The sequence below is a fragment of the Mesorhizobium sp. L-2-11 genome (genome assembly GCF_016756595.1).
Taxonomy (GTDB): Bacteria; Pseudomonadota; Alphaproteobacteria; order Rhizobiales; family Rhizobiaceae; genus Mesorhizobium.
The window spans coordinates 2,885,223-2,942,893 of the sequence record NZ_AP023257.1 but is presented as its reverse complement, the minus strand read 5'-3'; the positions used below and the strand labels follow the sequence as shown (position 1 = coordinate 2,942,893).

43 protein-coding genes and 2 pseudogenes (2 of these 45 cut by a window edge) are annotated in these 57,671 nt (G+C 63.7%); 14 read left to right on the top strand and 31 right to left on the bottom strand.

The window, feature by feature from the left end:
- The 3 genes from hydA to JG739_RS14075 form a co-directional block, all read right to left on the bottom strand.
- Positions 1-72, bottom strand: partial view of a dihydropyrimidinase gene (gene hydA, locus JG739_RS14085; RefSeq protein ID WP_202366967.1) — the 5' portion only. 1,380 nt of this gene lie to the left of the window's left edge; the window shows 72 of its 1,452 coding nt (coding positions 1-72); its start codon is at positions 70-72; its stop codon lies off the left edge, out of view.
- 64 nt (positions 73-136) lie between these two features.
- A complete protein-coding gene (locus JG739_RS14080; protein WP_202366966.1) occupies positions 137-1,387 on the bottom strand; it encodes a Zn-dependent hydrolase in 1,251 nt (416 codons plus the stop codon).
- 56 nt (positions 1,388-1,443) lie between these two features.
- Positions 1,444-2,772: an aspartate aminotransferase family protein gene (locus JG739_RS14075; protein WP_202366965.1), complete on the bottom strand. Its 1,329-nt coding sequence runs from the start codon at positions 2,770-2,772 to the stop codon at positions 1,444-1,446.
- Between the two features lie 254 nt (positions 2,773-3,026).
- Here JG739_RS14075 and JG739_RS14070 point away from each other — a divergent pair, with 254 nt between their 5' ends.
- Entirely contained in the window at positions 3,027-3,656 is a 630-nt protein-coding gene (locus JG739_RS14070) for a TetR family transcriptional regulator C-terminal domain-containing protein (RefSeq protein WP_202367463.1), read from the top strand.
- Between the two features lie 107 nt (positions 3,657-3,763).
- Positions 3,764-4,603, top strand: a complete 840-nt coding sequence (locus JG739_RS14065) for an SDR family oxidoreductase (protein WP_202366964.1) — start codon at positions 3,764-3,766, stop codon at positions 4,601-4,603.
- A gap of 232 nt (positions 4,604-4,835) precedes the next feature.
- Here JG739_RS14065 and JG739_RS14060 read toward each other — a convergent pair whose 3' ends face one another.
- The 6 genes from JG739_RS14060 to JG739_RS14035 form a co-directional block, all read right to left on the bottom strand.
- Positions 4,836-5,099: a hypothetical protein gene (locus tag JG739_RS14060; protein WP_202366963.1), complete on the bottom strand. Its 264-nt coding sequence runs from the start codon at positions 5,097-5,099 to the stop codon at positions 4,836-4,838.
- Between the two features lie 333 nt (positions 5,100-5,432).
- A complete protein-coding gene (locus JG739_RS14055; protein WP_202366962.1) occupies positions 5,433-5,810 on the bottom strand; it encodes a DoxX family protein in 378 nt (125 codons plus the stop codon).
- Between the two features lie 63 nt (positions 5,811-5,873).
- Positions 5,874-6,332, bottom strand: a complete 459-nt coding sequence (locus JG739_RS14050; RefSeq protein WP_202366961.1) for a carboxymuconolactone decarboxylase family protein — start codon at positions 6,330-6,332, stop codon at positions 5,874-5,876.
- A 14-nt stretch (positions 6,333-6,346) separates the two neighbouring features.
- Positions 6,347-6,865, bottom strand: a complete 519-nt coding sequence (locus JG739_RS14045; protein ID WP_202366960.1) for an RrF2 family transcriptional regulator — start codon at positions 6,863-6,865, stop codon at positions 6,347-6,349.
- 415 nt (positions 6,866-7,280) lie between these two features.
- Positions 7,281-8,594, bottom strand: coding sequence for an NAD-dependent dihydropyrimidine dehydrogenase subunit PreA (preA, locus tag JG739_RS14040; RefSeq protein ID WP_202366959.1), 1,314 nt, complete (start codon positions 8,592-8,594; stop codon positions 7,281-7,283).
- A 2-nt stretch (positions 8,595-8,596) separates the two neighbouring features.
- Complete coding sequence (locus JG739_RS14035; RefSeq protein ID WP_202366958.1) at positions 8,597-9,961, bottom strand: NAD(P)-dependent oxidoreductase; 1,365 nt, start codon at positions 9,959-9,961, stop codon at positions 8,597-8,599.
- A 254-nt stretch (positions 9,962-10,215) separates the two neighbouring features.
- Here JG739_RS14035 and JG739_RS14030 point away from each other — a divergent pair, with 254 nt between their 5' ends.
- Positions 10,216-10,992, top strand: a complete 777-nt coding sequence (locus JG739_RS14030; RefSeq protein ID WP_202366957.1) for a VOC family protein — start codon at positions 10,216-10,218, stop codon at positions 10,990-10,992.
- A 140-nt stretch (positions 10,993-11,132) separates the two neighbouring features.
- On the opposite strand, the pseudogene JG739_RS14025 reads toward JG739_RS14030, so the two are convergent.
- A pseudogene (locus JG739_RS14025) lies at positions 11,133-11,293 on the bottom strand (FAD-dependent oxidoreductase); the annotation flags it as partial.
- 243 nt (positions 11,294-11,536) lie between these two features.
- The gene (locus JG739_RS14020) at positions 11,537-13,075 is read right to left on the bottom strand and encodes a trimethylamine methyltransferase family protein (RefSeq protein WP_202366956.1); all 1,539 of its coding nucleotides are present in this window, start codon (positions 13,073-13,075) and stop codon (positions 11,537-11,539) included.
- A 219-nt stretch (positions 13,076-13,294) separates the two neighbouring features.
- Between JG739_RS14020 and JG739_RS14015 the strand changes: the two genes are divergently transcribed.
- Entirely contained in the window at positions 13,295-13,885 is a 591-nt protein-coding gene (locus JG739_RS14015; protein ID WP_202366955.1) for a transglycosylase SLT domain-containing protein, read from the top strand.
- A 13-nt stretch (positions 13,886-13,898) separates the two neighbouring features.
- Here JG739_RS14015 and JG739_RS14010 read toward each other — a convergent pair whose 3' ends face one another.
- The 7 genes from JG739_RS14010 to JG739_RS13980 form a co-directional block, all read right to left on the bottom strand.
- A complete protein-coding gene (locus JG739_RS14010) occupies positions 13,899-16,127 on the bottom strand; it encodes a dipeptide ABC transporter ATP-binding protein (RefSeq protein WP_202366954.1) in 2,229 nt (742 codons plus the stop codon).
- 52 nt (positions 16,128-16,179) lie between these two features.
- Positions 16,180-17,337 (bottom strand): ABC transporter permease, encoded by a 1,158-nt coding sequence (locus tag JG739_RS14005; RefSeq protein WP_202366953.1) that lies wholly within the window; start codon positions 17,335-17,337, stop codon positions 16,180-16,182.
- Positions 17,338-17,349: 12 nt separating this feature from the next.
- Positions 17,350-18,384, bottom strand: a complete 1,035-nt coding sequence (locus JG739_RS14000; RefSeq protein ID WP_202366952.1) for an ABC transporter permease — start codon at positions 18,382-18,384, stop codon at positions 17,350-17,352.
- Between the two features lie 224 nt (positions 18,385-18,608).
- Positions 18,609-20,264 carry an ABC transporter substrate-binding protein gene (locus tag JG739_RS13995; RefSeq protein ID WP_202366951.1) on the bottom strand — a complete coding sequence of 552 codons (1,656 nt, stop codon included), beginning with the start codon at positions 20,262-20,264 and terminating at the stop codon, positions 18,609-18,611.
- Complete coding sequence (locus JG739_RS13990; protein ID WP_202366950.1) at positions 20,261-20,620, bottom strand: hypothetical protein; 360 nt, start codon at positions 20,618-20,620, stop codon at positions 20,261-20,263. The genes JG739_RS13995 and JG739_RS13990 overlap by 4 nt, the downstream gene beginning before the upstream one ends.
- 453 nt (positions 20,621-21,073) lie before the next feature.
- Positions 21,074-28,990, bottom strand: coding sequence for a translocation/assembly module TamB domain-containing protein (locus tag JG739_RS13985; RefSeq protein WP_244749896.1), 7,917 nt, complete (start codon positions 28,988-28,990; stop codon positions 21,074-21,076).
- Positions 28,990-30,918 (bottom strand): autotransporter assembly complex protein TamA, encoded by a 1,929-nt coding sequence (locus JG739_RS13980; RefSeq protein WP_202366949.1) that lies wholly within the window; start codon positions 30,916-30,918, stop codon positions 28,990-28,992. Before JG739_RS13980 ends, JG739_RS13985 begins: the two co-directional genes overlap by 1 nt.
- A gap of 318 nt (positions 30,919-31,236) precedes the next feature.
- Here JG739_RS13980 and JG739_RS13975 point away from each other — a divergent pair, with 318 nt between their 5' ends.
- The 6 genes from JG739_RS13975 to JG739_RS13950 all read left to right on the top strand — a co-directional run bounded on the left by JG739_RS13975 (position 31,237) and on the right by JG739_RS13950 (position 43,252).
- Positions 31,237-36,717 (top strand): alpha-2-macroglobulin family protein, encoded by a 5,481-nt coding sequence (locus tag JG739_RS13975; protein ID WP_202366948.1) that lies wholly within the window; start codon positions 31,237-31,239, stop codon positions 36,715-36,717.
- Between the two features lie 198 nt (positions 36,718-36,915).
- Positions 36,916-39,021 (top strand): penicillin-binding protein 1C, encoded by a 2,106-nt coding sequence (gene pbpC / locus JG739_RS13970; protein ID WP_202366947.1) that lies wholly within the window; start codon positions 36,916-36,918, stop codon positions 39,019-39,021.
- A gap of 387 nt (positions 39,022-39,408) precedes the next feature.
- Positions 39,409-40,437 (top strand): sulfate ABC transporter substrate-binding protein, encoded by a 1,029-nt coding sequence (locus tag JG739_RS13965; protein ID WP_202366946.1) that lies wholly within the window; start codon positions 39,409-39,411, stop codon positions 40,435-40,437.
- Positions 40,438-40,467: 30 nt separating this feature from the next.
- A complete protein-coding gene (gene cysT / locus JG739_RS13960; protein WP_202366945.1) occupies positions 40,468-41,319 on the top strand; it encodes a sulfate ABC transporter permease subunit CysT in 852 nt (283 codons plus the stop codon).
- The gene (gene cysW, locus JG739_RS13955; protein ID WP_202366944.1) at positions 41,312-42,196 is read left to right on the top strand and encodes a sulfate ABC transporter permease subunit CysW; all 885 of its coding nucleotides are present in this window, start codon (positions 41,312-41,314) and stop codon (positions 42,194-42,196) included. Before cysT ends, cysW begins: the two co-directional genes overlap by 8 nt.
- A gap of 15 nt (positions 42,197-42,211) precedes the next feature.
- On the top strand, positions 42,212-43,252 hold the full coding sequence (locus tag JG739_RS13950) for a sulfate/molybdate ABC transporter ATP-binding protein (protein WP_202366943.1): 1,041 nt from the start codon (positions 42,212-42,214) through the stop codon (positions 43,250-43,252).
- A gap of 68 nt (positions 43,253-43,320) precedes the next feature.
- Here the strand turns inward: JG739_RS13950 and JG739_RS13945 are convergent.
- Positions 43,321-43,506 (bottom strand): annotated as a pseudogene (locus JG739_RS13945) (antitoxin); the annotation flags it as partial.
- Between the two features lie 248 nt (positions 43,507-43,754).
- Here JG739_RS13945 and JG739_RS13940 point away from each other — a divergent pair.
- Positions 43,755-44,741: a sulfate ABC transporter substrate-binding protein gene (locus JG739_RS13940; RefSeq protein ID WP_202366942.1), complete on the top strand. Its 987-nt coding sequence runs from the start codon at positions 43,755-43,757 to the stop codon at positions 44,739-44,741.
- Positions 44,742-45,095: 354 nt separating this feature from the next.
- On the top strand, positions 45,096-45,545 hold the full coding sequence (locus JG739_RS13935; protein WP_029351604.1) for an RrF2 family transcriptional regulator: 450 nt from the start codon (positions 45,096-45,098) through the stop codon (positions 45,543-45,545).
- A 37-nt stretch (positions 45,546-45,582) separates the two neighbouring features.
- On the opposite strand, the gene JG739_RS13930 is transcribed toward JG739_RS13935, so the two are convergent.
- The 10 genes from JG739_RS13930 to JG739_RS13885 all read right to left on the bottom strand — a co-directional run bounded on the left by JG739_RS13930 (position 45,583) and on the right by JG739_RS13885 (position 54,875).
- Entirely contained in the window at positions 45,583-46,110 is a 528-nt protein-coding gene (locus tag JG739_RS13930) for a gluconokinase (RefSeq protein WP_244749947.1), read from the bottom strand.
- 29 nt (positions 46,111-46,139) lie between these two features.
- Positions 46,140-47,126, bottom strand: coding sequence for an ABC transporter permease (locus JG739_RS13925; RefSeq protein WP_202366941.1), 987 nt, complete (start codon positions 47,124-47,126; stop codon positions 46,140-46,142).
- Positions 47,123-48,103, bottom strand: coding sequence for an ABC transporter permease (locus JG739_RS13920; protein ID WP_202366940.1), 981 nt, complete (start codon positions 48,101-48,103; stop codon positions 47,123-47,125). The genes JG739_RS13925 and JG739_RS13920 overlap by 4 nt, the downstream gene beginning before the upstream one ends.
- Positions 48,100-49,692, bottom strand: a complete 1,593-nt coding sequence (locus JG739_RS13915) for a sugar ABC transporter ATP-binding protein (RefSeq protein WP_202366939.1) — start codon at positions 49,690-49,692, stop codon at positions 48,100-48,102. Before JG739_RS13915 ends, JG739_RS13920 begins: the two co-directional genes overlap by 4 nt.
- A 71-nt stretch (positions 49,693-49,763) precedes the next feature.
- Positions 49,764-50,888 carry a sugar ABC transporter substrate-binding protein gene (locus tag JG739_RS13910; RefSeq protein WP_202366938.1) on the bottom strand — a complete coding sequence of 375 codons (1,125 nt, stop codon included), beginning with the start codon at positions 50,886-50,888 and terminating at the stop codon, positions 49,764-49,766.
- A gap of 294 nt (positions 50,889-51,182) precedes the next feature.
- Positions 51,183-52,211 carry a LacI family DNA-binding transcriptional regulator gene (locus JG739_RS13905; RefSeq protein WP_202366937.1) on the bottom strand — a complete coding sequence of 343 codons (1,029 nt, stop codon included), beginning with the start codon at positions 52,209-52,211 and terminating at the stop codon, positions 51,183-51,185.
- 234 nt (positions 52,212-52,445) lie between these two features.
- Entirely contained in the window at positions 52,446-52,676 is a 231-nt protein-coding gene (locus JG739_RS13900; protein WP_202366936.1) for a hypothetical protein, read from the bottom strand.
- Positions 52,677-52,801: 125 nt separating this feature from the next.
- On the bottom strand, positions 52,802-53,212 hold the full coding sequence (locus JG739_RS13895; protein WP_202366935.1) for an SRPBCC family protein: 411 nt from the start codon (positions 53,210-53,212) through the stop codon (positions 52,802-52,804).
- The gene (locus JG739_RS13890) at positions 53,209-53,532 is read right to left on the bottom strand and encodes an ArsR/SmtB family transcription factor (protein ID WP_023798656.1); all 324 of its coding nucleotides are present in this window, start codon (positions 53,530-53,532) and stop codon (positions 53,209-53,211) included. Before JG739_RS13890 ends, JG739_RS13895 begins: the two co-directional genes overlap by 4 nt.
- 110 nt (positions 53,533-53,642) lie before the next feature.
- A complete protein-coding gene (locus tag JG739_RS13885; protein ID WP_244749895.1) occupies positions 53,643-54,875 on the bottom strand; it encodes an MFS transporter in 1,233 nt (410 codons plus the stop codon).
- 196 nt (positions 54,876-55,071) lie between these two features.
- On the opposite strand from JG739_RS13885, the gene JG739_RS13880 reads away from it, so the two are divergent.
- Positions 55,072-55,359, top strand: a complete 288-nt coding sequence (locus tag JG739_RS13880; protein WP_202366934.1) for a DUF3175 domain-containing protein — start codon at positions 55,072-55,074, stop codon at positions 55,357-55,359.
- 9 nt (positions 55,360-55,368) lie between these two features.
- Here JG739_RS13880 and JG739_RS13875 read toward each other — a convergent pair whose 3' ends face one another.
- Positions 55,369-56,145, bottom strand: coding sequence for a FadR/GntR family transcriptional regulator (locus JG739_RS13875; protein ID WP_202366933.1), 777 nt, complete (start codon positions 56,143-56,145; stop codon positions 55,369-55,371).
- Positions 56,146-56,248: 103 nt separating this feature from the next.
- Positions 56,249-57,145 carry an NAD-dependent epimerase/dehydratase family protein gene (locus JG739_RS13870; RefSeq protein ID WP_202366932.1) on the bottom strand — a complete coding sequence of 299 codons (897 nt, stop codon included), beginning with the start codon at positions 57,143-57,145 and terminating at the stop codon, positions 56,249-56,251.
- Between the two features lie 154 nt (positions 57,146-57,299).
- On the opposite strand from JG739_RS13870, the gene JG739_RS13865 reads away from it, so the two are divergent.
- On the top strand, positions 57,300-57,671 hold the 5' end (the start) of the coding sequence (locus JG739_RS13865; RefSeq protein WP_202366931.1) for an NAD(P)-dependent oxidoreductase. Its footprint extends 570 nt past the window's final position; 372 of the gene's 942 nt are visible here — the first part of the coding sequence; its start codon is at positions 57,300-57,302; its stop codon lies beyond the right edge, outside the window.

Here is a 57,671-nt window from a genome sequence, read left to right as displayed (position 1 = left end):
CTTGAACAGCACGTCGGCTTTCCAGCTGCGATCGGCGGTGACGATGGTGCCGTTCTTGATGACTTTGGACATTTTTTTGTTCCCTTGTTTATCTCGCGCTTCTTGGTGAGCGGCGTTCGGAATCCTGGATGCTAGCTCACCCCACGATCACCGCTGTCTCCACCACCGCGTGGAACAGCACGTCGGCGCCGGCCGCCGCCCATTCCTTGGTGATTTCCTCGGCCTCGTTGTGCGACAGCCCGTCGACGCAGGGGCACATCACCATTGCCGTCGGCGCGACGCGGTTGATCCAGCAGGCGTCGTGGCCGGCGCCGGAGACGATGTTGCGATGCGTATAACCCAGGCGCTCTGCCGCATCCCGCACAGCCTTGACGCAGCCCGGATCGAAAGTCACCGGATCGAAATGACCGACCTGGTCGATTTGATATTTGATGTCGAGCGCTTCGCAGATTGTGTCGATGCCTTCGCGGATGCGCCCGTCCATGGCGTCGAGCACTTCCTTTTCCGGCGAGCGGATGTCGATGGTGAACATGGTGCGGCCGGCGATGATATTGCGCGAGTTCGGATAGACCTCCATGTGGCCGACCGCGCCGACGGCGTCGGGCTGGTAGTCCATGGCGATCTCGTGCACCAGCTCGATCACCCGCGCCATGCCGAGCCCGGCATTGCGGCGCTTCGGCATCGGCGTCGAGCCGGTATGCGCCTCCTTGCCGGTCAGCGTCACCTGCAGCCATTTCAGTCCCTGGCCATGGGTGACGACGCCGATGTCTATGCCCTCGTCCTCTAGGATCGGGCCTTGCTCGATATGCAGCTCGAAGAAGGCGTGGATCTTGCGCTCACCGACTTTCTCGCTGCCTTTCCAGCCGATGCGTTCGAGTTCCTCGCCGAACTTCTTGCCGTCCTTGTCGACATGCTCGTAGACGTCGGCTTGGTCGAGGACGCCGGCGAATACGCCGGATGCCATCATCGCCGGCGCAAAGCGCGCGCCTTCCTCGTTCGTCCAGTTGGTGACGACGATCGGATGTTTTGTCTTGATGCCGAGCTCGTTGAGCGAGCGCACGATCTCCAGGCCGCCGAGCACGCCAAGCACGCCGTCATACTTGCCGCCGGTCGGCTGGGTGTCGAGATGGCTGCCGACATAGACCGGCGGCAGATCGGGCTCGGTGCCCTCGCGGCGGGCAAACATCGTGCCCATCTCGTCGAGGCCCATTTCAAGTCCCGCCGCCTCGCACCAGCGCTTGAACAGCTGCCGCCCCTCGCCGTCCGCGTCGGTCAACGTCTGGCGATTATTGCCGCCGGCAATGCCGGGGCCGATCTTCGCCATCTCCATTATCGAATCCCACAAACGATCTGAATTGATTCGCAGATTCTCGCCCGGAGCGGCCATTTTCTAAAACCTCATCGATTGCGCAGCGTCCCCCAAGGAAAGCTGCGCCGCGTTTCTCAATCCACCGCCCTCAGCACTTCACGCACATGGTCGATCAATTCGTTGATCTGGCCCTTGGTGATGATCAGCGGCGGCGACAGCGCGATGATGTCGCCGGTGGTGCGGATCAGCGCGCCGCGCTCGAACGCTTTCACAAAAGCCGAGAAGGCACGCTTGGTCGGACTGCCGGGGATGGGCGCCAGCTCGATCGCGCCGATCAGGCCGATGTTTCTGATATCGATGACGTTCGGCTCGCCCTTCAGCGAATGCAGCGCGTCTTCCCAATACGGCGCCAAATCCTGGCCGCGGGTCAGCAAGCCCTCTTCCTTATAGGTGTCGAGCGTGCCGAGTGCTGCCGCACAGGCGATAGGATTGCCCGAATAGGTGTAGCCGTGGAAGAACTCGATCATATGCTCGGGGCCGGTCATGAAGGCGTCGTGGATTTCCTTCCTGACGAACACCGCGCCCATCGGAATAACGCCGTTGGAGACGCCCTTGGCGGTGGCCATGATGTCGGGAGTGACGCCGAAATAGTCGGCGGCAAACGGCGTGCCGAGACGGCCGAAACCGGTGATGACCTCGTCGAAGATCAAAAGGATGCCGTGCCTGGTGCAGATCTCGCGCAGCCTCTCGAGATAGCCCTTCGGCGGCAGGATGACGCCGGTGGAACCGGCCACCGGCTCGACGATGACCGCCGCGATCGTCGAGGCGTCGTGCAGCGTGACGATGCGCTCCAGTTCATTGGCCAATTCCGCGCCATGCTCGGGCACGCCCCTGGTGAACGAGTTCTTCTCGGGCAGGTGGGTGTGCGGCATGTGGTCGACGCCGCCGAGCAGCGTGCCGAACATCTTGCGGTTGGTGACGATGCCGCCGACCGAGATGCCGCCGAAATTAACGCCGTGATAGCCGCGCTCGCGGCCGATCAGGCGGGTGCGCGAGCCCTCGCCTTTGGCGCGGTGATAGGCGATCGCCATCTTCAGCGCGGTCTCGACCGATTCCGATCCGGAGTTGGTGAAGAACACGTGGTCCATGCCCTGTGGCGCCAGGTCGACCAAACGGTTGGCCAGTTCGAAGACGATCGGGTGACCCATCTGGAACGCCGGCGCGTAGTCGAGCTCGGCGGCCTGGCTCTGGATCGCCTCGGTGATCTTCGGCCGGCAGTGGCCGGCATTGACGCACCACAGGCCGGCGGTGCCGTCTAAAACCGTGCGACCGTCGCTCGTCGTGTAATGCATATCCTTGGCGGACACCATCATGCGCGGCGCTTGCTTGAACTGCCGGTTTGCCGTGAACGGCATCCAGAATGCGCTGAGATCGTTCGGCGTGACTTTCAGCCGGTTGGACATGACCAAGACTTCCCCTTGTAACCTGTTTCGGTGCGGCTAACGCTTGGTCTTCCCGACACTTGGTCTCTGCTGCGTTTTCGTGCTACGCAAATTTTGACCGATTGGACAAACGTTAGCACCGCCCTGTCGGCGGTCAAGGGATTACTAGCGGAAATGCGGCAGCTGAGGCGCGCTCCACAGGCCGGAGAAAAACTGGTCCAGAGAATTGGTCCAGATGGCTCTCCAACCCAGGCTATGCCGCAGTGACGGCCGACATGGGAATTCCCGTTCCTCGCCGTACCCGCATCCAGCAGGAAAAGCGCGAGCTGATCCTGGAGGCGGCGCTCGAGGTGTTCTCGACCAACGGCTTTCGCGGCTCGACCATCGACCAGATCGCCGAAGCCGCCGGCATGTCTAAGCCGAACCTGCTCTACTATTTCCGCCGCAAGGAGGATATCCACGAGACGCTGATGCAGCGGCTTCTGGATACCTGGCTGGCGCCGCTGCGCGAACTCGACGACATCGGCGACCCGCTGACCGAGTTGCGCAGCTATATCAGGCGCAAACTCGAAATGGCGCGCGATTTCCCCAGGGAAAGCCGGCTGTTCGCCAACGAGATCCTGCAGGGCGCGCCGCGCATCATGCCGATGCTGGAAGGCGAGCTGAAGACGCTGGTCGACGAGAAGGCCGCCGTCATCAAGGGCTGGATGCGCGCCGGCAAGATCGCGCCCACCGACCCCTGGCACCTGATCTTCTCGATCTGGGCGACGACGCAGCACTATGCCGATTTCGACGTTCAGGTCCGCGCCGTGCTCGGCCCCGACCGCGGCGGCGACGGCCGCTTCGAGGACGCGGCAAGGTTTCTCGAACAATTGTTCATCGACGGGTTGAAGCCAAAGGGCTAATTCTCGTTTCGTCATCCTGGGGTCTGCGCTGCGATAAAGTTTGACCTGTTTGACCGGTGCCGGACGTCCCATCTTCCACTCAGAGCAATGACATGGAGGCTCCGAGCATGGAACTGAAAGACAAGACCGTCCTCATCACCGGGTCGACCGACGGCGTCGGCCGCGTCGTCGCGCAAAGGCTCGGCGCCGATGGCGCGCGGGTCCTGGTGCATGGTCGCGATGCGACACGGGGCAAGGCGACGGTCGCCGAGATCGAAGCCGCCGGCGGCAAGGCCGAGCTTCTCGTCGCCGACCTCTCGTCCCTGGCCGAGGTCCGCCGCCTCGCCGAGGCCGTGCACGCCAGGACCGACCGACTCGACATTCTCATCAACAACGCCGGCATCGGTACCGCAGGCACCAAACGACAGGTCAGCGCCGACGGCTACGAGCTGCGCTTTGCCGTCAACTATCTCGCCGGCTTCCTGCTCACCTCAGAGCTTCTGCCGCTGCTCAAGGCGAGCGCGCCGGCGCGCATCGTCAACGTCGCCTCGGCCGGCCAGCAGGCGATCGATTTCGACGATGTCATGCTGACCCGCAACTACGACGGCGTGCGCGCTTACTGCCAGAGCAAGCTGGCGCAGATCATGTTCACCATCGATCTGGCGCAGGAACTTAAGAACACGGGCGTCACCGTCAACAGCCTGCATCCGGCAAGCTACATGAACACCACCATGGTCCGGCAGGCAGCCATCATGCCTTGGAACTCGGTCGAGACCGGCGCCGACGCCATCCTCAACCTTGCCACGTCGCCCGCGCTCGAAGGGCGGAGCGGCCTCTATTTCGACGGCCAGAGGGAATCTCGCGCCGATCCGCAGGCCTATGACGCAAAGGCAAGGCAGCAATTGCGGACATTGAGCCTTGACCTCGTCGGGCTCCCCTCCCCGATATCGAAGGAACGGCATTCATGACTGAGAAATGCCGTGATCGTCGGCGGCTCGGCGCGGAAGCTGCTTGGCCCGGGTATGAAGGCGACCATCACCGGCTCAAGGGTGCATGGCGCTGCCTTGGCGGGGCTGGGCTATCGATTGCCGCATAGTGCATGTCACCCACAACCTGCCGTCGGGCTTTGACCCGAGGGTGCGCAGCGGTAGGATAACGACATGCATAAAACGAGCGGTATCGCACGCTGTTCGAAAAGGCTCAATCGGACGTCAGGCCGGGCCAGAAGGCCAGCGCCATGAGCCCGACGATAATGGCATACCATACCGCCGTATGGGCTGCCTTCATGATCGGCCGCCCCACTTCCCGTGCCAGGTTCGGATGCAGCGGGTCATACATGACCTTTACCGCCGCTCCGACCGAACCGGTCATGTTATTGACGGGCAAATGCGATTCAAAGCGCCAGATCTTGCCGAGGCGATCGGCGAATTCGATGGTCGGCGTCCTGGGCGAGTCGTCCGACATCTTTATCTCCACCACCTTGCCTGTCACATAGACGCGACGGTGCCGAAGCACGAGATCGCCGTAGGTGTGGGGAACGACAAGCACCAGGAAAAAGAGACCGCAGACGAAGCACCAGAGTTGGATATCGCTCGGAAAATAGCCGAATGTTTCGGCAAGCGCCCGAAGCGGCGAGAGCGCGAGGTGAAAGCCTGCGAAACGCTTCCCCAGAAGCTATTCCAGCTTTGCTCCATAAAGGCTCCGAGAAACGAAACTGAGCCAATCATACGAGGCAATCGCAACGGAGCGATTAATGCGCAGATGACAATTCATACCATATCGGCTGGGCGATTCTCCTTAAAGCGCCTGGCCCATCAGCGCTAGAAATCCCCCGGTCAACGCCACGTTGCCGACAAAGCCGTTGATGCGCGACGCGCGCTCGGACCCCTGATGATCCCAGAAATTGTGGAACATCGGGGTGGCGACAATTAGGAACAGTACCAGGCACAGAGCGGCGGCTGCGGTCCAGACACCTGATATCACCAGCGCTCCGGAAACAACCTGCAGGACGATCCCCAGCCACAGCATCGGCCGCGCCTGCGGCACGCCTCGCGTCGTCATCAGTTGGGTCAGGAAGCCTGCATTCTGGATGTTGCGCAGGCCGGCAAAGACAAAAGCGCCGCCAAGCAGCAGGCGTGCGGCAAGAAGAATCTCATTCTCAAAATTCGACAACATGGTCTTGATCCCAAAGCAAAAAGAGACCGCGGCGTTGAAGGCCGCGCATCCAGTTTCGTCCGCTCAGGCGGCCTTGGCCGCGGCTACCGGATGAATGGCTTGGAAGGGAACGCAGAGCCGGTTCCAGGTGTTGATCATGCCGATCGCTACGGACAGCTTGACCAGTTCCTCTTCCGAGAAGTGTTCAAGCGTTTTTGCGTAGAGATCGTCCGGCACGCCGCTGTCGGCGATCTTCGTCACCACGTCGGTCCACGCGAAGGCGGCGCGTTCGCGCTCGGAAAACAGCGGCGATTCCTTCCAGGCGGAGACGAGATAAAGCCGCTGTTCGGTCTCGCCGTCATGGCGCGCCTCGCGGCTGTGCATTTCGACGCAATAGGAACAGCCATTGATCTGCGACGCCCGCAGCTTGATCAGATGCAGCAGGCTTGCCTCCAGCCCGCACTCGTCGACCGCCTTGTTGACCGCCGATACCGCCTTCATGATTTCCGGCGCCGCGCCGAAGAATTGCAGCCTCTGCTTCATCGTCTTTTTGCCTTTCACTTTTGCTTGGTTGAACTCGATTTCTGCGGTCGCTGATGGCGCTCGACAAAGGCGCAGTTGGCGGCGACCGAACGGGGATCGGCATCGCTCAAATATTCCGCCACGATGTCGGACAGCCGGGCCTCGGCAAGAGCGGCGCGGTAGGCGCGCTCGGCCTTCAGCATCGCGACGCTGATGCCGCAGGGCTTGACATAGGCCGAGGCATCGAGCCTGGCCGGCCCGCGCTGACGGATTTCGCCGCAGCGGAAGGCCGGTTCGCGTCCTTCCACGGCGAGCACGATGTCGAGCAGCGTTATGCGCTCGGCCGGCCGCGCCAGCCGGTAACCGCCCGATGGCCCCGGCACCGATTCCAGGATACCCGACGCCGTCAGCGCGTTGAGATGCTTGAGCAGATAGCTCGGCGACACGCCGAAAGCTTCCGCCATGGCCGCACCCGGCATGGTCGCCGCGCCTCCGACGCCGGCAAGCATTGCGGCGCAGTGGATGGCCGCTTCAACGCCCTCGCCCAGCTTCATTGTTCTGAGTCCCAATTCATAGATATATCTTATCGTGGATAAATTTTATCCGCAATTAAGAAATGTCCCACTTTGGCGGGTGCGCCGCCCCTTTATTGCCCTGCGGGCGCCACTGCAGGACTTGGGTTCCTCGCCCCCGCGGAGCGGGGGAGAGGTGGCCCGGCGAAGCCGGGACGGATAGGGGGACGACAGTCGCGAAGCCAGAACCGGTGAAGGATGGGGCGCGAGCATAATGGGCCATCAGGAGCCTTGAACAGTTCCCAGCCGCCGCAGGGCCCCTCTCCGTCCCGGCTTCGCCGGGCCACCTCTCCCCACTTTGTGGGGCGAGGAACCCAGTCCTGCGGGGCCGCCGCGCTTGGCGCTCAGCGATTCCTCTTCCCAATGAGGTCCATTTGAACGACCGCCTCGCCCGTCGCTATTCCGCGGCCACCTTGGCCATCGGGTTGTTCGGATGCGTTGTCCAGTTGGCGTAGACCGGCGACACCGGCCTGCCGGTGCGCTGGTCGATCACGCCGGCCGCCAGCGGCTCCATGGTGATGCAGTTCTCGACAGGACAGACATTGACGCAGAGGTTGCAGCCGACGCATTCGGCCTCGATCACCTCGAAATGCCTGACGCCGTCGACCATGCTGGTGATCGCCTGGTGCGAGGTGTCCTCGCAGGCGATGTGGCAGCGGCCGCATTTGATGCAGGCCTCCTGGTCGATATGCGCCTTGGCGACGTAGTTGAGGTTGAGATACTGCCAGTCGGTGACGTTGGGCGTGGCGCGGCCGACGATGTCGTCGAGCGAGGCATGGCCCTTCTCGTCCATCCAGTTTTCGAGGCCGGCGATCATCTCCTGCACGATCTTGAAGCCATAAGTCATCGCCGCCGTGCACACCTGCACATTGCCGGCGCCGAGCGCCATGAATTCGGCAGCGTCGCGCCAGGTGGTGATGCCGCCGATGCCGGAGATCGGCAAGCCGTGCGTTTCCGAATCGCGGGCGATCTCGGCCACCATGTTCATGGCGATCGGCTTCACCGCCGGACCGCAATAGCCGCCATGCGAACCCTTGCCGTCGATCGTCGGTTCCGGCGCGAAACTATCGAGATTGACGCCGGTGATCGAATTGATGGTGTTGATCAGCGACACCGCGTCGGTGCCGCCGGCAAGGGCGGCACGCGCCGGCTTGCGTATGTCTGTGATGTTCGGCGTCAGCTTGGTGATGACAGGCATGCGGGTGTTGGCCTTGCACCAGCGCACCACCATTTCGATGTATTCCGGCACCTGGCCGACGGCGGAACCCATGCCGCGTTCCGACATGCCGTGCGGGCAGCCGAAATTAAGCTCGATGCCATCGGCCCCGGTCTCCTCGACCACCGGCAGGATCGCCTTCCACGCATGCTCCTCGCAAGGCACCATCAGCGAGACGACGATGGCGCGGTCGGGCCAGTCCATCTTGACCTGCTTGATCTCGCGCAGATTGACCTGCAAGTCGCGGTCGGTGATCAGCTCGATGTTGTTCAAGCCGAGCAGGCGGCGGTCGGCGCCCCAGATCGCGCCATAGCGCGGGCCGTTGACATTGACCACCGGCGGCCCCTCTTCGCCCAACGTCTTCCAGACAACGCCGCCCCAGCCCGCCCTGAAGGCGCGGATGACGTTGTAGGCCTTGTCGGTCGGCGGCGCCGAGGCCAGCCAGAACGGATTCGGCGATTTGATGCCGACGAAATTGTTTCTGATATCTGCCATGCTCATGCCCTCCCGTTCGAGGTCAGTGCCCGGTGGATCGATTCGGCCGCGTCGCGGCCTTGCGCGACGGCGGAAACTGTCAGGTCGTCGCCGCCATAGATGCAGTCGCCGCCGGCCCAGACGTTTGGCAGCGAGGTGCGGCCCTCGGCATCGACCTTGATGCGGCCGGCTTCCAGCGCCAGCAAGGCGCCACTGCCGTTGAGCGCAGCCGGGACAAAGCTCTGGCCGATCGCCTTGAACACCTGGTCGGCGGTGAGCGTCAGCCGCTCGCCGGTGCCGACCAGCTTGTCGCCCTCCATCGCCGTATATTCGAGTTCGATGCCCGACACCCTGCCGCCTTCGGTAATGACCCGCTTCGGCTGCAGCCAGTGACGGATGATGACACCGTTGGCGGCGGCCAGGTCCTGCTCGAATTCGGAGGCGTTCATGTGCTCCTGGCCGCGCCGATAGCAGATCGTCACCTCTTCGGCGCCGAGCAGCTTTGATTGCACCGCAGCGTCGATCGCCGTCATGCCGCCGCCGATGACGACGACGCGCCGGCCAACCGGCAGGTTGGCAAGATCGCTGGCCTGGCGAAGCTCCGCAATGAACTCAACCGCATTGGTGACGCCTTGCGCGTCCTCGCCGTCGGCGCTGAGCGCGTTGACGCCGCCAAGCCCCATGCCGAGGAACACCGCATCGTAATTCCTGGTGAGGTCCGACAGTTGGTAGTCGCGGCCAAGCGCCTTGCCGTTCTGGATGTCGATGCCGCCGATCGAAATGATATAGTCGACCTCCGCCTGAGCGAAATTGTCGATGCTCTTGTAGGCGGCAATGCCATATTCATTGAGACCGCCGGCTTTCGGGCGAGCCTCGAGAATGGTCACGTCATGACCATGGCGGGCAAGCCGATGGGCGGCGGCAAGCCCGGCCGGTCCAGCGCCGACCACGGCGATCGTCTTGCCCGTCGGGGCGGCGCGCGCATAAAACTGCTTGTTCTCGGCCATCGCGACATCGGTGGCATAACGCTGCAGACGGCCGATCTGCACCGGCTTGCCTTCCGCCACTTCGCGCACGCAGACCTCTTCGCACAGCGTCTCGGTCGGGCAGACGCGGGCGCACATGCCGCCCAAAATGTTCTGGTCGAAAATCGTCCTGGCCGCGCCGATCGGATTGCCGGTCGATATCTGGCGGATGAACAGCGGGATGTCGATCGACGTCGGGCATGCGTTCATGCACGGCGCGTCATAGCAGAAATAGCAGCGATCGGACTCGACCAGCGCCTCGTGATGATCGAGCGGCGGATGCAGGTCGGAAAAATTCTCGGCATATTGCTCGGGCGAAAGCCGGCCGCCGGCAATGCCCTGCTTGAAATGACCAGTCGCCATTCCGCTTCCCCATTCCTTGTTGTTTTGGCGAAGGCTAGCACGTTTTGTTTTTTTATCAATTGGTCAATTTTCAGCCAAGCTGCTGAAAAGCCAAGATAAAAACATGATAACCATACTCATGTTTTGGAGCTTCACGCGCGATCACTTGGCACGCATCTCCTGGTCTTTTCGCCTGGCTGTCGGAATTCCGTCGCGAAGATCGTCCTAGATGGATCACGCATGATCGATGACTGGAAACCCCAAGGAGCACGACAATGCCAAAATCCCCGACGTCCTTCTTCTGGTACGAGCTGATGACCACCGATCTCGACGCTGCCGAAGCGTTCTACACCGACGTGGTCGGCTGGAAGGCGCAGCCCTTCGACGGCGCGCCCGGCATGCCGCGCTATATCGTGATGAATGTCGGTGAGCGCGGCGTTGCAGGGCTGATGACGCAGCCGGACGAAGTGCGCAAGGCGGGTATGCCGCCGGCCTGGATCGGCTACATCCATACCAGCGACGTCGACGCCTCGACGAAATCGCTGAAGCAGGCCGGCGGTGCGGTTCATCGCGAACCCGATGACATTCCGGGCGTCGGCCGCTTTGCGGTCGTCGCCGATCCGCAAGGCGCGGTCTTCAACTTCCTGCAGCCTGATGGCCCTGACCAGCCGCCGGTGCCGGCTACCACTCCCGGCCATATCGGCTGGCATGAACTGTACACGACCGACTGGCGCGCCGCGTTCGATTTCTATGCCGGGCAATTCGGCTGGACCAAGGGCGACGCCATGGATATGGGGTCGATGGGCACCTACCAGCTGTTTGCCGCCGGCGGCGAACCCATCGGCGGCATGATGAACAAGCCCGAGCAGGTTCCGGTGCCGGTCTGGCAGTTCTATTTCAATGCTCCCGCAATCGACGCGGCGGCCAAGCGCGTCACCGACAATGGCGGCAAGATCCTGATGGGACCGATGGAGGTTCCCGGTGGCGGCTGGATCGTGATGTGCACGGATCCGCAGGGTGCTCATTTCGCGCTGACGGCGCCGGTGCGGTAGCTGGGCCAGGCGTAACCCGAAGGGCGTTTTGTTTGTCGCGGTTGGCGCTCTACGGCGCCCCCCTCTGTCCTGCCGGACTGTCCGGCAGGACAGAGGGGGGCGCTGTCCCGCCGACCCCGCGCATTTTGGGTAGCCTCCACGATCGTATGCATGCCGCCGGGCGCATGCCAGGTCGAGCCGGAAGTCAGTTCGTCGCGCTCCACAAGCACAATGTCGGTCCAGCCGTGAAGGGCGAGATGGAACAGCACCGAACAGCCGACGACGACGCCGCCAATGACCACGACCTAGCATGCGATTTCATGGATTTTCTCGTTATTTCAGGGAGTTGGAGGGGTGAGATGAATCAGTGCGGGAGGAGCGGGGCCACCCCCCTCTGGCCTGCCGGCCATCTCCCCCTCAAGGGGGGAGATTGGCTGTCACGTTCTCCTTCGCCAATCACCAACGTTGAAAAGAGGGCGGCGGCATTGAAGCTGCCAATCTCCCCCCAAGTGGGGGAGATGGCCGGCAGGCCAGAGGGGGGTCCTCGCAGGCGCACAACGAAGCATCACGGCTCGCCCTGCCCGATCACTTGCCTGCGCCTGGCCACATACGCCTCCAGCGCCTCGCGCACCGCAATATCCATCGTCGGCTCGACATGATCTTCGATCGCTTTCTTCCACAGCCGCGTCGCGCGCGCCGTGGTGTCTAGCCCGCCGGCCTCCTGCCAGGCCTCGTAGTTCTGCCAATTGGAGAGCATCGGCTGGTAAAAGGCGGTGGCATAGCGCTCCAGCGTGTGCGGCTCGCCGAAGAAATGGCCGCCGGTCGGCACCGCACCCAGCGCCTCGACGGCGAGTTCCGCCTCGTTGACTTCGATCGGGCGCAAAAACTCCATCATGTGCTGGATCATCTCGACATCGATGATGAACTTTTCGAACGATGCTGTCAGCCCGCCCTCCTGCCAGCCGGCTGCGTGGTAGACGAGATTGCCATGGCCGAGCACCGCGCCCCACAGCGCCATCAGAGTCTCATAGGCGCCTTGCGCGTCGGCGGCGTTGGAGGCCGAGCCCGGCGTCGTCCGGTAGGGCAGTCCGTAGCGCCGCGCCAATTGCCCGGAGGCGATGTTGGCCTTGGTGTTCTCCGGCGTGCCGAAGGCCGGCGCACCGGACTTCATGTCGACATTGGAGGTGAAGGCGCCATACATGACCGGGGCGCCGGGGCGGACAAGCTGCGTCAAGACCACGCCGAACAGCGCCTCGGCGTTCTGTTGCGCCAGCGCGCCGGCAAGCGTCACCGGGCTCATCGCGCCCATCAGCGTGAACGGCGTCACCGCGACCGATTGGCCGAACTCGGCCATGGTCATCAACCCTTCGGCCATCATTTCGTCGAAGCGGCGCGGCGAGTTGACCGAAATGATGGTGGTGACGCCGGGATCTTCGCACATCTGGTCGAGGCTCAAGCCCCGCGAAATCGCCATCATTTCGATGCCGTCGAGCGCCCTGCCGCGGCCGATCGCCGAGACGTGAAAACTCTTGTCGGTCAGCGTCAGATTGGCGAAGTAGGTATCGAGATGGCGCGAATTGGCCGGCAGTTCCACCGGCGCGCAGACCTGGTTGCCGAGCATGTGGATGCAGTTGAAATGCTGCGCCAGCCGGGTGAGATCGCAATAGTCGCGCAAATTGCCGGCGCGCCGGCCGCGTTCCATGTCATGCACGTTGGGCGGTCCGGCGACGAGCGTGAAATTGATGGTGTTGCCGCCGAGATGAACGGCACGGACCGGGTTGCGCGGCGTCAGCCTATAGCTCGATCGCGTCGTCTTCAGTGCCTCGTCGACCATGCCGTGGTCGATGCGGACAGTCATCGACGCATGATCGACCTTGGCGCCGGCCTTCTCGAACAGCGAAAGAGCCCGCGGGCTCATCACCTCGATGCCGAAATTCTCCAGAATGTGCATCGACGCCTGGTGGATCGCCTCGATCTGGTCGGCCGAGAGAATCGCCATTGGCGGATAGGGATTTGTCACGCGGCGCAACGGCAGTTGCGGAATGGCGGCCGGCCCCCTGTTGCTGGTTCGCTCGGCGCCGCGCTTGCGTCTCGGTTCGTTCATGCGGCGCATCAAAGCGCCGGCACGACGATCGGGCTGTCAGAAATCCGCCACCTGCGGGCGCGATTTTAGCCAAGGCGGCATTTTGACAATTTCGTGCCGACAAAAGCGACGGAAAATGTCGGAATATCTATCCTCGCTATGCCCCGGGCAAAGCAGCCGATGGATCCGTTAAGGAACGCAGCAAGATTCCTTTTATGTTTTCGGCCTAATCCTCTTCCAATGGGCAGGTCGAGTTTTAGTAAAATTGTAGCCGTTACCGTGCTGCTGGCGCTGTCGGCCTGCGCGACGCCGCCAAACCATATCAATGATGTCTGCGCCGTGTTCCACCAGAATGACGGTTGGTTCGACAACTGGCAGGCGGCGGCCGAACGCGCCGAACGCAAGCACGGCGTGCCGGTTCCCGTGCTGATGGCGACGGTGCGCAAGGAATCCGGCTTCAAGAGCAACGCCAGGCCGCCGCGCAAGAAGCTGCTCGGCTTCATTCCCTGGAAACGCGTCTCCAGCGCCACCGGCTTCTCGCAGGCGCTTGACGGCACCTGGGCGCAATATCAGAGCGAGACCGGCAGCTGGGCGGCGCGCCGCACCAGCTTCGCCGATGCCGTCGATTTCGTCGGCTGGTATCATTCCAAGACATCAGACACGCTCGGCGTCGCCCGCAACGACACCTACAATCTCTATCTCGCCTATTATCTCGGCTGGACGGCCTATGGCCGCGGCAACCGCGGCGATGCCGGCGTGCAGCGCTATGCGCGGGCCACCGAGCAGATGGCTCGGGACTACGCCGCGCAGCTACGCCACTGCGCGCCTTGACGGCGCCACGGACCTAACCGTCCGTCAGCTTCGGCCTCTTGCCGTGTGGACGCTGCGGCGGGGCGCCGGCAAAGCCCGGACCGACGCCCTGCGGCGCGTCGTCCGGCACGCCTTCATTGGCGGCATGCTCCTTGTCGAACTTGATCACCGGCTCCATTTTCGCCAGCACGTCGTCGGCAAGCCAGCACAGGCTCATATGACCGTCGCCGAGATTCTTCACCGGCGGCACCTGCGTCTCGCAAAGATTGTCCGGCACGAGCTTCTTGTAGCCGCAGCGGGTCTGGAACGGGCAGCCGGTTGGCGGGTTCATCGCCGACGGGATGTCGCCTTCGAGCACGATGTGCTTCTTGATCACGCTGGTGTCGGCGATCGGGATCGCCGACAGCAGCGCCTCGGTATAGGGATGATAGGGCGGCGAAAAGATCTGGTCGGTCGTGCCCTGCTCGACGATATAGCCGAGATACATGACGACGACGCGGTCGGCGATGTAGCGCACCACCGACAGGTCGTGGCTGATGAACAACATCGTCGTCTTGTTCTTGCGCTGGATGTCCATCAACAGCTCGGTCACCGCCGCCTGCACCGACACGTCGAGCGCCGAAACCGGCTCGTCGGCAACCACCACCTTGGCGTCGCCGGCAAAGGCCCGCGCCACGCCGATGCGTTGCTTCTGGCCGCCTGAAAGCTGGCGCGGCTTGCGGGTCTCGAACGCCCGCGGCAACTTCACCAGGTCGAGCAGTTCCAGCATGCGCTGGCGGCGATCGGCAACGGTGTTGCCGACATTGAACTTTTCCAGCGTGCGGATGATCTGCGAGCCGACCGTGTGGCTGGGGTTGAGCGTGTCGAACGGATTCTGGAACACCATCTGGATCGACGACACCGTCTCGACGCTGCGGTTTTCGACCCCGATCGACTGGATTTGCTGGTTGCCGAGCGTCACGCTGCCGGAGCTTGCCGTCTCCAGGCCGAGCAGCACCTTGGCCAGCGTCGACTTTCCGCAACCGGACTCGCCGACAATGGCGACGGTCTCGGATTCGCGCGCCATGAAGGAGATCGTTTCATTGGCCTTGACGACACGGCCCTCGCTCGAGCCGAACACCTCGCTGCCGCCGACCTTGTAGTACTTTTTCAGATCCTCGATCTTGAGCACCGGCGCGCCGGGCTCGACGCGCTCGTTGACTTTCTTGGCGCCGGGCGGCAGCGCTTCCCAGTCGATCTCGTTGAAGCGCACACAGCGCGAAAAATGGCCTTCATGGCCGTCGACCGCGATCATCGGGATTTCGGCGGCGTTGCAGACGCCCTCGACGAAATGGTGGCAGCGGGGGCCGAAATTGCAGCCCTTCGGCCGCTCGTGCGGCAGCGGCAATTGCCCCGGGATTGAGATCAGAGGCCGCGAATTTTTGTCGGCGCCGGGCAGCGGGATCGAACGGAACAGCCCTTGCGTATAGGGATGGCGCATCCGGTCGAAAACGTCCTTGATCTTCCCGGTCTCCACCGCTTCGCCCGAATACATCACCGTGATGCGGTCGCAGGTTTCCAGGATCAGGCCGAGATTGTGCGACACGAAGATCATCGAGGTGCCGAACTTCTCGCCGAGCCCCTTGACCAGGTCGACGATGCCGGCTTCGACCGTCACGTCGAGCGCCGTCGTCGGCTCGTCCAGCAGCAGCAGCGCCGGCTTCGACAGCAGCGCCATGGCGATGACGATGCGCTGTTGCTGGCCGCCGGAAAGCTGGTGCGGAAACGAGCGCATCATGCGCTCTGGATCGGGCAGCCTGACCGCGCGCACCATTTCCAGCGCGCGCCGATAAGCCTCTTCCTTCGACACCTTGTCGTGGATCAGCGGCACTTCCATCAGTTGCTGGCCGACCTTCATCGCCGGGTTCAGGCTGGCCATCGGCTCCTGGTAGATCATCGCGATCTTGTTGCCGCGGATGGCGCGCAATTCCTCGTCGGACAGTTCGCCCATGTCCTTGCCCTGGAACTTTATCCGGCCGCCGACGATCTTTCCGATGTTGGAGAGGTCGCGCATGATGCCGAGCGACACGGTCGACTTGCCGCAGCCGGATTCGCCGACGATGCCCATCGCTTCGCCAGGCATCACCGTGCAGGAAAAATCCATGACGGCCGGTATCTCGCCCTTGCGGGTGAAGAAGGAGATCGACAGGTTCTCGATCTCGATGATCGGCCCATTGTTCGGCCCATTGGTCGGCTTTGCCGGATTTCGAACTGCCTCATTCATGGGTCGCTCCAATCCTGGTTCTTTCAAGCATATCGGGTCGAGAACCCGTCCATCAATCTTTCATCGATTGCTCACGCAGCGAGTCGGCCAAGAGATTTAGGCCCAGCACGAACGACATCAGCGCGATCGTCGGCGGCAGCGCCGGATGGATGAAGGAGCGCAGCAGCCGGCTGGCATCCTTGATCGCGGTGCCCCAGTCCGGGCTCTCGGGCGCCAGACCGAGGCCGAAATAGCCGAGCGTGCCGAGCAGGATCGTGGTGTAGCCGATACGCAGGCAGGCATCGACGATCAGCGGCCCGCGCGCATTGGGAAGTATCTCCCACAGCATGATGTACCAGGGCGATTCACCGCGCGTCTGCGCCGCCGCCACATAGTCGCGCGTTTTGATGTCCATGACCAGGCCGCGCACGATGCGGAACACGCCGGGGCTGGAGGCGAACACCACCGCCACGAAGATGTTGAGCTGGTTGGGATCGATATGGATGATCCTGAACGGATCGGCATCGAAGACCAGGCCGGCATAGACCCAGCCGCCAACGATCAGCGTCAGCCCCAGGAGGATGTAAAGGCGGTCGGGCCGTTTCTTGTAGCGCGTCCAGAACAGCACGCTGAAGAAGATGATCGGGAACAGGAAGAACAGGCCGGCCATCGCATAGGGTATAGGGGTCTCCATGATGCCCGGCGTCACCAGAAGGTAGAACAGCAGGATCACCGGGAAGGCAAGCACCAGGTTGGCGAGGAATGACAGCACCGTATCGATCCTGCCGCCATAATAGCCGGCCGGCAGGCCGAGCGTGATGCCGACCATCAGCGCAAACCCGGTCGCCGCCGGCGCGATGATCAGCACGATCTGGCTGCCGTAGACCATGCGGCTGAACACGTCGCGGGCAAGCTTGTCGCCGCCGAACAGGTAGACAAGTCCCGATTGCGGCTCGACCGCGCCCGGCAGCGCGTCCTTCATGATCGGGATCTGGACAAGCGGATTGAACGGCGAGACGGTCGACGCGAAGATCGCCGTGAACAGCCAGAATAGGCAGATGCCGACGCCAACGATGCCGACGCTGCTGTCGAAGAGCTGACCGTAGAGGCCAAGCCTCTTCTTGTAGGCGAAGCTCGCCCCCATCACCAGGACGAGAGCGATCCAGACCGGCCAGAAACGCGCAAGCACGCCAAGCACCACATTGAAGGCGCCGATATATTCAAGCTGCATCCGCTCGATCCCCTATTGAACTCTGATACGCGGATTGAGAAACGCGTAGCCGACATCGGAAATGAGCTGCGTGATCAGGACGATGAACACCGAAACCAGGGAGCAGCCGAGCAAAAGATCGATATCGTTGTTGCCGGCCGCCTCGACCAGCGTGTAGCCAAACCCCTGGTAGCGGAACATCACCTCGACGATGACGACGCCGGTGAGCAGCCAGGGAAATTGCAGCATGATGACGGTGAACGGCGCGATCAGCGCGTTGCGCAGCGCGTGCTTGACCACGACGCTGCCGAAGGAGAGGCCCTTCAACCGGGCGGTGCGGATATATTGTTGCGTCATCACCTCGACCATCGAGGCACGGGTCATGCGGGCGATATAGCCGATGCCATAGATCGCCAGCGTCATCACCGGCAAGGTGAAGTTGTAGAAGGTGATGCCCCGGCTGGCGGAAGCCGCCGAACCGTTCAGCAGGCCGAGCCACGAGGCGAAGATGACGGTGAAAATGACGCCGGACACATATTCGGGCGTCGCCGTCGAGGTGATCGAGGCGACCGACAAGGTCCGGTCGGTTCGCGAGCCTTCGCGCATGCCGGCGAGGATGCCGATCAGCAACGAGATCGGCACCATCACCACAAGCACCCAGAACATCAGGATTCCGGTGGCGCCAAGCGCCGGGAAAAGTTTTGACGCGACCGTTGTCTTGAACTTGGTCGAGCAGCCGAAGTCACCCTGCAGCACGCCGGAGAATGTTGGCTCGACAGGATCGTTGCAGAAGGAAAAACGTCGCGCGGGTTTGCCGGTTGCCGGATCTGTGACCGGCTGTTTGGGCACGATACCCAGCCATTGAGCATAGCGGGAGAAGAAATTCTGCCGGTAGCCATGGTTGACCAGCCAGTCTTCGAGCTGCTCGGCCGAGGTGTGCATTTCGGTCTGGCTGATCGCCAGTTTTTTCAGATTGGGGTCGAGATTGATCAGGAAGAACACGACCATCGTCAGGCACAGCATCGTCAATGCCATGGTGCCGAGGCGTCGAAGGATGAAAGAAAGCATGGCGGTCCCCTGCCGGTCTGGTTGGGGTTGAGGCCGGCTCGGAGCCAGTTCAGCCGCAAGCGGCAGAGCTGGCTGTCAAACGGACCCTCAGAATGCGATCAACCCTGTTTTATTGCACGTCCCTGTCCGAAGAGCCCGCGTTTTTTGCTGCGCCGAGCTTCGGTTGTGGGATCATGCAAGGCGTGGGTGGAAGGGGCGAACCGCCCCTTCCACGATCGATCCGATCAGGCCTCCTCGTCGAGCCAGACCTTGCCGTAGTCGCGCTCGAAGGTCGGGTGCATGGCGTAGTTCTTAACGGCAGCGACCGAATGGCTGTAGAGCTTGCGCCAGTAAGGCTGGATGATGATGCCGGAATCCTGCAGGATCTGCTCGATGTCCTTCATCATTTCCTTGCGCTTGGCGGGGTCGGCGACAGCGAGCGCCGCGTTGAGCTTGGCGTCCCACTCCGCATTCGCCCATGCCGTCTCGTTCCAGGCTTCACCGCTGCGATAGCCGATCGCCAGAACCTGGACTCCGAGCGGCCGCATGTTCCAGTTGGTCATCGACAGCGGATATTTGGTCCAGTCGTTCCAGAAGGTCGAGCCCGGCAGCACCGTGCGCTTGACCTTGATGCCGGCGTCGCGCATCTGCGCGGCAATCGCATCGCCGGTGTTCTTGTGCCAGTCTTCGTCGACCGTGATCAGCTCGTGCTCGAAGTCGGCCTGGCCAGCTTCCGCCATCAGCGCCTTTGCCTTGGCCGGATCGCGAGCAATCTTCGCCAGCTCGTAATATTCCGGATGGATTGGCGAGACATGGTGGTTTTCGGCAACTGTGCCGGCATTGCCGTAGCCGAGCTGCAGGACGACAGCGTTGTCGACCGCAAGCTGCAGCGCGTTGCGAACCTTCTGATCGTCATAAGGCTTGTTGGTCACATTGGTGCGGCAGACGATCGTCGAAGCGGTGACCACCTCGGACTTGACCAGATCGACACCGTCGAGGATCGACACATAGTCGGCCGACGTCTCGAAATTGGTATGGACTTCGCCGGCTTCGAAAGCGCTGACCATCGCCGCCGGATCGGTGCCATAGTCGATGAACTCGATGCCATCGAGAAAGACCTCGCCGTCCCACCATTTGTTGTCTTCGCGGCGCTTGTAGACGACCTTCTGGCCGACATCGTAGGAGACCAATTCAAATGGGCCGGTGCCGATCGGGCAGGCTTTGAAATCGCCGCCCTTTTCGTCGAAGGTCTTGTGGACGACGAGGCCGGGATAGTCGCATACGTTGGGGATGAGCGCGATATCCGGCGTGCTGAGCGTCAGCTTGATCGTGTGATCATCGACCTTGGTGACGGCGCTCTCATCCAGCTTGTCGTCCTTTACCAGCGAGCCGAGACGACCGGGCATCGAATTGCCTTCGGCCTTCTTGTCGGCCCAACGCTTGAAGTTGAAGATGACATCGTCGGCGGTGAACGGATCGCCGTTGTTCCAGGTGACGCCCTTGCGCACATGCAGGGTGTATTCGGTGGCATCGTCGTTGACGTCCCAGCTCTCGAGCAAATAGGGGCGGAACGTGTATTCGTTTGTGTACTTGACCAACGGCTCGATCGCCTGGCGCTCGGCATTGGCGATTTCCGACCAGTCGGCCTTGCGCGGATCCTTCGGATCCTTGATCCACATAGCGACCTTCAGTATGCCGCCCTTCTTGCCCTGCACGTCCTGCGCTCTCGCCGGCGTCGGGTCGGCAAGGCCGAGCATGCCATAGGCCATCGCCGTGGACGCGCCGAAGACACTGGCCAAAGCGAGAAACTCGCGGCGATCAACACGTCCCGCCCTGGCTTCCTCGGCCATTGCATGGATGTGATCCGGAACGCGGTCACCATTACTCTTGTAGATTGTCATCGAGAACTCCCATTGTTGGCTTTCTGCCTTTTACCATTCCGCATCCGGGCCATGATGTCAAAAACGGCACGGGTTGGGAACATGCCAAGGAATGTGCAACTTTGGAAGGGAAGCAGTTCGCGTGATAACGACAGTCTTGGCGCAAAATCGCTATTGCCCGGCAGATTTCGTTCGAGCTGCAGCGGTTCAGAATAAAAGCGTTCCGTAGCGATCTTTCGCGCCCCCTCTGTCCTGCCCCTCTTTACCAAAAACTTGGCATCTCCCCCACGTGGGGGAGATTGGCCTTCATCACTGATTTCGCCAATCACCAACCTTGCAAAAAGGACGCTGTCCGCGAAGCTGCCGATCTCCCCCACGCGGGGGAGATGTCCGGCAGGACAGAGGGGGGCGCGAAGGATCGCCACAGGTCGGTTGTTATCCTAAGCCGTGGCATTCTTCGGCTGATGTCACGCAATGGATCCCAGGGTCTGCGCGCGTCGCTTCGCTCCTTGCTTCGCCCTGGGATGACGAAGAGGATGGGTGGTTCGGCCAATCACAAAAGTCGCGATTTGCCATCGAGATTGGCGGCTGACAGACACCACCGGCGGTTGCTGCCGATCGGCCCCGACCTGGCAAAGTCACTGTGCAGAGCTGCTAGTCACGATCACTGTGCAGAGCCATAGCTAGTCGCGCAAAACTGTGCAGCGGTTTTGCGACAACGACATGCATGAACAACAACTAATCTAAAGCGCGTCGCATGAGGCTGGCCTAACGCGACGCGCTTTATCTGAAAATCGCTTCCGATTTCGGCAACATGCGCGTCGGCCGGCTTAGTACTCGCGCTCGTAGAAAACGCCGCCCTTGGCTTCGCCGGCGTCTGTCGCCTCGCCGCGCAATTTGACGCCGCGGCCGACGTCGAGATCGATCGCCGCCTTGCCCGAACCCGGCTTGTCGCCCTTCTGGATCGTCACATAGGTGCGGTCGTTGAGATATTTGCCTGCCGAGACCGCAGTGCCGCCCTCCTCGTCGGTGATGACGTCGAGATCGTCGACGCCGATGGCGCTGCGCAGGTTCTGGAGCAGCGAGGTCGAGCCGCCGATACCGGCCAGTTGCGCGGCGGCTTCGGCAAGCTGGGCGATCTGCAGCGGCGACAGGTTCGACATCGAGCGGCCGAAAATCAGTTGCGCCAGGACCTCGTCTTCCGGCAGCGCCGGCACCGACGAGAAGTTGAATTTCGGATTGGTCGCCTCGCCCGACACCACGATGGTGACGGTGGTGCTGCTCGTCGTCGATGTCGCCGTGAGATTGAGATAAGGTACCAGCGACCCCGAAAAGCCGACCGTGCCTTCGGTGAAGGTCAGCCGCTTGGCCAGGATCGACAGCCGACCGCGCTGCAAGTCAAAGGTGCCGACCGCTTGCGGCGACGATGCTGGGCCGGTCAGCCGCAGCGAACCGCCAAGCTCGGCATCGACCCCCCTGCCCTGGATGAAGATCTGGCTGGGCGCGTTGACCGTGACATCGAGGTTGAGGCCGCCGCCGCCGCTGCTGCTGCTCGCCGTCGCCGGGCGCAGCGCCTTGTCCTGCGCGCGCACGGCGGCCGGTGCGTTCTTGTGCCTGACGTTGAGCGCCGCCAGCGAGCCCGGCAGCTTTTCGGGAACGGTGATGACGGTCTTGGCCAGGTTGATCGTACCCGAGATCACCGGCGCCGACGCGAGTGGCCCCTTGATGGTCAGGTCGCCGCCGAGATTGGCGGTGACCACCCTGCCGTCGGTGTAGCGGCCGTCGACGAGCTTGACCGACAGGTCGGCCGGAAAGCCCTGCGCCGGATTGATGCCGACCGTGCCGCTGGCCGACAGGCTGCCGCGCGTCGACAAATTGCCGGTCAGGCGGTTGATCCTGGCGACGCCATCGCCGATCGCCACATCGGCGGTGATGTCGTTGATCGCAAGTCCCGAGCGTGCATCGATCAGGCGGGCACCCGACGTGCGGACCGTGCCTGAGATCACCGGCGCCGTCGCCGGGCCGCGCACCTTCAAATTGACGTCGGCCGTGCCGTTCAACGACAGGCCTTGCGCGGCCAGCGTCCGGGTCAGGAAGGCGAACGGCACCTTGCCGGAAAAGTCGAGATCAAGGGTGGGCGTGCCTGATGTCGTCATCGTGCCGCCGCCCTTGAGGCCGAGGCCGGCGGCATCGCTCATATTGGCCTCGAAGCTCAGTCTGTTACCGGAAAACGTGCCGGAGGACGAAACGCCCATGCCGCCGAAACCGGCGCCGCGGGTCTGCGACGTCTGGACGCCTGCGGCGTCGACCTTGAAGGCGACGGCCGGATTGGCCGGCGCGCCCGTCACCTTCACCGTGCCCGAGATCGAGCCGGCGGCATCGAGGCCGGGCGAGAAACTGTTGGCGAGCGACATCGGCACCCGCGCCAGCGTCGCGTTGAGATTGAGCGCCTCCCCGACCTTGCCCGAAACCGTCGCCGTGCCGCCGCCGAGGTTGAGTGCGAGCCTGTCCAGGCTGGTGGTGCCGTTGGCGATGGTGATGGTCGAGGTCTGGGCGATCGCCGCCTTGATGCCGCGCATGGTCGCCTGGCCGGAGGCGAGCTCGACCGTCGTCGTGCCATTGGCGAGCCTGACGCGGCCGGCCGCCCTGGCCGGAATGTCCTTTACGGTGGCGCCGCCGGAAAAGCCGGTCCAGTCGCCGTCGCGGGTCAGATCGACATCGATGCCGCGAATGACGGTGCCGCCGGAGGTGACGCTGTCGGCACGGATTTTTCCGGAGATCACCGGTGCCGCGAGATAGTTGGCGATCGATGCATCGATGGTCACCGTCTTCGCCGAAACATCGCCGCTTGCAATCGAAGCCGTCGAAGCCTTGACGGTGACCTCAGGCGCATTGCCGGTCTTCGAGAACACGATCGTGCCGCGCACGTCGCCTTCCGCCTTTTCCAGCGCCAGCGCTGCCAGCGGTCCGATGTCAGGCAGGTCGAGCGCCACGGAGCCTTCAGGCACGAAAGCCTCGTCAAGCGCCAGGTCGCCTGATATCCGGTTCTTGCCGAGTGACAGCAAAAGCCCGTCGATGGCGCGCTTGCCGTCGGATGTCGCCAGCACGGCGCTGCCTTGCAGGGGCTGGCCCGCGACATTTCCGGTCAGTTGGACATTGGCCGCCGGGTTGGCGGCATCGGCCTTGCCGGTGGCGGTGAGGCTCAGTCCGGTGATCTCACGTTCGGCAACCGAAAGCCGGTCGCTGTTGACCGTCAGCGACAGCTCGGGCGCGGTGCTGGCGCCTTGCGCGTTCAGCGCGAAGGTGATGGCGCCGTTGGCGTCCCCGGACAGCAGCGAGATGTCGGCCAGTGCGCCCTTGATGTCGACGGTGAGCTTGTTGTCGGCAAGGCTGGCCTGCCCGTCGGCGGTCAGCGCGCCGGACACCAGCCTGATGGCATTGGCGGTGACATTGCCATTGGCGTCGCGCTTCAGCGCGGCACTGAGTTCCGTCCGCTGCGCAAGGACGCCGCGCGCTGCCGCCGGCAGCGCCGCGGAAACGGCGTCGGTCTTGAGGTTGAGGTCGATGGCGCCATCGCCCAGCGAGATCCTTCCATTGAAGCCGGTGTTCAGCGCGTCGCCTCTCACCGACCCGCTGTCGATGACAATGCCATCAGTCGCCAGGCTGCCGGCGACTTGTGCCGTGATCTTGCCGGCGAGCAGCGGCGCTATGGTCGGATTGTCCAGGCCGATCTTGTTTGCCGTTACCGTGCCGGAGACCGGCCCGGTCCGGCTCTTCACGTCGAAAGCGTCCGAGTGCAATGCCAGCGTGAGCCCCTCGACATCGCTGAATTTCGTGGCGACCGAAGGCAGAACAGCGGAAATGTCGAGCCGCGGCTGCGTGCCCTGCCCTGCAGCCTTTACCGAAAGCGCCCGCAGCTCGAGCTTGATCGGGCTTTCGGTGCTGCCGAGCGCCAGCGGCAGGCTCGGGCCGGTCGAAGCGAGGTCGAGCGAAAAATCGCTGGCGCCGTTCGGATTGATGGTGCCGGCAGCCTTGCCGGAAATCTTGTCTCCTGAAAGCGTCGCGCGGTCGATGGCGACGCCGCCGGTGGAGGAGAAGCTGCCTGCCGCATCGAGGTTGAGCGGCCCAAGCCCCGCCTGGCGGGTCTGGCTGGTCTCGGCGCCGCTGAGCTGCGCATCAAAACGAATGTCTGGGGCTGCCGATGGTCCCGTCACTTGCGCCGTTCCACCGAGCCTGCCCGCGGCGTCGAGGCCGGGTGAAAAATCATTGGCCAGGGCGGCCGGCAGTGCGGAAAACTCTGCCGCAAGGTCGAGCGTCTGGCCGGCAGTGCCGGACACGGCCACCGATCCGCCGCCGATATCGAGCATCAGCTTCTCGATGCTTGCGGTGCCATTGGCGATGCTTAAGCTCGACGGCTGCGCGATCCCTGCCTTGATGCCGCGAATGGTCGCCTCGCCGGAGGCGATCTCGATGCTTGTCGTGCCGTCCGCGATCTTCACCCTGCCTTCGGCCCTGGCCGGAATGTCCTTGACAGTGGCGCCGCCGGAAAAGCCTGTCCAGTCGCCGTCGCGGGTGAGATCGACGTCGATGCCACGAATGACGGTGCCGCCGGAGGTGACGCTGTCGGCACGGATTTTTCCGGAGATCGCCGGTGCCGCGAGATAGTTGGCGATCGATGCGTCGATGGTCACCGTGTTCGCCGAAACGTCGCCGCGTGTAATCGAAGCCGTCGAAGCCTTGACTGTGACCTCAGGCGCATTGCCGGTCTTCGAGAAGGCGATCGTGCCGCGCACGTCGCCGTTAGCTTTTTCCAGCGCCAGGGCTGCGAGCGGACTGATATCGGTTAGATCCAGCGCCACCGTGCCGAGCGGCAGGAATCGATCGTCGAGAGCAAGGTCGCCCGAGACTTTGTTGTCGCCCAATGACAGGCTTAGTCCGTTTATGGACCGCTTTCCCTGGCGCGTTACCAGCGACGCCTTGAAATCGAGTGGCTCGTCATTGACGGATCCGGTGAGCGAGATATCGGCCGCCGGGCTGGCGATGTCGCCCTTCCCCGTCGCGGTGAGCTTTAGCCCGGTGATTTCTCGCGCCGCCACCGAAAGCCGCTCGCTGTCGACCGTCAGCGACAGGTCCGGCGCTGTAACAGCGCCCTGCGCGTTCAGCGCGAACGTGATGGCGCCCTTGGCATCCCCGGACAGAAGCGAGATGTCGGCCAGCGCGCCCTTGACGTCGGCGCTGACCTTGTTGTCGGCGAGGCTGGCCTGCCCGTCGGCGCTGAATGCACCTGATACCAGCCTGATGGCGTTGGCGATAACATTGCCGTTGGCCTCGCGCTTCAGTGCAGCGCTGAGCTGCGTCCGCTCGGCGAGCACGCCGCGCGCTGCCGCCGGCAGTGCTGCGGAAGCTGCAACCGCCCTGAGGTTGAGATCGATGGCGCCATCGGCCAGGGAGACCCTTCCATTAAAGCCGCTGTCCAGTACCTCGCTCGTCACTGAGCCGCTGTCGATGACGATGGTGTCGGTAGCGAGATCGCCGGCGACCTTGGCAGTGATCTTTCCGGCGAGCAGCGGCGCGATGGTCGGATTGTCCAGGCCGATCTTGTCCGCCGTCACCGTGCCGGAGATCGGCCCTGCCCGGCCCTTCAGATCGAAGGCGTCGGAATGGAGCGCAAGCGCGATGCCTTCGGCCTTGGCGAGGTTGGTGGCTGCCGACGGCAGTGTCGCGGAGATATTCAGCGTCGATTGCATGCCCTGCCCCGCGACCTCCACCGAAAGCGCCTGCAGCTCGAGCTTGATCGGGCTTTCGGTGCTGCCAAGCGCCAGCGGCAGGCTCGGGCCGGTCGAGGCCAAGTCGAGCGAAAAATCGCTGGCGCCGTTCGGATTGATGGTGCCGGCAGCCTTGCCGGAAATCTTGTCTCCTGAAAGCGTCGCGCGGTCGATGGCGACGCCGCCGGTGGAGGAGAAGCTGCCTGCCGCATCGAGGTTGAGCGGCCCGAGCCCCGCCTGGCGGGTCTGGCTGGTCTCGGCGCCGCTGAGCTGCGCATCGAAACGAATGTCAGGGGCTGCCGACGGTCCCGTCACTTGCGCTGTTCCACCGAGCGTGCCCGCGGCGTCGAGGCCGGCTGAAAAATCGTTGGCCAGGGCGGCCGGCAGCGCGGAAAACTCCGCCGCAAGGTCGAGCGTCTGGCCGGCGGTGCCGGACAAGGCCACCGATCCGCCGCCGACATCGAGCATCAGCTTCTCGATGCTTGCGGTGCCATTGGCGACGCTTAAGCTCGACGGCTGCGCGATCGCCGCCCTGATGCCGCGAATGGTCGCGTCGCCGGAGGCGATCTCGATCCTTGTCGTGCCGTCCGCGATCTTCACCCTGCCTTCGGCGGTGGCCGGAATGCCGGCGACGGTGGCGCCGCCGGAAAACCCGGTCCAGTCGCCGTCGCGCTTCAAATCGACACCGATGCCGCTGATCACTGTGGCGCCTGATGTGACCGTATCGGCCTTGATCGTGCCGGAGATCGCCGGTGCCTTGAGATAGTTGGCGACCAGCGCGTTGACGGCGATGGTCTTCGCCGCCAGATCGCCACGCGAAATAGACCCGCTCGTCATATCGATGGCTACCGTCGGCGCGCCACCATCATTCGAGAGGCGGATGCTGCCCTGCACGTCGCCGGCCGCCGTCTGCCCGGCAAGCGCGGCCAGCGGGCCGATATCAGGCGCTTCGAGTGTAAGCGTGCCGAGCGGCAGCAAGCTGTCGTCGAGCACGAGATCGCCCGAGACCTTGTTGTCGGCCAGCGATAGGCTAAGCCCGTTGAGGGAACGCGTTCCGTCATGCGTCACCAAAGATGCCCTGAGATCGAGCGGCTGGTCGTCGACCGACCCGGTCAGTGCGACATCGGCAGCGGGATTGACGATGTCGGCCTTGCCCGTCGCAGTCAGCTTGATGGTTTTGACCGTGCGGCCCGACGCGGTCAGGCTGTCGCTGTCGGCCGAGACCGAGAAATCCGGCGCCGAGCGCGCGCCGCTCGCCGCCAGCGCGAAATTGACGCCCCCGCCGACCGGTACGCCGACCATCGGCGACAGCACCGAAACGTCGCCGAGCGTGCCTCTGATGTCGGCCTGGATGTCGGTGCCGGTCGCGCTGGCGGTGCCGCTGGCGCTGAGCGAGCCCGAATTGAGTTGCAGCGCATTGGCGGCAAACAAGCCTTGCGGGTCGCGGGTCGCGGTCGCCGAGAATGTCACGCGCTCGCCGAGAACCGGGCGGATCTGCGGCGGCAGCGCAGTCGAGACGGCATCGGCATTCATCTTGAGCGTCATCGCCAGATCGGCCAGAGTCACCTTGGACGTCACCGAAGCATTGAGCGCATCGCTGCGCAGCGTGCCTTGATCGACGACGATCTCGTCCGTGCTGACCGACCCGGCGAGGTCCGCGGTGACCCTGCCGGTCACCAGCGGCGCCAGCGTCGCCACGTCGGTGTTCAGGCCGCCGGCGATCAGCTTGATGGTGACCGGTCCGCTGCGGTCCTGGATGTCGAAGCCGTCGGAATGGATTTCGGCCACCAGATCGTCCACCCGGGTGCCGCCCGCCACCACCGAGACCAGGGACGCGCCGATGTCGACTATCGGCGCCTTGCCACCGCCGAACGCGCGGGCCGTGGCGCCGGTGATCGCGACGGTCACCGGCTGTGCCGCAGCGCCGAGGCTGAGCACGATTGGCGGACCTTTGGCGGCGAGGTCCACCGAAAGGTCGCTGGCGCCGTTGGGGTCGATGATGCCCGCAGCGGTGCCATGCACGGCATCGCTGTCGATGTTGGCGCGCTCGACCTCGACGCCGCCCGTCACGATCGCGGTTCCGGCCAGGTCGAAGCTGGTCTTGCCGGCAAACAAGGATTTCAGATTGTCGGGCAAGAAGCGCTGGAAGTCGCCGTCGCCCTTGGCCTCGACATAGTTGCCCTTGTCGGTGACCTGGTGGCGACCGGTGAGCTGGGCGACGATCTGGCCGTCGACGACGAAGGTACCGATGCCGCTCCAGTTGGCGACCGGCCCGGTGCCGGTGACGACGATGTTCACCGCCGGCGCATCGGGCAATTTGAGCAGATTGGCGATGATGCCGCCGGCCGGCTCCGATGCCTTCAGATCGAGGTTCAGCTTGTTGTCGGCAGGCGCGAAATGGATATTGGCGTCGACCTTGCCTTGCCTGCCGTCGCGGCGCGTGATGTTGAGGCTGGTTTCGAGCGCCAATGGCGCCGCGTCGGCCTTGAACGATCCCCTGGCGGCGAGCTCGGCGATACCGCTGCCGGCCAGCGCCTGCCCGAGCGCGATTTCCGGCAGGTCGATCTGCCTGATGTCGAGCGACACCGGCAGCGTGGTGGCGCCAGCCTGGCTCGGCTGCGTGCCGGCCACCGGCAGCCGCGCCAGCTCAATGCGATCGGCGGCGACGCGGCCTGCGCTGAAGTTTTTCGACAGAAGCGCCAGCGGCGACCAGTCGACGGCCACCTTTCGCGCCACCAGCCAGGCGCCCTGGCGATCCTCCAGCACCACATGGTCGACCGTCAGCGCGCCGGACCAGATGCCGTCGATGCCGCTGACCGTGACCTTCCGGTCATCGCTCGACGCCACGGTCGAGATGATGCCGGCGAGATTGGCGCGGCCGCGCTCGGTCTTGGTCAGCACGACGAGCGCACCGACCACCGCCGCCACCAGGACGAGCAGCGTGTAAAGGGCAATGCGAAGGACGCGCTTGAACATCGTCATCAAAACGCCTGGCCGATACCGGCATAGATGCCGAAATCCGGGTCGTCGGGATCCCGGTTGAGCGGCACCGCCGCATCGATGCGCAACGGTCCGAACGGCGTAATATAGCGCAAGCCGACGCCGGCGCCGACCTTCATGCCAGAAAAATCCGGGAATTGATCGGTCGAGACGGTGCCGGCATCGACGAACGGCACGACGCCGATCGTGTCGGTGATGGCGATGCGCATCTCGATCGAGGTCTCGAACAAGGACAGCCCGCCGATCGGCTCTCCGTCGGCGTCCTTCGGACCGATGCCCTGATAGGCATAACCGCGCACCGAGCCGCCGCCGCCGGAATAGAAGCGCCGGTCGGCCGGAACATCCTGAAGCCCGGCGCCGATGATCGAGCCGATGGCGACGCGTTCGGCCAGGACGAACTTCGAGGCCGCGTCGAGCGCCTGATAGGCCGATCCTTCGCCCCTCAGCTTGACGAAGGCCGCACCGTTCAAGATGTCGTAGCTCGGCTCGGCATAGGCCAGCGCCCTGAATCCGGTCGTCGGGTTGAGCCGGTTGTCGCGGTTGTCGAAGACATAGCGCAGCGGGATGCTGGCGATCAGAAAAGTGTGCTTGCCGAAGGAATCGGTGATCTTCGAATAATCGAGCGCGACTTCCGCTGAAACCGTCTGCTGCCTGTCGAGGTCATACGACAGGCCGGTGTTGCCCTTGACCGAGAAACGGTCGTAGGCGTCGGGATGCTCCAGCACGGTGTTGGCGCCGGCGAAGAATTTAGACGCCGGCCCGACCACGCCCGGCTTTTCGAACATGATGCCGGCATTGTAGTTCAGCTCGGTCAGTTCGTTGCTGCCGATGCCGCTGATTTCACCCTCGATGCGCAGTTTTTCGGCACGGCCAAACAGATTGCGGTGACCCCAATAGCCTTCGAGGCCGAGCCCCTCGGTGTTGGAGAAGGTGCCGCCAAGGCCGAAATAGCGCGGCTTGCGCTCGCTCACCTCGACGCCGATCGGGATGTTGCCGTCGACGTCGAGACTGTCGGCCTCCTTCAGCGTCACGCTGTTGAAGACCTCCAGCCCGAGCAGCCGGTCGCGCGCCTCGTCGACCTCTTCAGGCGAATATTGGCGGCCGCGCTTCAGGCCGGTCATGTATTCGGTGAAATCGCGGTCGACCTTCTCGGTGCCTTCGACCGTGGTGTCGCCGTAGCCGGCAAACGGCCCGGCGGCTACAGTCAGCGTCACGTCGAGCGTCGAGGTGGCGTGATCGGCAACGATCTCGCGCTCGGTCGCCTTGGCCAGCGGCCTGCCTTGCTCCTTGAGCGCCCGCACGATCGACGCCTCGGCCTTGAGCACGGCGCCGGAACCGGCATCGCCGCCGGCGATCAGGCCGAAATCGGCGCCCGACAGCCCCGCCGCATCGCCCTCCAGCCTGATGTCGCCAAGCGTGAACTTCGGCCCGGCGGCAATGTTGATCACCACCGGAATCGGCTGCGGACCCGAGAATTCGGCGTCGGGCGGCAAATCGTCGAGCCGCTTGCCCTCGATGGTAATGGTGACGACGCCCTCGTAGCGGGCGTCCGCATAAAGGGCGGCGACAAGCTGATCGCGGTCGCCGCGCGCCTTGGCCAGCAGGCCAAGCGAACCGGAGACCGGACGTTCTTCGTCGTCCTTCAGCGCCGAGGCGTTTTCGAGCTTCTCGGCGAGATCCTCGTCGGCGTCGGGCGCCTCGATGGTCACTGCATAGCGCAGCGGATCGACGATGTCGGCATCTTCATCCTCCGACGATCCCCACAGCTTGATGCCGAAGATCTCGAAAGCGGCCGCATTTCCGCTCGCGCCAATCAGAGCAGTCGAGCATAGCAAGGCGGAAAGCAAGGCGAGCGAAACCACGCGCCGTGGCGCGGTTCCTCCCGAAATCTGCCTTTCATACGCCGACATTACAACTCTACACTAGCGGCCAAAGCTAAAATTGGAATGAAGTTCTGAATTGCTCGTAAACGGGCCACAATCCAAAGCCACAATCCAGTTGCCACAAATCCAATTGTCCGAAACGGACAGGGCTTGGAATTCACACCTTCTGCGTCGCCGCAAGAAAGCGTGATCCCTGTCCTATCGAGGTACTACCGGTCATCGGCCGGAAAGGAAACCGTTGGCAGGCGGGAACCTGCCGCGTCCTCGTGTTGACAAGCTGGACCGAAGCTTGAACATGTCTGGACGTAACGTGGACGTAACGTAAGCAGTGTCCGGAGGGGTGTCATGGCAATGCGCGCGGCTCGTGGTCTGTCGGTTCTTTTTCTTCTCTTTTTTGCCTGGGGCAGCGTCGCGCAAGCGACTGAGGCGCGCCGGGTGGTGACATCGGACAATTCCGATTATTTCGGCTTCGATCTCAGATCCGACCAGAATGTCAGCCTCGACCAGTGCACGACGACATGTCTCGGCGATCCCGCCTGCCGCGCCTTCACCTACAACCCCAAGGCCAAATGGTGTTTTCTCAAATCCGACTATAACACGCTGAAACCCTTCAAGGGCGCCGTCGCCGGCAAGATCGTCAACGTCGAAGGCGACCCCGATATCGGCGCGCCGCCGGAACTCGCCTTCTTCCCCGCCTGGATGGCCGATCAGGCCCAGCAATACCGCAGCAGGCTCACCGGCCCGGCCTACACCAAGCCCACCGAAGGGCTGACGGCGCTGCGGGAGGCGGCCAAGCAGGCGTCGCAGGCCGGCGACCACCGCTTGGCGGTTCAAAAATACGAGGCTTTGGTTTCGGTATTGCCCGACGATGGCCAACTCTGGCTTGAACTGGCGCGGGAAACGCTTGCCGTGCAGCCGACCGCCAACAGCGCCGAGGCGTCGACCCTGCCGGCGAACGCCACCTCCGCCGGCTTCAACGCCTACAAATTGCTGCGCACCACAAAAACGCGCGCCGAAGCGCTGGCACTGCTTGGCGACGGGCTCGATCGCCGCGACCTCGCTCGGCCGGCCCTGCAGGCCTACGAAGCGAGCCTCGCGCTGGTCAGTTCGCCCTGGGTCACCGCCGCCTATCAGGACCTCAAGGCGCGCAAGGGCTTCCGCGTCGTCGATCACACGGTCGACGCCGACACCAGCGCGCCACGCATCTGCGCGCAGTTTTCAGAAGACCTGGTCAAGACCGGCGTCGACTACGCGCAATTCGTCACCGTCGACAACGCCACCCCCAAAGGCGTCGAGGCCAAGGACAAACAGATCTGCGTCGAAGGGCTCGAGCACGGCCAGCATTACGACGTGACCTTCCGCCCCGGCCTGCCGGCCGCCATCGGCGAGGTGATCTCCACCCCGGTGGTGCTGTCGATCTATGTGCAGGACCGCGCCCCGTCCGCCCGTTTCACCGGCGACAGCTTCGTGCTGCCGGCCGGCGCGCGCCGCGGCATCCCGGTCGTCACCGTCAACATGAGCGCCGCCGAAATGAAGCTTTATCGCATCGGCGACCGCTCGCTGACCCAGCTTCTGTCCGGCTATCAGTTCCTGCGCCAGCTTGACGGCTACGACATCTCCAACATTTCCGATCAGATGGGCGAGCCGGTGTGGCAGGGCCAGCTCGCCATCGCCAACGACCTGAACAAGGAAGTCACCACCTCCTTCCCGGTCGACGAAGCGCTGCCGCAGCGCAAGCCCGGCGTCTATGTGCTGACCGCGCAACCGGTCGACGAGAACGACAACGACTATGATTCGCGCGCCACGCAATGGTTCGTCGTCTCCGATATCGGCCTGTCGACCTATACCGGGCAGGACGGGCTGAACGTCTTTGCCCGTTCGCTCGGAACCGCCAAGCCGATATCAGGCGCTGAACTGACGCTGCTGGCCAGGAACAACGAGATCCTCGGCACTGCAACCACGGACGCGGAAGGCCGCGCCGTCTTCAACCCCGGATTGACGCGCGGCGACGGCGGCATGGTGCCGGCCGTGCTGACAGCCAGGCAGGGTGACAGCGACTTCGTCTTCCTCGACATGGGCCGCGCCGGCTTCGATCTTTCCGATCGCGGCGTCACCGGGCGTCCGGCGCCAGGCGCGCTCGACGTCTATGCCTGGACCGAACGCGGCATCTACCGCGCCGGCGAGGACATCCATGTCGCAGCACTTGCCCGCGACGGCGCCGCCAAGGCAGTCGAGAACCTGCCGCTGACCTTCATCTTCACCCGTCCCGATGGCGTCGAGAACCGCCGCATCGTCAGCGACGGCGCATCGGCCGGTGGCCATGCCGTCGACCTGCCGCTCGAACCCAACGCCATGCGCGGCACCTGGACGGTGGCGATCCACACCGACCCCAAGCAGGCGGCGGTCGCCAGCCAGATGTTCCTGGTCGAAGATTTCGTGCCGGATCGCATCGAGTTCGACCTGTCTTCCGACAAGCAGGAGATCGCGCAGGGCGAGACCGCCAACGTTACCGTCGACGGCCGCTTCCTTTATGGCGCGCCGGCCGCCGGGCTGGCGCTCGAAGGCGAGCTGACGCTGTCGACCACTCGCGACTGGGATCGCTTCAAAGACTATTCCTTCGGCCTCGCCGACGAGCAGTCGGCGGAACCGTCGGTCACCCCGTTCGCCGGCCTGCCGGTGGTCGGCGACGACGGCAAGGCGATCTTCCCGGTTTCCGTCGACCAGTTGCCCTCGACCACCAGGCTGGTCGACGCCAAGGTTACGGTCAGGATGCGCGAGACCGGCGGCCGCGCCGTCGAACGTTCGCTCAACATCGCCATCCGGCCGCAGGGCCAGATGATCGGCATCCGCCCGGATTTCGACGGCGACGAGGTGCCGCAAGGCGGCACGGCGAAATTCGGCCTGATTGCCGTCGACCCCGACGGCAAGCGCGAGGCGCTGCAGGGCGCGCAATGGTCGCTGGTCAAGGTCGAACGGAATTACCAATGGTACCGCTCCAGCAATTCCTGGAATTATGAGCCGGTCACCTTCACCAAGTCGGTGGCCAGCGGCCGGGTCGACCTGACCGCCGACGGCGAGGCCACCGTCTCGTTGCCGGTCGACTGGGGCCGCTACCGGCTCGAGATCGAGACATCTGACCCGCAAGGCCCGGCGACCAGCTACGAATTCGACGCCGGCTGGTATGTCAGCGCCACCACCACCGAAACACCCGACGGCCTCGAAATCGCCCTCGACAAGGACAACTATGCGGCGGGCGAAGTGGCCAAGCTCAAAGTGTCGCCGCATTTTGCCGGCGAGCTGCTCGTCACCATCGGCGCCGACAAGCTCTTGAAAACCGTCACCGCCAGCGTGCCGACCGGCGGCAGCACCATCGACATCCCGGTCGGCGACGACTGGGGCGCCGGCGCCTATGTCACGGCAACGCTGTTCAGACCGGGTGATGCGCAGGAAACCCGCATGCCGGCACGCGCCATCGGCGTCAAATGGCTGAAGGTCGATCCTGGCTCGAAAAAGCTCGCCGTCAGCTTGACGCCGCCGGACACGACAATGCCGCGCCAGCAGCTGTCGATCCCGGTTTCGGTGGCCGGCGTGCAGCCGGGCGCCAACGCCTATGTCATGGTCGCGGCCGTCGATGTCGGCATCCTCAACCTGACCAACTACAAGGCGCCGGATCCGGAGACCTGGTTCTTCGGCCAGCGCATGCTCGGCCTTGAGGTACGCGACCTCTACGGCCGCCTGATCGACGGCTCGCTGGGCACGACCGGCAAGCTGCGCAGCGGCGGCGACGGCGCCAATATCCAATCGCAAGGCAGCCCGCCGACCGAAAAGCTGGTCGCCTACTTCTCCGGTCCAATCCAGCTCGACGCCGACGGCAAGGCGCGGATCGACTTCGACATCCCGCAGTTCAACGGCACTGTGCGCGTCATGGCCGTCGCCTGGACCGAGGACGGGGTCGGCCATGCCCAGTCCGACGTGATTGTGCGCGATCCTGTGGTGATCACTGCCGGCCTGCCGCGCTTCCTGGCGCCCGGCGATTCGGCCGTCATGCGGCTCGATGTCACCGACGCCGATGGTCCGGAGGGCGACTATGCGCTGTCGATCGACACCACAGGCGATCTTTCGACCGGCAATGCCGCCCTGCCCGAGAAGCTGACGCTGGCCAAAGGCAAGCGGCAGACGCTGACCGTGCCGCTGATCGCTGAGACGCCGGGCAACGCCTCGATCACCATCAAGCTCGCCCATGCCGATGGCACCGCTGTCGAGCAGACGCTCCATGTGCCGGTGCGCCCGGCGCAATTGCCGGTGACCACCCGCATGGTGGTCGACCTCAAGGGCAAAGGCGGGTCGCTGCGCGTCGACAAGGAGCTGCTGGCGGCAAGCCTGCTCGACGGTGCGTCGGTCAGCGTCGGCGTTTCACAGGCGGCGGCCTTCGACGTGCCGTCGCTGCTGATGACGCTCGACCGCTACCCCTATGGCTGCGCCGAGCAGACCACCAGCCGCGCCATGCCGCTGCTCTATGTCAATGAGATGGCATCGGGGGTCGGCATGGCCAGCGACGCCGACCTGCACGGCCGCATCCAGGACGCCATCTACAAGGTGCTGAGCTATCAGGCCTCGGCCGGCAGCTTTGGCCTGTGGGGTCCGGGCTCCGGCGACCTGTGGCTCGACGCCTATGTCACCGACTTCCTGACCCGGGCGCGCGAGCAGAAATACGACGTGCCGGCGCTGGCGATGAACCAGGCGCTGAGCAATCTGCAAAACGCGATCGGCTATGACCAGGACGTCAAGGATCGCGGCAGCGAGATCGCCTATGCGCTCTATGTTCTGGCCCGCAACAAGAAGGCCTCGATCGGCGATCTGCGCTACTACGCCGACACCCAGCTCGAAGCCTTTACCAGCCCGATGGCCGTCGCCCAATTGGCGGCGGGCCTGGCGCTCTATGGCGACACGCAACGCTCGGAAGCCACCTTCCAGGCCGCCCTGCAACTGGCCCATTCGACCTCGGCATACGACTACTACAGGTCCGATTATGGCTCGCCGCTGCGTGACGGCGCGGCGATGCTGGCGCTTGCCGCCGAATCCAAGCCGGTGCCGACGATCGTGCCGGCGCTGATCAAGCGGGTGACGCAGGAACGCGCCGCCGTCAGATGGACCAGCACGCAGGACGAGTCCTGGATGCTGCTGGCGGCACGTGCCCTGAAGGCCGGCAATGATGCGATCGCGCTGACCATCAATGGCGCGCCGCATGCCGGCGCCTATTCGGACCAGATCGCCGGCAGCGACATTGCCGACAGTACGCTGACCGTCGCCAACACCGGCAGCAACCCGTTGCAGGCGGTCGTCACCACGGTGGCCTCGCCGATCCAGCCGCTACCGGCCAGCGGCGACGGCTTCACCATCGGCCGCACCTACTACAAGCTCGAGGGCACCGAAGCCAATGTCACGCAGGCGACCCAGAACGAACGGTACGTCGTGGTGCTCAATATCTACGAGCAGAACAAATGGCCGTCGCGGCTGGTGATCACCGATCTGCTGCCGGCCGGCTTCGAGATCGACAATCCGGGCCTGGTTTCCAGCGCCCAGTTGTCGAATTTCTCCTGGCTGGCCCAGACCGACGCCGCCCATCTCGAATTCCGCGACGACCGTTTCGTCGCGGCTTTCAATCCGAACGACGGCGAAGGCGACCGCAACATCACGCTCGCCTATGTCGTTCGTGCGGTGACGCCGGGCACCTATGCCCACCCGGCGGCAACCGTCGAGGACATGTACCGGCCGCAATATTCGGCCCGCACCGCGACCGGCATGATGGAGGTCAAGGCGCCGTAAGGCAAAGATGGCGAACAGGAACATGGCGATGGCGCTGCCCCTCATTGCCCTGCCGGGCATTTCTCCCCGTATAGAGACGGGGAGAAAGAGGCCTGCGCCAAAGTTTTCGCCAATCTCGAACGCTGCAGAAGAGCCGCCGTGGGCCATGACAGCCCACTTCTCCCCGTCTCTATACGGGGAGAAGGTGCCGGCAGGCGGATGAGGGGCGGCACCGTGCTTTCCCGAAAAATTTTGCGCCGCTCGGCCATCGCCGCCGCCTCCCTCGCCGGCTTCGTCGCGCTCGCCGCCGCCACCCTTTGGCAGCTCGACCGCGCGTTTCCGCCGCCGCTGCCGGCGGCGCTGACGGTATCGACCGAAGTTGAGGACCGCCACGGCCAGCTGTTGCGGGCCTTTGCCACGCCGGACGGCTATTGGCGGCTCGACACCCGCCTCGATCAGGTCGACAGACAGTTCGTCGACATGCTGGTGACTTACGAGGACAAGCGCTTCTGGGACCATCGAGGCGTCGACGTGCTGGCGCTGGCCCGCGCCGCCGGCCAGTTCCTGACCAATGGCCGTATCGTCTCCGGTGGCTCGACGCTGTCGATGCAGCTCGCCCGGCTGAGCGAACCGCGCGACAGCCGCAGCCTCGGGTCCAAGCTCAAGCAGCTGCTGCGCGCCCTGCAGATCGAGCGGCGGCTCAGCAAGCGCGAGATCCTCGAACGCTATCTGACGCTGGCGCCCTACGGCGGCAATCTCGAAGGCGTGCGCGCCGCCTCGCTGGCCTATTTCGGCAAGGAGCCGAAGCGGCTGACCGTCTCGGAGGCGGCGCTGCTCGTCGCGCTGCCGCAACTGCCCGAAAAGCGCCGGCCCGACCGCAACCTTTCAATCGCCCACGCCGCCCGCGACCGGGTGCTGACGCGCATGGTCGCGTCAGGCCTGCTCGGCGAGCGCGAGGCCGCACGTGCCGCGCTCGACGACGTTCCCGCCATCCGCCGTCCGCTGCCGGCGCTTGCCGCCCACGCCGCTTATGCAGTGCTGCCCAGGGCCGTCACGGGCCAGAAGCTCAGACTGACGATCCGCAAGAGCGTCCAGGAAGGGCTGGAACAGGTGGCCCGGCATGCCGCAACCAGACTCGGCCCCCGCCTGTCCGTCGCCATGGTGCTGGCCGACGCCCGCACCGGCGACATCCTCGGCGAAGTCGGCTCTGCCGACTATTTCGACGCCAGTCGCTCCGGCTGGATCGATATGACCCGGATCGTCCGCTCGCCCGGTTCAACGCTAAAACCGTTCATCTACGGGCTCGCCTTCGAGCAGGGATTGCTGGCGCAGGAAACGCTGATCGACGACAGGCCGACGGATTTCTCCGGCTATCGGCCGAAGAATTTCGACATGGGCTATCAGGGCGACGTCAGCATCAGGCAGGCGCTGCAGCTGTCGCTGAACGTGCCGGCGATCAGTGTGCTCGACGCGGTCGGGCCGGCGCGGCTGCTCGCGCGCTTCCGGCAGGCCGGTGTCACGCCCATCCTGCCCGTCAACCAGGCGCCGGGTCTCGCCATCGGCCTTGGCGGCGTCGGCGTGACGCTGCGCGACCTTGTCCAGCTCTATGCCGGGCTCGCCAATGGCGGCAAGGCACACACGCTGCATGACGGCACCGAGCCGGCGAATGCCGAGCGCTCGACCGCTACAATCCTCGACGATCAGGCGAACTGGCAGATCACCGACATATTGTCGGGCGTCAAGCCGCCCGAGGGCGCCGCCCAGCGCGGCATCGCCTACAAGACCGGCACCTCCTACGGCTACCGCGATGCCTGGTCGGTCGGCTTCGACGGGCGCTACGTGCTGGGCGTCTGGGTCGGCCGTCCCGACGCCGGCGCGGTGCCCGGCCTGTCCGGCTATGTCTCGGCCGCACCGATCCTGTTCGAGGGCTTTGTCCGCTCCGGCCTGGCTGCCGTGCCGCTGCCGGGCCAGCCGGCCGGCGTCGCCAGACCCAGGCGCGACGATCTGCCGGTCACATTGGCGCGCTTCGGTTCTGGCGCCGACGGCCTGGTCCAGGCAACGCCGACTGAGCCCGCACCGACGATTATATTTCCGCCCGACGGCGCCCGCGTCGATCTCGGCGCCACCGCCGCTGAGGCCGCGCCACTGGTGCTGAAGCTGCAAGGCGGCCGCGCCCCGTTCCGCTGGCTGGCCAACGGCAAGCCGCTGGTCGGCCTCGACCGGCGGCGCACCGCGACCTGGCAGCCGGACGGCGCCGGCTATTCGACCCTGACCGTGATCGACGCGGCCGGGCGTGCGGCCAGCGTGAAAGTGTTCGTTGAATAGGCGGCGCCAAAGGGGATAGCAGGATACCCATGCCTGTTCCGAGGCACCCCCCTCTGGCCTGCCGGCCATCTCCCCCGCAAGGGGGGAGATTGGCAGCTTCGGCGCTCCGCTCATTCTGCAATGTCGGAGATTGGCGAAGGTCGAAGTGAGATCTGATCTCCCCCTTGCGGGGGAGATGGCCGGCAGGCCAGAGGGGGTGTACCGAAGCGCGTCTTCCGCAAGCTCGCTTCATGTGCCCGGATTCCGCACCCAGCATTGCGAGGCAGGAATTTCTTTGTAAAGGCGAAAGCCAGCGAAAAATTGCTTCAAAACGCCAAAAAAAGCAACGTTGAATGCATCTAAATTCTACCGATTCAGTAGATTGAGATGATGTCAACGGAGGCGGAAATGACCAATCCTCATTTCAGGAAACTGCTCGGCGCACTGGTCGCCACGTCTGTCCAGTTCGGTACGCTCGGTTTCGCGTTCGCCGATACCACCATCCTCAACGTGTCCTATGACCCGACGCGTGAGCTGTACAAGCAATTCGACGAGGCCTTCGCCGCCCATTGGCAGGCCGAGACCGGCGAGACGGTAACCGTCCAGCAGTCGCATGGCGGGTCGGGCGCGCAGGCCCGTGCCGTGATCGACGGCCTCGACGCCGACGTGGTGACGCTGGCGCTCGAGGGCGACATCAACGCCATTGTGGAGAAATCGAAGAAGATCAATCCCGACTGGCGGACCAGGTTCGAGAACAATTCGGCACCCTACACCTCGACCATCATCTTCCTCGTCCGCAAGGGAAACCCGAAAGGCATCCAGGACTGGGGCGACCTGGTCAAGGACGACGTCCAGGTGATCACGCCGAACCCCAAGACTTCGGGCGGCGCGCGCTGGAACTATCTCGCGGCCTGGGCCTATGCGAACGCCAGGGATGGCGGCGACGAGGCCAGGACAAAGGAATTCGTCGGCAATCTCTACGCGCATGTTCCAGTGCTCGACACCGGTGCACGCGGCGCGACCGTGACTTTTGCGCAAAAAGGCCTCGGCGACGTGCTGCTGGCCTGGGAGAACGAGGCCTATCTGGCGCTCGATGAATTCGGCGCCGACAATTTCGATATCGTCTACCCGCCGACCTCGATCCTGGCCGAGCCGCCGGTCGCCGTGGTCGACGCCAATGTCGGTGCCAAGGGCACGCGGAAAGTCGCCGAAGCCTATCTGAGCTATCTCTACTCCAAGGAGGGCCAGACGCTGATCGCCAAGAACCACTATCGCCCGTCGAAGCCGGATTTGGTACCGCCCGAGGACCTCGCCAAGCTGCCGGAGATCAAGCTGATCACCATCGACGATCCGCTTTTTGGCGGTTGGAAGAAGGCGCAGCCTTACCATTTCGGTGACGGTGGTATATTCGACCAGATCTACAAGCCGGCCCAGTAGACCCAGTAAGCTAGATTATTCAGGACTGACATGACCACAGCACCCGCCAAGGCGGGGTGGCGGTTCAGACAGCCGAGTGTCATTCCGGGTTTCGGATTGACGCTCGGCTTCTCGCTTGCCTACCTCACGCTCATCATTCTCATTCCCCTGTCGGGGCTGATCTGGCGATCGGCCGCGCTTGGCTGGGCCGATTTCTGGGCGATCGCCACCGACCGCCGCACCATCAACGCGCTTGAAATCAGCTTCGGCACCGCCTTCATTGCCGCCATGGTCAATGTCATCTTCGGCACGATCGTCGCCTGGGTGCTGGTGCGCTACAGCTTTCCTGGTCGCCGCATCGTCGATGCCATGGTCGACCTGCCCTTCGCATTGCCGACGGCGGTGGCCGGCATCGCGCTGACCACGCTCTACGCGCCGAACGGCTGGCTCGGCAGCCTGCTGGCGCCGCTCGGCATCAAGGTCGCCTATACGCCGCTCGGCATCGTCATCGCGCTGATCTTTATCGGCCTGCCCTTCGTCGTGCGCACTGTCCAGCCGATCATGGAGGAGATCGACAAGGAGGTCGAGGAAGTGGCCGCCACGCTCGGGGCTAATCGCTTGCAGACCATCGCCTGGGTTCTGCTTCCAGGCCTGGCGCCGGCCATCGTAACCGGTTTCGCGCTGGCTTTCGCGCGCGGCGTCGGCGAGTACGGCTCCGTCATCTTCATCGCCGGCAACCTGCCCTACAAATCCGAGATCGCGCCGCTTCTGATCGTGATCCGGCTCGAGGAATACAATTATGCGGCGGCGACCGCGATCGCGGCGATCATGCTCGCTTTGTCGTTCGTGATGCTGCTGGTCATCAATCTGGTGCAGACGTGGAGCCGCAAGCGCTATGGCTGATCCGGAGATCAAATCCTACGCACCGCACCACGAAAGCCAGTCGGCGGCAGTGACCGAAAGCCGACCGGCGAAAGCCGTGCTGATGATCGTGACCTTTGCCTTCCTCGGCATTTTCCTGCTGTTGCCGCTGATCGTCGTCTTCAACGAAGCCTTCGCAAAGGGCCTCAGTGACTATACGGAGGCGCTGACCAGCCCCGACACGCGCTCGGCGATCTATCTGACGCTGCTGGTGGCGGCGATCTCGGTGCCGCTCAACATCGTCTTCGGCGTCTCCGCCGCTTGGGCGATCGCCAAGTTCGAGTTCAAGGGCAAGGCCTTCCTGACCACGCTCATCGACCTGCCGTTTTCGGTCTCGCCGGTCATTTCCGGCCTGGTCTATGTGCTGTTGTTCGGCGCGCAAGGCCTGCTCGGAGCCTGGCTGAAGGCGCATGGCATCGTCATCCTGTTTGCCGTTCCGGGTATCGTGCTGGCCACCATCTTCGTCACCTTTCCCTTCGTCGCCCGCGAACTGATCCCCTTGATGCAGGAACAGGGCAATGGCGACGAGGAGGCGGCGCTGTCGCTCGGCGCCAATGGCTGGCAGGCGTTCTGGTACGTGACGCTGCCCAACGTCAAATGGGGACTGCTCTACGGCGTTCTGTTGTGCAATGCCCGCGCCATGGGCGAGTTCGGCGCGGTGTCGGTGGTGTCGGGCCACATACGCGGGCTGACCAACACCATGCCGCTGCATGTCGAAATCCTCTATAACGAGTACAATGCCGCAGCCGCCTTCGCCGTCGCTTCACTGCTTGCCGGCCTGGCGCTCGTCACGCTGGTCTTGAAAACACTGCTCGAGATGCGCTACGGCGCCGAGCTCGCCGCGACGCGCGGACACTGAAAAAAGGAATGGTTGATGGACGTTCGCGTTGCCAACGTGCGCAAGGAGTTTGAGCGGTTTCCGGCTCTCCACGACGTTTCGCTCGACATCAGGTCCGGCGAACTGATCGCGCTGCTCGGGCCGTCCGGCTCCGGCAAGACGACGCTGCTCAGGCTGATCGCCGGGCTGGAGCGTCCGACCAAAGGAAAGATCTTCTTCGGCGAGGAGGATGCGTCACAAAAGTCGATCCAGGAACGCAATGTCGGCTTTGTTTTCCAGCATTATGCGCTGTTTCGCCATATGACGGTCGCCGACAATATCGGCTTCGGCTTAAAAGTCCGGCACGGGCCGTCACGGCCGTCGGCGCAGGAAATCCGCCGCCGCGCCTCAGAGCTTCTCGACCTCGTCCAGCTTTCCGGCCTGGAAAAGCGCTATCCGGCGCAGCTTTCCGGCGGCCAGCGTCAGCGCGTGGCGCTGGCCCGCGCGATGGCGATCGAACCGGCGGTGCTTTTGCTCGACGAGCCGTTCGGCGCGCTCGACGCCCAGGTTCGCCGCGAGTTGCGCCGCTGGCTGCGCGACATCCACGACGCCACCGGCCACACCACGGTCTTCGTCACCCATGACCAGGAAGAAGCGCTCGAGCTTGCCGACCGCGTCGTGGTGATGAGCCAGGGCAGCATCGAGCAGGTCGGCACCGCCGATGAAATCTACGACACGCCGAACTCGCCCTTCGTCTACGGCTTCATCGGTGAATCGAGCGCGCTTCCAGTCAAGGTCGAAGACGGCCAGGTCTGGATCGCCGACCGTCCGATCGGGCTGTCCGCGCCGCAGGCACCGCAAGGCGAAGCGACGCTGTTCTTCCGCCCGCACGATGTCGATCTGGTGGACGAATGCAATGGCTGCATCGCCGGCACGGTCGCCGCCAGCCGCCGCGTCGCCGGTACCAGACGGGTGGAGCTCGAGATCGGCGGCGAGCGCCAGCGGGTCGAGATCGAGCTGCCCGTCGACCATCCGGCGGCGCAGAAAACCCGGGTGGCGTTCAGGCCGCGACGCTGGAAGCTTTTTCCGGCTGCTTGATCCGGGTTGCGGACCATGTCGCTGATAATGTTGGCGTCCAGCATGAACGTTAAAAAAATATTCGGATGCGCGAGCAGCGCCGACAGGCCAGCTTTGCGGACCGGCTCGATGACCAAGCGGTCGCCTTCACGACTGATCAAGACCTTTTCGCCGGGAAGTTCGAACTCGACAGGAATGCGCACCGCTTGACTGCGATTGTTGCGAAACAGCTTCGCCTCTTTCGGTGGCGTTTTGGAATGGCGGTGCTGGGGCATTTCAATGGCTCCTTTGTACATACAATGCAGATGCCAACAGAGTCGCGATACAATCGTCTTGCCAACGCATGGGGACCATTGCCCAAGTGTCCCTAAAGACTCTGCGTGAAAGAAAATCCTAGTGACGGCCCGGAATGGGAACATTTTTCTAGCGGTGACGTGGCGAATCCGTCCTACGTGACTCGTCGCCCATCATGCCTTGCCGCTATGCTTCGGCAATAAGCTCAGTGCATTGGAGTTCTGTTTTCATGAAGCGATTTTTGCTCGGCGTCGCCGCATTGGCCGGCCTGTTCCTGGCATCCTCCCAAGCCTGGTCGGCCGACAAATTGCTGAACGCGTCCTACGATGTCGGCCGCGAATTGTTTGCGCAGTTCAACAAGGCCTTCGTCGCCGAGCACCCCGGCGTGACCGTCGACCAGTCGCATGCCGGGACGTCGGCGCAGGCGCGTGCCATCGCCGAGGGCCTCGGCGCCGATGTCGTCACCTTCAACCAGGTCCTCGACATCGACTTCCTGGTCTCGAAGGGTCTTGTCTCCGCCGACTGGCAGAAGGATTTTCCTGACAACGCTTCGCCTTTCTATTCGCTGCCTTCCTTCCTGGTGCGCGCCGGCAATCCGAAGAACATCAAGGATTGGAACGATCTCGTCCGCGACGACGTCCAGGTGATCTTCCCCAACCCGAAAACGTCGGGTAATGCGCGCTACACCTATCTCGCGGCCACCGCCTACGCCAAGGAGGCCTTCAAGGGCGACGACGCCAAGGTCAAGGAATTCGTCACCAAGCTGTTCAACAACGTGCCGATCTTCGACTCCGGCGGGCGCGCCGCTACCACCACTTTCGTGCAGCGCGAGATCGGCGACGTGCTGATCACCTTCGAGTCGGAAACGCGCGGCGTCCGCAGGGAGTATGGCGATGACAAGTTCGAGCAGGTGACGCCTTCGGTCAGCCTATTGGCGGAGTTTCCGGTGGCGATCGTCGACACGGTCGCCGACGAGCATGGCACGCGTGACCTCGCCAAGACCTATCTCGACTTCCTCTACACGCCGCAGGGCCAGGACATCGCCGCCCGCAACGGCCTGCGGGCTCGCGACGCGGCGGTCGCCGCCAAATACAAGGCCGAGTTTCCCGATGTCCGGCTGCTGACGGTGGAAGATGTCTTTGGCGGCTGGGCCAAGGTCCAGGCCGAGCATTTCGCCGCCGGCGGACTGCTCGACCAGACCTATGGCAGCCGTTAGGGCGACGTGCGTCCACTTGGACGCACAAAGTACGCTCTAACCCTTTGAATCTGCGCATCGTGCTTTCCGAAAATCGATTCCGATTTTCGGGCCTATGCGCCGAAGCAAGCGATCTTCGAAATTGATGGAAAGCCGGCTTTTGCCGGCTTTCTTCGTTTTCGCGGTCCGGAAAGGTGATTTCCCGCATTTTCGGGCGCACCATCTAAAACGTCACGAAGAATCAATGTGTTTGTGCCTACCGTGCCATCAGACGGCTTGTTTTCGCGAAACTGTATCGCACGACCAAAACGTCATGATTTACACACAAACAACAGCCAGATGCGGGCGGTTGGGGTTTCATGAACTGAATCGGGCATGCTTACCAAAAAAGGCAAATACGGCCTCAAGGCCCTCGTGCATCTGTCAGGCTTGCCGGTCGGCCAGCTTGCGTTCGTCAACGACATTGCCGTCGCCAACAACATCCCGAAGAAATTCCTCGATGCCATTCTGGGCGAATTGCGCAATGCCGGCTTCGTCCAAAGCCGCAAGGGCAAGGAAGGCGGCTATCGCCTCGCCCGCCCGGCCTCCGAGATCAAGATCGGCCATGTCGTGCGTGTCCTCGACGGGCCGCTGGCGCCGATCCCTTGCGCCAGCCGCACCCAATATCAGCGCTGCGAGGATTGCGACGAGGCGACATGCCAGGTCCGGAACATGATGCTGGAGGTGCGCCAGGCGATCGCCGAGGTGCTGGACAATCGCAGCCTCGCCGCCATGCGCGACGCCGACAATGACGATTTTCCAGTCGAATTGACGTCGCAGATCTGATCTGGCGTCCTAAGGCGATATCGGCGCCAGCGACCCCTTATGAGTTCCGCTCGAACAGCCTCATCACGTCGGCGACAATGTCGGCGATCGGGCGCGTCGCATCGAGCGTCAATGCGTTCTCGTCGGCTGCCGTCGCTTCAAGCGTGGCGAACTGGCTGTCGACCAGGCTTGCCGGCATGAAATGGCCCTGGCGGGAGCCGACGCGCTGCTTTGCGGTCGCGGGATCGATTTGCAGGTGGAGGAACAAAATGTCCTGGCAAAAGCCGCGCAGACGCTCGCGGTAGCTGCGCTTCAGCGCCGAACAGGCGGCGACGACCGCTTGCCCATCGCCGACCGATCCGGCAATGCGCCGGCCGATCGCGTCGAGCCAGCCTTCGCGCAATGCGTCGGTCAGCGGCTCGCCGCTTGCCATGCGCGCGACGTTTTCCGGTGGATGCAGCCTGTCGCCCTCGACGAAGACAGCGCCCAGCGCCGCCGCCAGCGCTTCGCCGACGGCCGACTTGCCACAGCCGGCGACGCCCATCACCACGACGGTCGATGCGGGCCGAATGCGATCGCTCTGCATATGTGCTGTCTTTTCGTCCACGATGCGGGTCAGCGGCTGGCCGGCGCGCGGCCGTAAAGCAGCAGCATGGCGACGATGACAACGCCATAGATGATCTGCCGCCCCGCCTCCGGCATCTGCATGACGGAAAGAATGGATTGCAAAAGCGTGATCAGGATGACGCCAGCGACCGTGCCGAGATAGGAGCCGCGTCCGCCGAGGATCGAGGTGCCGCCAAGCACCACCGCAGCGATCGACGGCAGGAGATAGGCGTCGCCCATCGACTGCGCCGCCTTGGAGGCATAGCCGGCCAGAAGCACGCCGCCGAAGGCGGAGAGCCCGCCGGACACGGCGAAGGCGATCAGCACCACGCGCCGCGTGTCGATGCCGGAGAGGTAGGCGGCGCGCTCGCGGTTGCCGATGCCGTAGACCGTGCGGCCGAAGCCGGTGCGGGTCAGCACGAAAACCATCGCAGCACCGATCAGCGCCCAGATGACGACGGCGTTGGGCACGCCCGGAATGGCAAAGCCGGTCGCCAGATAGCGCATCGCCCGGGTCGCCGAATCCTGAGGCGAGAAGCCGCCTGTATAGACAACCATCAGCCCTTGCGCGACTGCATTGGTGGCGAGCGTGATGATCATCGAGGGAATGCGCAGATAAGCGACGCCGATGCCGTTGACGATGCCGATCGCGGCGCCGCAGAAAATGCCGAACGGGATCGCCAGCGCCACGCCGAGCGGGCCGTAGGCGGCAGCCGCACAGGCCATCATTGCGCCCGCCGCCACCGACCATGGCACCGACAGGTCGATCTGGCCAAGCAGGATGACCAGCATCATGCCGGTGGCGATGACGCCGAGAAACGAAGCCACCTTGAGCTGCTGCAGGAGATATTCCGGCGACAGGAAGCTACGCGAATAAAGGCTGCCGACAAACAGCAGCAGCACGATGCAGGCAAAGGCGGTCAGCACCGCCGGATCGGCGCAGCGGATGAATTTTGGCATGCGGCCGGCGATGCCGGCGATGGTCGTTTCGCTCACAGGAACCACTCCAGCCGGTTGCGGACCCTGAACAGGGCGAAAGCGCCGAGGCTGACGGCGATCAGCAGGATGACGCCCTGGAACAGCGGCTGCCAGAGCGGATCGAAATCGAAGACGAAGAGCAGGTCGCCGATGGTGCGGAAGGCGAGCGCGCCGAAAATCGCGCCGATGGCGCTGCCCTTGCCGCCGAACAATGAGACGCCGCCGAGCACCACGGCGGCGATCGAGAACAGCGTATAGGCATTGCCGCTGGCATAGGCCGCCTCGCCTGTATAGGTGAAGAAGGTCAGGAACAGCCCGCCGATCGCGGCCAGCAGGCCGGCCAGCACATAGGCGGCGAATTTTCCCCGACGGATCGGCACGCCGGACATGTAGGCCGCCATCTCCGAAGATCCTGCGGCATAGGCCGCGCGCCCAAGCACCGACCGGCTGAACGGCACCCAGACGACGAGCACGACGGCCAGCAGCGCCACCAGGCTCGCCGGCACCACGCCGAACAGCCGCCCGGTCAGCGCGTCGGCAAGATCCTCGTTGACCGAACCGCCCGGGAACGGTCGCAGCAGCAGCGCGATGCCGAAATAGACCGCGCCGGTGGCGATGGTGGTGACGATCGGCTGCAGCCGTCCGTAGATGACGATGGCGCCGTTGATCGCCCCGCACAGCAGCCCGGTGCCGAGCACCGCGACGACGCCGAAGGCGGTCTCGACGCCGGTGCCGATGACCAGCCATGAGGCCAGGCAGTTGGTCAGCAGAAAGATCATGCCGACGGAAAGGTCGATGCCGGCGGTGATCACCACCAGCGTCTGCGCCATGGCGACGAAGGCAAGCAGCACGCCCTTGTTGGAAGCCGTCTGCACGACATTGGCGGTAAAGCCGGCCGGATGGTTCGAGGTGTAGATCGTGAACATCAAGATGAAGATGCCAAACGCCAGCAGCGTTCCGCGTTGTTCGGCAAGCCAGTAGCGCCAATCTTTCACGCGTCCGCTCCTCGGGCTGGCGTCTTCGCCATGCCTCGGGCTGGCGTCTTCGCCATGCCTCTAACAGGCATCTCTTCGCCATGGATGTTGAGCGCGCTGGCGATCAGTGCCCGCTCGGTGATCTCGGCGCCGACCAGCTCGCGCTTGACCGCCCCGTCATAGAGCACCAGCACCCGGTCGCAGCAGCCGATCAGCTCGTCATAGTCAGTCGAGTAAAACAGGATCGCCGCGCCCTGGTCGGCGAGCTTGCGCATCAGCTGATAGAGTTCCTGCTTGGTGCCGACGTCGATGCCGCGCGTCGGGTCGTTGAGCAGGATGATGCGCGGCTGCCGCATCAGCCATTTGGCGATGACGACCTTCTGCTGGTTGCCGCCGGACAGTGCGCCGACCGGAATGTCGAGGCCGGCTGTCTTGATCGCCAGCAGGGCGACCATGTCGTCGATCAGCCGCTGCTCGGCAGCGCGATCGATGATGCCGGCCCTGGACAACCGGTCGAGTGCGGCGAAGGAGAGGTTTTCGCGGACTGTCATCGGCAGCATCAGGCCTTCGGTCTTGCGGTCCTCCGGGATCAGCGCCATGCCGATCCGGTCACCGCGGGCCTTGGCCGGACTGGCGATCGCCACCGGTTTGCCGTCGATCAGTATCTGGCCGCTAAGGCCGCGCAGCACGCCGAAAAAGGCGAGCAGCAATTCACGTTGGCCCTGGCCATCGAGGCCGCCGAGGCCGACGACCTCGCCTGCGCCGACCGTGAGCGAGATATTGTCCAGCCGGTCGGTCCACGACAGTTTTCGCGCCTCAAGTACCGGAGCGGTGGTAGCCGGCGCGCGCACCGGCTTCTGCGGGAAAATATGGCTGTATTCGCGGCCGATCATCAGCTCGACGACCTCATTGTCGCTCTTCGAACCCGCAGCATAGCTGGCGACGTTGCGGCCGTTGCGGAACACCGTGCACTGGTCGGCTAGCTCGGCGATCTCGTTCATTCGATGCGAGATGTAGAGCAGCGCCAGCCCTTCCGAGCGCAGCCGCTTCAAGACGCCAAAAATCTTGGCGACGTCGGCCGCGGTCAGCGCCGAGGTTGCCTCGTCGAGGATCAGGATGCGCGGCTTCCTGGCAAGTGCCTTGGCGATCTCGACCATCTGCCGTCTTGAAAGCGGAAGATCCTTTACCAGCGCCAGCGGGTGGATGTCGGCGGCGCCGGCGCGAGCCAAGGCTTCTTCCGCAATGCGCCGCTGCGCCTTGCGGTCGATCATGCCGAAGCGTTTCGGCGGATCGGAAATGACGATGTTGTCGGCGACGCTGAGTTCGGGGACGAGCGACAATTCCTGGAAGATGCAGACGATGCCGGCCTGGTTGGCCGCGGCCGGCGACGCGAAGCTCACCTCGGTTCCGCCCAGCATCATGCGGCCTTCATCAGGCGCGACGACGCCGGCCATGACCTTGATCAGCGTCGATTTGCCGGCGCCGTTTTCGCCGAGGATGGCGTGGATGCCGCCTGGCGTGACCGAAAGCTCGGCCTTTTCCAGCGCCCGCACACCGCCATAGCGCTTGGATATGCCCTCCATGCGGAAGAGCGGCACCGCACCGTCCATCGGCCCCTCCCAAGGCGCTTGTTCCTTCGGGGATCGGCGCCGCTTGTATCTTGCGGCGCCGGTCGATCAGTCTACTGGTTCTCCTTGCTCTGGCCCATGATTTCCTGCGCGGTGAAATTGATGCCGCAGGTCGGGAAGGAATTGCCGACGAAGAAATTGTCGGACTGGTCGGGGAAATAGTCCTCGCCCTCCTTGAAGTTCGGATCCTCGACGATCGCCAGCGGCAGCTTCACCGCCTGCGGGACGACCTGGCCTTCGAGCGCGGCGATCGCCGTCTTGATGGCGACCGCCACCTGGGCGGGTCCGGTTCCGGCCGACGAGCATTTCAGCCCTTCTGCGGCAAATTTGGCGCAGAATTTGCGGAAGCCATTCTCCGTTTCGCCGCCGAACGGCACGAACGGATGCTTGGCGTCGATCATCGCCTGGACGATGCCGGTGTCGCCGCCCTGCCCGGTGACGCCGTCGAAGGGACCGTTGGTGGCGATCGCGTCGGCCGTAGCCTTTTGCGCCACGCCGTCGTCCCATTTGCCGACGACTTCGGTGACCTCCCACTTCTTGCCTGAAGCGTTGAGGGTTTCATGGATGCCGTTGTGGCGGTCGGTGTCGACCGACGTGCCGGCAACGCCGCGCACCTCGAGGAGCTTGCCTCCATTGGGGATATGCTTGATCAGCCAGTTGGCCCACAATTCACCAAGGCCTTTCTGGTCGACATTGACGTTGATGGCGTCCTTGGTGTCGAGGATGTTGTCGAAGGCGACCAGCACGACGCCTGCTTGCTTGGCGCGTTTGATGACCGGACCGAACGCCGTCGGATTCTGCGCGTTGACGACGATCGCGTCATAGCCGGAATCGATGAAATTGTTGATCGCCGAAATCTGCGCCGGCACGTCTTCGCCGGTCGACACGACTTTGAATTCTTTGAGCTTGGCCGCGACCTCCGGCTGCGCCGCATAGGCTTTTGCCGTCTGCACCATCTGGATGCGCCAGGTGTTGGCGATATAGCCATTGGCGAGCGCGATGCGGTAGGGGCCTTCCTTCTTGGGGAACTTGAAGAACTGCGTGTCGGCCGCCCATGGCGCGAAGCATTCCGGCTCGGCGGATGGGCCTGCGACGATTTCGGCTTCGGCGAGCGCCGACGAACTCAGCATGACGCATGCAGTGGCGGCAACGATGCCACCAACAAGTGACTTGAACATCGATATTCCTCCCAGTTGCAGTCTCTGATTGTTCTTACGCGTCGCGTCCGGCTCCGGCACCTCCCGCCTTGCCGTCGCGCTTTCAGGGTGGCCGAATGCCGACCCGATCTCCTCCCCTCTGTCAGTCAGTAAACCAGAATAAAAACTATCATATTATACATAATAAACAAGCATCTGCTGTCGCTTATGTATAATAAACAGACGTCGCTGTTTTGCGAGTTTTCGCGCGGCGATAAACGGTAGCGCTACCATGACGTAGAGTAAAGCGGCATTTCGCGATGCCTGCAAGCGCTTTCAGCGGGCAGTGCTCTCACGGCACTTGAGTTCGAAGCCGAGGTCTACGACCGGCTGTTGCGGCCGCTCGCCTGCAATCGCCGCGAGCGCCATGGCGACCGACAGCCGGCCGATCTCGTAGCGAGGCGTCCGCACGCTGGTGACGGAGGGGAAAGCCACTTCCATCATGTCGAGATCGTTGAAGCCTGTGATGCCGATCGTCTTCGGCACGGCGATCGAGGCGCGGTGGCACTCGAACAACGCGCCGAGCGCGATGTCGTCATTGTTGCAGAAAACCCCGTCCAGTGTAGGCATCTTGGCCAGCGCGTCGCGAAACAATTCGCGCCCGAGCGTCACGCTGGACGGCACCGGCGTGGTGGTGACCAGCCGCGCGTCGAACAGGCCGGCCGCCTCCATCGCCGCGCGATAGCCGGCCAGACGCCGCTGCGAGCGCGGGTCCATGCGCGCGCCGATGAAGCCGATGCGGCGATAGCCCATTTCGATCATGTGCTCCGTCGCCGCCCTGCCGCCGTCTAAATGCGAGAAGCCGACCATCATGTCGACCGGATCGGGCCCGGTCTCCATAACCTGCACCACCGGGCAGCCGGCTGTCTCGAGCAGTCTTCGCGAAATTGGCGTCTGGTCGATGCCCGCCACGATCAGCGCCGCCGGGCGCTGCGGGCCGAACACCTGCAGCAGCCGTTCCTCCTCGAGGCCGGAATAATGGGTGTTGCCGAACTGGATGCGGTAGGAGCTGTCCGACAGGCTGTCATAGATGCCGCGCAGCACTTCGGCAAAGACGCTGTTGGTGAGCGACGGCACCAGCACGCCAAAGACCTCAGCGCGTGCCGAGGCCAGCGCTCGAGCATTCGGGTCGGGCAGATAGCCGAGCTCATCGACAGCCGCCTGGATCTGGCGGCGCAGATCCTCCGAAACGCGCGCCGGATCGCGCAAGGCGCGGGAGACGGTGATGGCGCCGACGCCGGCCCTGCGCGCGACATCGGCGATCGTCGGACGGCCGCCGCCGCGGCGCGAGCGCGGTTTGGTCATAGCCTCGTCTCGAACGCGGCGCCCTCGCCGAAACGCGGCCGCGAAATGCTGTTCAGCGTCTTTGCCACTGTCGCCATGCCAACCCGACTTGCCGCACCGGACTTGCAGCACCCGTCTGGCGTCGCGCAGCCTTAACCCATTGTCAAGCGAACCGGCCAGGACAGCTATCCGAACTCGGGTGGTGTCCCAGCTTGAATTTGGGTGGGTTCGCCGGCGTCTTGTCGGCCACCGTGCTCAGGCTTCTACGCCATTGCGTCGTCCGCTGCGCCAGTTCGTGGCATAGGGCAACGCGAACAGATAGAGACCGCTGAGCATGAGCAAGCCGAGCGGGATCAGCGGCATGAGATATATCCAGTAGGCGGGCTCGACACCTACGCCCAAGGTTATGAAGATGGCAGCGACGACAGCCGTAAAAATGATCGACAGCCAGCGGTGGAATTGCCGGATCCACATGTTCCAGTTCATTTGAGACCTCCTCTGAAGACGAGCCGCGCGACCCGCTTGGCGGCCTTCTTTGCTACCTTGTTTCGTTGACGGACGTCTTGTCGGGCATTGCGTTTCGCCCGCAGATGCCTATCGCACCGGCACGGCTATTCTATCCGCGCCAGGACCTGCTCCAGCTTAGCAAAGAACCGCTGCCACCCGTGTTGGGCGCCCTGATAGTACTGCTGCTGATCCGGCCGGAAGCCCAACTGCTCCATGCGCAGATGGGTCCCCGTGCTCGTAGGGGTGAGCGTCCACGTGACGACACTCCTGAGATCCTTGGTATCCCACGTGTAAGACAGCGTCTTGTTGGGCTCGACTGCCTGGACCTGACAATCGACCGTCCCCCAGTCCGCGCTCAGATTGAAACGGTGCCCCTCGTCTGGCTTGAAATCGTTCTTCATCAGCCACTCCTCGATCAGGTGTGATTGGGTGAGCGCGCGCCAGATCTTTTCCGGCGGAAAAGCGACCTCCCGTTCGACAACGACGGCGCGCGTTTCGGTTTCGGTATTGGTCATTGGTCCATCCTTTTGAGCAGATCTTCGAGATTGTCGAACCGGCTTTGCCAGAACCCAGCCATTTGGTTTGTCCAGTCGATCAGCGGCGCCAAGGCGCCAAGCTCCGCGCTATAGTGCGTGTTGCGGCCTTCGTGGCGGTCGCGCACCAACCCGGCCTGCTTCAGCACCCCAAGATGCTTTGACACGGCCGGTTGCGAGACCCCGGCCCGAGCGGTCAGGGCCGCGACGGTTTGGTCGCCGTCGCGACACAGCCGCTCGAAGATGGCCCGTCGCGTCGGATCGGCAAGCGTTTTAAAGAGGATCTCATGCGGCTGTGACATGGCAATCGATAACTCGCCGGCTATTGGAAAACCAATAACCGCCGAGATATGTGTAAGTCAAGTAGCAACGTGGCCGGTCTCTTCCACCGCTCCGACCAGCGTGGTCGTGCTCAGGCCATCGCCGCTGCGCTGCGCCGTGCCTTCCACAACAGCAGCACCATGGCCGCTATGTTCAGCAGGTTCCAGGCAATGCCGTTGAGGAACGCGGCGGCGTAGGAGCCGGTCAGATCGTAGATCCAGCCCGACATCCAGCCGCCGATTGCCATGCCGAAGATGGTTGCCATGATGACGATGCCGACGCGCTGGCCGGCTTCCTTGGCGGGCATGTATTCGCGCACGATGATGGCGTAGCAAGGCACGATGCCGCCCTGCGACAGGCCGAAGACCAGCGAGACGAGGTAAAGCGAGGCGAGCCCGTCGAAGGGGATGTAGAACAACAGCGACAGGGCTTGCAGCACCGAGCCGATCAGCAGGGTTTTCACGCCGCCGATGCGATCGGCAAGGAAGCCGGACGCCAGCCGGCTGACGACGCCCGCCGCCATCATGATCGACAACATGTCGGCGCCTCGCGCCACGCCGTAGCCGAGATCCATGCAATAGGCGACGATATGGACCTGCGGCATCGACATCGCCACGCAGCAGCCAAGGCCGGCGACGACGAGCAGCACCTGCAGCGCTGCCGGTGACAGCGAGATCGGCTGGACCGGCCGGCTGCCGGGTGAACCGGGAGCGGCGGCCTGTGGTGCGCCGCGCCTGAGCAGCAGGATCAGCGGCAGCATGGTGGCGAGGCAGACGACGCCGATCGCGGCATAGGTGAATCGCCAGCCCTCGCTCTGCATGACGTAGGGCATTGCCAACGGCCAGATCACCCCGGCGAGATAGCTGCCGGCGGCGGCAGCCGTCACCGCGACGCCGCGGCGGCGGTTGAACCAGTGCGAGATGTCGGCGATCAACGGCCCGAAAATCGCCGACGTGCCGACGCCGATCAAAAGCCCCTGGACAAGGGTGAACTGCAGGATCGAAGTGGTCAGCGACGCCAGCAGGAACCCGGTACCGAGCGTCACCGAGGCAATGAGCGCCGGTATCCAGTAGCCGATGCGGTCGATGGCGCGGCCGACCAGCACATTGCCGACGGCGAAGCCGGCCATGGTCGCGGTATAGGGCGTCGAAGCGGCGGCGCGATCGACGCCGAATTCGGCCTGCATGGCAGGCAGCACCACGACCACCGCCCACATGCCGACGCCGCCGATCGTCGCCAGCAGTACAGAAATGCCGAGCCGCAGCCAGGCATAGGCGCTGTCGATGCCGCGGCTGCTTGCCTGGCTGGAGACGGTTGTGGTCAAGGCGTTTCCTGTCCGCGGTTGTGCGCAAGTCGACGGGTTCGACACCACTATCGGCAGGATTGACGGCGCCGTGCAGCGCCACATCGCGCAATTGCGTGGCTCCAGGGATTTGCGCTGCAGTGGAACGGTGGCCGCCGTCCCGGAGTTTTTCATCAAAACTTGCCAATAGGCCAATAGAAGGAAGAAGGAGTTTGTCATGACCGCGAAAAGAAAATGGTCGGCCGAGGTCACCGAGCACAGCGATGCGCTCGACCTCGAGGAACACATCTTCGAATCCCACGACCCCAAGAAGATTGCGGCCTCGCTGAAGCGATCGGCCGAGCACAGCGACCGGCGCAAGGCCGGGCCGTTCCAGTCCGCCATGTCGATGCTGAATTTCTACATCAACCGCGCCGGCACGAACCTGCCGGCCAAGCAGAAGAAAGTGCTGGAGGAAGCCAAGGACGAACTGCGCGCCGCGTTTGGGCGCCCGAGAGAAGATTAGAGGATCGACCTACCTCGACTTGATGACGCTGTCGGTATTGGCCAGGAGCTTGCGGACGGCGTTGCGCGCCGCGTCCGGTCGCTGCAGGCGGATGTTCTTTTCGATCGCCTCGTGCAGCTTCTGCGCGTGCTGCAGATCGTCCACTTCCCGCGTCGTATAGGCGAACAGATGATCGAACGCCGATTCGATCAGCACGCCAAGCGGCACCAGAAGATCGTTGCCGGAGGCGCGCAGGATGGCCAGATGAAAACGCGTATCGGCGCGGGTGCGCTCCTGCAGCGTCGTCGCCTCCCCCATCTCCCGGCAGGCCTGGCTGATCTCGGCCATCTGCTCGTCTGTGCGCCGCGTGGCGGCAAAGGCGGTCGCTTCCGGCTCGATGATGTGGCGGAACTCCTGCACCGTTTTCAGGAACACCTCGCGGTCGGGCGATGTCGCGTACCAGGCCAGCACGTCGCGGTCGAGCAGGTTCCAGCGCTCTTTCGGCTCGACCCAGCTGCCGATCTTCGGCCGCGACGCCAGCAGGCCCTTGGCCATAAGCATCTTGATCGCTTCGCGCACCGCCGAGCGGCTGACGTCGAAGGTCTCCGACCATTTGGCTTCATTGGGCAGGATGGTTCCCGGCGGATAGTCGCCGCGCACGATCCTGAGACCGATTTCGTTGGCCAGCGACGCATGCACGCTCGACCCAGGCATACGCGCCGCGTTGGCGCGGCGCACGACAGCCGGGCGCTCGGCGGACGCCGCCTTGGCCGGCGTTTTTCCCTTATCCAGCTTCCCGTCCCGCATGCATTCACAAAGTCCGGATTCCGAAAGCTGTCAAGCACGGGAAAAGCCTCAGGCTGCAAAGCCTTGCTTCTGTGCACAGATCAGCCCGAATGCATCGACCTCGTCATGTCGTCTTGACGTATTTCCGCCAGCTGTGTTCCGGGCGGAAACCGAGAATATCCCGCGCCTTGCGGTTGGAGAGCAGCGTTTCGTATTCACCAAGTTCGCCCTTGACCGGCACGCCGGGATAAAACCGCTTCAAGAGTTCAGCCGTCGGCAGGTCGGACGAGGTGTCGTCATTGGCGGCGTTGAACACCTGAAAGCCGAGACCGTCCTTTTCGATGGCGCGCAGCGTGATCTGGCCGAGGTCGCGCGCGTCGACATAACTCCAAGCGATCCGCTTGCGAAAACCTGGGTCGGCGAACCATTTCGGGAACAGCGAATATTCATGCGGCTCGATGACGTTGCCGATGCGCAAGGCGTAGATGTCGATGCCGCTGCGCAGGGCGAAGGCGCGCGCCGTCTTTTCGTTGACGATCTTCGACAGCGCGTAGCTGTCCATTGGATCGACGTCGTAGTCCTCGTCGAGTGGGAAATGTGTCGGATCGCGCGGCTCGTTGGCGAAAACCAGTCCATAGGTCGTCTCGCTGGAGGCAATCACCACCTTGCGGATGCCGAGTTTCACCGCCGCCTCGATGACATTGTAGGTGCCGAGCGCGTTAATGCGGAACACCTCGTTGTCGGGCGTGATCATGATGCGCGGGATCGCCGCGAAATGCACCACGGCATCGACCGGCTGCGCGCGCAGCGACGGGTCGAATTCATGCAGGCCCATATAGCTCGACAGCGCATTGAACACCTGCCCGCTGTCGGTGATGTCGGTGATCAAGGTGCGCACCTTGGGATTGTCGAGCGGCCTGGTATCGATGTTGAGCACCTGGCAGCCCTGCTCGAGCAGATACTGCACGACGTGACGCCCGGCCTTGCCGCTGCCGCCGGTGAACATGATCCGCTTCGTCATTTTGCTCTCCACATTCGCCAAGATTCAGGTGTATTGTCAGACAATATCGAACTCTGCAATCGTCTGCCAACCGCCTGCGGCAAAAACCCGCTTCAACAATTCGCCTGCCGAAGTGCGGCGCCGTCATCGAGACCGCAACACAGGATTACAAGACATGAACAGCACCACCGCCGCGAGCGAAAAGATCGGCTTCATCGGCCTTGGCCTGATGGGCCACGGGATCGCGAAGAACATCGTCGACAAGGGCTATTCCCTGACGTTTCTCGGCCGCAAGAACCGCGCCCCGGCGCAAGACCTGCTCGGCCGCGGTGCGAAGGAAGCCGCGACCTCGCGCGAGGTGGCAGCGGCATCCGATATCGTCTTCATCTGCGTCACCGGCTCGCGCGAGGTCGAGGCCATCATCCGCGGGCCGGGCGGCCTCAAGGAGGGCCTGAAGCAGGGTTCGGTGGTCGTCGATTGCTCGACCTCCGACCCGACCTCGACGGTGGCGCTTGCCACCGAACTCAAGGGGCTCGGCGTCGACTAT

What these genes read in the sequence shown, in the direction of transcription:
- JG739_RS14080 (WP_202366966.1), bottom strand. Translation starts at nt 1,387, where the DNA reads ATGGCCGCTCCGGGCGAGAATCTGCGAATCAATTCAGATCGTTTGTGG.
- JG739_RS14075 (WP_202366965.1), bottom strand. Translation starts at nt 2,772, where the DNA reads ATGTCCAACCGGCTGAAAGTCACGCCGAACGATCTCAGCGCATTCTGG.
- JG739_RS14070 (WP_202367463.1), top strand. Translation starts at nt 3,027, where the DNA reads ATGGGAATTCCCGTTCCTCGCCGTACCCGCATCCAGCAGGAAAAGCGC.
- JG739_RS14065 (WP_202366964.1), top strand. Translation starts at nt 3,764, where the DNA reads ATGGAACTGAAAGACAAGACCGTCCTCATCACCGGGTCGACCGACGGC.
- JG739_RS14060 (WP_202366963.1), bottom strand. Translation starts at nt 5,099, where the DNA reads ATGTCGGACGACTCGCCCAGGACGCCGACCATCGAATTCGCCGATCGC.
- JG739_RS14055 (WP_202366962.1), bottom strand. Translation starts at nt 5,810, where the DNA reads ATGTTGTCGAATTTTGAGAATGAGATTCTTCTTGCCGCACGCCTGCTG.
- JG739_RS14050 (WP_202366961.1), bottom strand. Translation starts at nt 6,332, where the DNA reads ATGAAGCAGAGGCTGCAATTCTTCGGCGCGGCGCCGGAAATCATGAAG.
- JG739_RS14045 (WP_202366960.1), bottom strand. Translation starts at nt 6,865, where the DNA reads ATGAAGCTGGGCGAGGGCGTTGAAGCGGCCATCCACTGCGCCGCAATG.
- preA (WP_202366959.1), bottom strand. Translation starts at nt 8,594, where the DNA reads ATGGCAGATATCAGAAACAATTTCGTCGGCATCAAATCGCCGAATCCG.
- JG739_RS14035 (WP_202366958.1), bottom strand. Translation starts at nt 9,961, where the DNA reads ATGGCGACTGGTCATTTCAAGCAGGGCATTGCCGGCGGCCGGCTTTCG.
- JG739_RS14030 (WP_202366957.1), top strand. Translation starts at nt 10,216, where the DNA reads ATGCCAAAATCCCCGACGTCCTTCTTCTGGTACGAGCTGATGACCACC.
- JG739_RS14020 (WP_202366956.1), bottom strand. Translation starts at nt 13,075, where the DNA reads ATGAACGAACCGAGACGCAAGCGCGGCGCCGAGCGAACCAGCAACAGG.
- JG739_RS14015 (WP_202366955.1), top strand. Translation starts at nt 13,295, where the DNA reads ATGGGCAGGTCGAGTTTTAGTAAAATTGTAGCCGTTACCGTGCTGCTG.
- JG739_RS14010 (WP_202366954.1), bottom strand. Translation starts at nt 16,127, where the DNA reads ATGAATGAGGCAGTTCGAAATCCGGCAAAGCCGACCAATGGGCCGAAC.
- JG739_RS14005 (WP_202366953.1), bottom strand. Translation starts at nt 17,337, where the DNA reads ATGCAGCTTGAATATATCGGCGCCTTCAATGTGGTGCTTGGCGTGCTT.
- JG739_RS14000 (WP_202366952.1), bottom strand. Translation starts at nt 18,384, where the DNA reads ATGCTTTCTTTCATCCTTCGACGCCTCGGCACCATGGCATTGACGATG.
- JG739_RS13995 (WP_202366951.1), bottom strand. Translation starts at nt 20,264, where the DNA reads ATGACAATCTACAAGAGTAATGGTGACCGCGTTCCGGATCACATCCAT.
- JG739_RS13985 (WP_244749896.1), bottom strand. Translation starts at nt 28,990, where the DNA reads ATGACGATGTTCAAGCGCGTCCTTCGCATTGCCCTTTACACGCTGCTC.
- JG739_RS13980 (WP_202366949.1), bottom strand. Translation starts at nt 30,918, where the DNA reads ATGTCGGCGTATGAAAGGCAGATTTCGGGAGGAACCGCGCCACGGCGC.
- JG739_RS13975 (WP_202366948.1), top strand. Translation starts at nt 31,237, where the DNA reads ATGGCAATGCGCGCGGCTCGTGGTCTGTCGGTTCTTTTTCTTCTCTTT.
- pbpC (WP_202366947.1), top strand. Translation starts at nt 36,916, where the DNA reads ATGAGGGGCGGCACCGTGCTTTCCCGAAAAATTTTGCGCCGCTCGGCC.
- JG739_RS13965 (WP_202366946.1), top strand. Translation starts at nt 39,409, where the DNA reads ATGACCAATCCTCATTTCAGGAAACTGCTCGGCGCACTGGTCGCCACG.
- cysT (WP_202366945.1), top strand. Translation starts at nt 40,468, where the DNA reads ATGACCACAGCACCCGCCAAGGCGGGGTGGCGGTTCAGACAGCCGAGT.
- cysW (WP_202366944.1), top strand. Translation starts at nt 41,312, where the DNA reads ATGGCTGATCCGGAGATCAAATCCTACGCACCGCACCACGAAAGCCAG.
- JG739_RS13950 (WP_202366943.1), top strand. Translation starts at nt 42,212, where the DNA reads ATGGACGTTCGCGTTGCCAACGTGCGCAAGGAGTTTGAGCGGTTTCCG.
- JG739_RS13940 (WP_202366942.1), top strand. Translation starts at nt 43,755, where the DNA reads ATGAAGCGATTTTTGCTCGGCGTCGCCGCATTGGCCGGCCTGTTCCTG.
- JG739_RS13935 (WP_029351604.1), top strand. Translation starts at nt 45,096, where the DNA reads ATGCTTACCAAAAAAGGCAAATACGGCCTCAAGGCCCTCGTGCATCTG.
- JG739_RS13930 (WP_244749947.1), bottom strand. Translation starts at nt 46,110, where the DNA reads ATGCAGAGCGATCGCATTCGGCCCGCATCGACCGTCGTGGTGATGGGC.
- JG739_RS13915 (WP_202366939.1), bottom strand. Translation starts at nt 49,692, where the DNA reads ATGGACGGTGCGGTGCCGCTCTTCCGCATGGAGGGCATATCCAAGCGC.
- JG739_RS13910 (WP_202366938.1), bottom strand. Translation starts at nt 50,888, where the DNA reads ATGTTCAAGTCACTTGTTGGTGGCATCGTTGCCGCCACTGCATGCGTC.
- JG739_RS13905 (WP_202366937.1), bottom strand. Translation starts at nt 52,211, where the DNA reads ATGACCAAACCGCGCTCGCGCCGCGGCGGCGGCCGTCCGACGATCGCC.
- JG739_RS13900 (WP_202366936.1), bottom strand. Translation starts at nt 52,676, where the DNA reads ATGAACTGGAACATGTGGATCCGGCAATTCCACCGCTGGCTGTCGATC.
- JG739_RS13895 (WP_202366935.1), bottom strand. Translation starts at nt 53,212, where the DNA reads ATGACCAATACCGAAACCGAAACGCGCGCCGTCGTTGTCGAACGGGAG.
- JG739_RS13890 (WP_023798656.1), bottom strand. Translation starts at nt 53,532, where the DNA reads ATGTCACAGCCGCATGAGATCCTCTTTAAAACGCTTGCCGATCCGACG.
- JG739_RS13880 (WP_202366934.1), top strand. Translation starts at nt 55,072, where the DNA reads ATGACCGCGAAAAGAAAATGGTCGGCCGAGGTCACCGAGCACAGCGAT.
- JG739_RS13875 (WP_202366933.1), bottom strand. Translation starts at nt 56,145, where the DNA reads ATGCGGGACGGGAAGCTGGATAAGGGAAAAACGCCGGCCAAGGCGGCG.
- JG739_RS13870 (WP_202366932.1), bottom strand. Translation starts at nt 57,145, where the DNA reads ATGACGAAGCGGATCATGTTCACCGGCGGCAGCGGCAAGGCCGGGCGT.